We start from the raw sequence: 57,671 nt of genomic DNA on the forward strand, positions 1-57,671 counted from the left end.
TCTTATTGAGATGTAACGAAGCCAGCTGAATAAGCTGGCTTTTTTGCGTCTGCAATTTGTAAAACTCAGCCTGTTCTTCATTTCATTAGTAAGTTTTGCTCCCGTTATTCTCTCCACAACACCAAATGTGCTGATTTAGTCCCCATAGCTATCAATGACCAGATACAAAAAAGCAGCCATAAGGCTGCTTTCTTCAATTGATTCACAGCTATCGCGAGGTCTAAGCTTCTTTAAGCCACTGGGCGGCACGTTTAGCGAAGTAAGTTAAGATGCCGTCTGCGCCTGCGCGTTTAAAGCAAAGTAGAGATTCCATGACGATGGCTTTTTCGGCTAACCAACCATTTTGGATGGCGGCCATGTGCATGGCGTATTCACCACTGACTTGATAGGCGAATGTTGGCACTGCAAGTTCAGTTTTAACGCGATGCACTATATCTAAATACGGCATGCCTGGCTTAACCATGACCATGTCAGCACCTTCTTGAATATCAAGTGCGACTTCATGCAGAGCTTCGTCACTGTTTGCAGGATCCATCTGGTAGCTGTGTTTATTGCCGCCTTTGAGATTGCCTGCTGAGCCTACTGCGTCACGAAACGGGCCGTAGTAGCTTGAAGAGTATTTTGCTGAGTAAGCCATGATTTGGGTGTTTACGTGGCCTGCAGCTTCTAAGGCTTGGCGAATAGCGCCTATGCGGCCATCCATCATGTCTGACGGTGCAACTATGTCTGCACCGGCTTCAGCGTGTGACAATGCTTGCTTCACTAAAATCTCGGTAGTGATGTCGTTTAGGATGTACCCAGTCTCATCTATGATGCCGTCTTGACCATGAGTGGTGAAGGGGTCCAATGCTACGTCTGTCATGATGCCAAGCTGTGGAAAGGCTTTTTTTAGCTCACGTACAGCGCGTTGCACTAAGGCATCGGCGTTATAAGCTTCTTCTGCCATTAAGGTCTTTTTCTCTGCAGGCGTCACAGGGAAGAGCGCAATTAATGGGATGCCTAACTCAACCAGTTCTTCGGCTTCTTTTAGTAGTAAATCGATTGAGTAACGTTCAATACCTGGCATAGAGGCGATCTTTTCACTGCGATTGGTGCCCTCTAGAACAAACATGGGATAAATCAAGTCATTGACCGTTAGTTGATTTTCGGCCATGAGACGACGGCTAAAATCATGTTTACGCATGCGGCGCATTCTACGCTGAGGGAAGGCACTGGTAATGATATTCACATTTGACTCCTAATTAGGTACTGGTCCTGCTTGAACTGATGAAAATAAGCTGACTTGATTACGTCCACCATTTTTCGCTTGGTAGAGGGCTTTATCCGCTTGTTCTAATAATTTGGTGCTGTGCTGATCGTTAGTGACGATATCGGCACTGACTCCGATACTGATAGTCAAAGGTATCGCTACACCTTCCCATTCGAAATTGATTGAGGCAACTGCGTCTCTTATCGTTTCAGCGACTTGGAGTGCACCATCTTCTGCTGTATTAGGCAGGATGATAGCAAACTCCTCGCCTCCATAACGTGATACGAGATCTGTTGGCCGCTTTAAATGTTGCTGTAATGTTTGGGCTATGGTTCGTAAGGCTTCATCGCCTGCAAGATGGCCGAATCTATCGTTGATCAGCTTGAAGCGATCGATATCGAGCATCAACAGGGCTATGGGTGTTTCTTGCCTGCGGCTGATCCGGCTTTCAGCGATCAAACGTTTATCGAAAGCACTGCGGTTTTTAACACCAGTTAAACTGTCGATAGTGCTTTGTTCGGTGAGCTTTTGGTTTACCTCATGTAATTCTCTGAGGGTGATTTCAAGTTCTAAGGTGCGCTCTTGCACCATTTGCTCGAGTTTCTCATTGCTCTCGGCTTCCGCTTTTAGGGCTTCTTCCCGCGCGCTGCGAATTTTCTGTGCTTGCTTCAAGGCCTCTTGCTGAATACGTAGCTTAGCTTTGCGTTCATCGTTATAGCGGATGGCTAGCACCAAAGACATAAAGATGATTTCAAATGTCAGGCCGAGCATGACAGGCGTTTGCGGTTTTAAATTGAGGTCAATCACGCTGAGATACAACAAGCTACTGATGCAAGCTCCTGTCAGCATACTCACCCAGCCAATAGTGTACATACGTGCCAGTTTATGGCCATTGATGGCCTGAGTAATAGCAAAGACCATCAGTACCAGGCTGAGCACTGCAACGGAAATGATCTCGATATAGAGCGCCGTTCCATATTGGATAAAAGGCGTGGCGAGTCCAATACATAGGATATACACAGCGCTATAGCGACAAGTCAGCAGCATGCGGCGGTTTAAATATTTGAGCTGTAATATTTTTTCAGTAAACATCAGCGCAAACGCCATAACGATTGGCAGTAAAAATGGCACCATAACTTGCTGTAATATTGGCCAATTTGGCCAGAGGAATCGAAAGGCAAAACCGTTGATGGTAGCGACGAGCAAGGTCATGCTCAGCACATAGCCGGAATAATAGCTGTAACTGAATGAGCCCGATGCAATGGCAATAAAGAGGCTAAAGATACCAATCGCGGCCAGTACGCCGAGTTGGAAACCATGTTCGACGGCGGTTGATTCAGCAATCTGGGCTAAGTCGTTAGATGACCAGAGATTCAACGATACCGCAGCGCTGCCTTCGGTCTGAATATGCAAATAAAAAGTATGGGTATCATCCATGTTGAGCTTAAAAGGATACAGGAAGATATTGCTCAAAAATGGCCGTTCGTTATAGGGAAAGGTGTCGCCCATAAGCACAGTATTAGCGAGCTTATTATTGACTAAATGGTAGATAGTCACTTTGTCTAACAAGGGGTTATCTAACGCTAAAATGCGTGAAAGTGTTTCGTCTGGGCTAGTTAAGCTGAAACTCAGCCAAAAATCATGGCCGCTGAGTTTTTGAATGTCTTTATTGGTGAAGTTATGCCAATCCGTTTTTGGCAAGGCTTGGATATCGGTAAATTCCTTCGCCGAAGTGGGGTGGCTCACCATCAACCAAGGCGTAAGGTTTAACGGTGTCGCCGTTGATTCATCAATGCTTAATAGGGTTGCGAATGAAGGTGTTGAACACATCCATAGCCACAGCAAGAGTATGAGTGACGAGTTTCGTTTAAGCATGGACTTGGTCCAAATTAAAAAAAGCTACGCTATTCTGGTAGCAACGCACTGCAAACTCATCAGCATTTTCACCGCGCAAGTTTGCAATATAACTCGCGATATAGGGGAGATATTCGGGCTTGTTCTTACTCGATTTAGGCTTAGGCCGCATGCTGCGAGGTAATAAGTACGGGCTATCGGTTTCGATTAAAATGCGGTTCTGTGGAATAAATGGTACGAGTTGCGCTAACTCTTGGCCACGTCTTTCATCGCAAACCCAGCCTGTAATGCCTAAATGCAAATCGAGGTCGATATAGGCTTCCATCTGGGCGTGAGTGCCAGTGAAACAATGCAAAAGCGCGCCACTAAGCTGTGGGCGATATTCCCGCAGGATAGCAATAAAGTCTTCGTGGGCATCGCGTTCGTGCATCAGCACGGGCATTTGCAGTTCAACGGCTAAGGAGAGTTGGGCAATAAATGCTTGGCGCTGGATGGGACGAGGAGAGAAATCACGATTGTAGTCTAAGCCACATTCGCCAACGGCAACCACTTGCGGTGCTTGGCAGAGTTCAGCTTGTTGCTTGCTTGAGTCAGATTGCCAGCCACTGGCATGGTGAGGATGTACGCCAGCAGTGCAATAAAGTTGATTGGGATATTGTTGGCAAATCGCGATGGCAGCTGCACTTTCAGTTAAATCGCTGCCAATAACAATTAACGGCGAAACCCCTTGGTCCGCCGCCGCTTGTATTATCGATGCTGTGTCTGGCTCGAGTGCGCTGCCAAGTAAATTGACAGCGATATCTATGTATGAGGGCATTAGTTTAGGCGTTTTACCCGTGCCTTGGCATTGCGCTCATCAGTGCCCATTAAGAAAGAGCCTAGGGCTGCTTTTTCAATGTAGACTTTTTCGCCTTGCTTTAAGTTGAACTTACGGCCGTCGGTTTGTTTCCATACCTGACCATTAGTGAATGTTACTTTGATAGCACCGTAGGGATCTTCAGTAATAGACTCTACTTCAAGATAAATCTTATCGACCGTATTTTCTTGAATGCGCTTAGCTTCCATCCCAAAGTCATCGACAATATTAGCGGCTGGTGCTTGGGGCGCGGTGGCCGCTGCAGCTACTGCAGTCGGGGCTGCAACGGTTGCTACAGTCGCAGGCGCGGCTTGAGTGCTCGCTAAAGCAGGCGTTACGCTTTTGACGTTTTCTGCTAGCTTGTCATAGCAAATCAAGCGGTCGAGTTTATCGGCTGTTGCTGCACATTGGGTTAACTGTTGTTCAATGCTGGCATTTGCTTGGACTGATACCAGCATCATTGCTGCTGCCATAAGAGTTAAGCGCATGAGAATGTTCCTTATTATATTATTCCCCTAACGCCATCGAGGACGTTAGTCGTTTGTTTGTTCGCTATCTTCGTCTGACTCGTCGTCACCTTGCTTACTGTAGAAACGAGCCGCTAATAAACCGCCTTCGAACAATAACAGCATTGGTACGGCAAGCATAGTCTGGGAAATCACATCGGGTGGGGTTAACAGCATGCCCACAACGAAGGCGCCTACAACGATATAAGGACGTTTTTGCTTAAGTTCTTCAGGTGTTGTCACGCCCGCCCAGCATAGTAAAACAACGGCGATAGGGATTTCAAAGGATAGACCAAAGGCAAAGAACAGCTTCAGAATGAAGTTAAGGTAACTGGTAATGTCGGTCGCAACTTGAACGCCCTCTGGGGCATTGTTAGCAAAGAAGCCAAAAACGACGGGGAAAACGATGTAATAAGCGAAGGCGATACCGAGATAAAACAATAAGGTACTGCTAAATAGCAGTGGCATAACTAAACGTTTTTCATGTTTGTATAAACCCGGTGCGACAAAGGACCAGATCTGGAACAACACATAGGGCACAGCCACAAAAAACGATAATACTAGGGTCAATTTAAAAGGAGCGAAGAAAGGGGCAGCGACATCGGTCGCAATCATGCTGCCACCAAGAGGTAAAGACTGCATTAAAGGTATTGCCATATAATGGTAGATATCATTTGCCCAGTACACGCTGCAAATGAACACTAATAACACGCTGGCAATGGATTTTAGCAGCTTGGACCTAAGTTCAAGCAAATGGCTGATAAGTGGCTGCTGTTGCGACATGAATTATCCGTTGGCTTTCGGGTTAGAACGGGTATCCGCGCCCTGAGATGGCTCACTTGGAGTAGCGGGAGATGCCGACATTGGACTCGCCTCTACAGTGGCAGTCGGATTAGCTTGGCTCGCTTGAGCTGGACTAGTTTGAACTGTGCTCGCAACTGGAGAATGTATTTGATTCTCTGACGCAGGTGTGTCTTTTACCGGATCCTGAACTTGATAAGGACGGTTTACCGACTGTGCCGCTTGCTTCAGTTGTTCAATAGACTCTTTGAGTTCAGGTGAGAGGTTAGATAAACCTTTGCTCTCGGCTTTTTTAAGATCCGCATGTAACTGCTCGATCTTCAGCTCCTGCTCAAGTTCTTCTTTTACCGAGTTAGCCATGCGTTTCATCGCACGGATCCAACTCGTTATCGAACGCACCGCAACCGGTAGACGTTCGGGGCCAAGAACCACTAGCCCCAAAACACCGATCAGCAGCAGCTCCATAAAGCCGATACCGTCAAACATAAAGAGTTACGCCTGTTCTTTGTTAGACTCAGGTTTCTTTTCAGTCGCCTGTTGAGTCGTTTGTGCTGTTTTAGCCGCTTCGGTGTCTTCTAATGCCTTTTTATCTTCTTCTGAAGACATGGCGTTTTTGAAGCCTTTCACCGCACCACCTAAATCACCGCCCAAAGAGCGTAATTTTTTAGTTCCAAATAACAAGACAACGATTAATGCAACGATAAGAAGTTGCCAAATACTAATACCACCCATGAAGGTATCCTCTTAATTGATATCGGTTCTATTATGAACCTATGATTAATTAGTGCTAGCTAAAATTTGCGATTCTTTGGCCTAGATCGCCATCCGACAAACCACAATATAATGCCTGAAATTAGACAAACATAAGGGGTCCATAGTGTAGCGTCTCTATTGATCAATAACGTGCCACAGATCAATAAAACTGCAGAAGTGATAAGCAAGTAGTTACTCTTGTGTGCCTGCTGCTGGTATTTCAAATACTTATCTAGCATTTGTTGCTGAGAACTCAGCAATTTCCTGCCTAATTTAAGGTTATCGTAAATCAGTTCAGGGAATTCTGGTAGTTTATCAGCCCAATATGGCAGTTTTGTGGATACCTTTTTAAACATAGCCTTAGGACCGACTTGGTCGGCCATCCACTGCTCTAAAAACGGTTTAGCTGTTTGCCATAAATCCAACTGCGGATACAGCTGACGACCTAAGCCTTCGATATAAAGTAAGGTCTTTTCCAGCAATACCAACTGCGGTTGTACCACGATATCGAAGTGGCGTGCAGTGCGGAATAATTCCAGTAACACATGACCAAAGGAAATCTCGTCGAGTGGCTTGTTGAACATAGGTTCACACACCACTTTAATCGCCTGTTCAAAGGCTTGTAGATCGGTTTTTTCAGATACCCAACCTGATTCAATATAGAGCTGGGCAATTCGGTGATAATCGCGATTAAAGAAGGCGAGGAAATTCTCGGCGAGATAACGTTTATCGACTTCGCTGAGTGTGCCCATGATGCCGCAATCGAGCCCTATGTAATAAGGGTTCTCTGGGTGATCGCGGGAAATAAATATATTGCCCGGATGCATGTCGGCATGGAAAAAGTTATCGCGGAACACTTGGGTGAAAAACAGCTCTACTCCGCGCTCAGCCAATAACTTAAAGTTGGTGCCTTGCGCTTTAAGGGCGGCAATATCTGAGACCGAAATTCCGTAAATGCGCTCCATCACCATTAGGCGTGGATAGCAAAACTCTTCATACACATAAGGCACATAGAGCGCATCTGAGTTGAGGAAGTTATTGCGTAACTTGACTGCGTTTAAGGCTTCGAGCTTAAGGTTTAACTCGCCTAAAATGGTCACGCGGTAGTCTTCAATCACTTCGGCAGGGCGCAGGCGGTTGCCTTCACCGAGGAGATATTCAATCAACTTGGCGGTTTGCGACATCAACTGCAGATCGGCCTGAATCTTGGTTTCTACATTCGGCCGTAGCACCTTAAGTACGACGTCTTTGCCGTTAGATTTTAAGGTCGCGGTATGCACCTGCGAAATAGAGGCTGAGGCCAGCGGGATTTCATTAAAGTCATCGAATAGGGATTCAATCGGCGCTTTTAGTTCAGCTTCAATCGCTTGGCGGGCGAGCGCACCATCAAAGGGCGGCACCTTGTCCTGTAGCATGGCTAATTCACTGGCCCATTCATCGCTGAGTAAATCGCGGCGGGTCGAGAGCATTTGCCCAAGCTTGATATAAACGGGGCCCAGTTCCTGCATCGCCAATTTTAAGCGTTCGCCACCGGGCTTATTTTTATGCTTATTGCGGATCCAGAACAGACTATTACGGGCGAGTTTAAAGTACCAAGGTGTCATCTTTGGCGGCAAGACGTCATCTAACCCGTACTGAAGCAAGGTCTTGATGACATGGTAACCACGGCGGATACTGGCAAGGGTCATGGCTTAATTTGGTCTCTTAATTGGGCAATCCGTTGTTCAATCGCGCGGGTATCGGCAACTAAATCATCCATTTGATCGCGAAAATGAAGTAATTCAATTGGGTGCGGTGCGAGGCGATACTCTTCAACTGCGAGTTGCCCTAAGTGGGAGCGCGTTTTACGCAACACTTCGAGTGCAAAACCCTTTGTCTGATGGCCTGTGCTGATGAGCTTGTGGGTGGGACCATCGCCTAAATAACGCGAAATTGGCTCGGCAAAGTCAAACTCGATACCGCGTAGATATTGGCTAAAGCTTTGTAATAAATTGAGGTCACCCTCAAGCTTGAGCTTATCTTGCTTGATAAGTTCAGTCAGGTTTGCGCCTTCGGACACGCGATAAAGCGTGGTCGCATCGGCATGCAGACTGACATCGACATCGCCTTCATAGCGGCTCAGTACTTGGATCTCTTTGGCAAACACCAAATAGAGTGGCCAGCTGAGCTGTGATAATTGGATGCGGAACACTTTGCCATGCAACTGGCGCTGGCGCGAATAGTCGTCACCCGCTTGAGCCTGAAGTTTTTTCAGGCCCGTTTCAATTGCGGCGCAGACCAGCAGCACAACTTCTTGCGGCATCATTAGAATTTATAACCACGGTGCAATGCGACAATGCCGTCGGTCATGTTGGTGTAGTCGACTTGCTCGAAGCCGGCATCTACCATCATTTGCTTTAATGTATCTTGATCTGGATGCATACGAATCGATTCGGCCAGATACTCGTAGCTGTCGGCATCTTTAGTGATGAGTTCGCCCATCTTAGGTAAGACTTTGAAGCTATATAAATCATACACTTTGCGCATGATTTCATGCTGAGGCTTAGAGAACTCAAGCACTAATAACTTGCCACCTGGCTTAAGCACGCGGTTCATCGAACGCAGCGCCGCATCTTTATCGGTCACGTTACGCAGACCAAAGGCGATGGTAATGATGTCGAAGTGGTTATCGGGAAACGGCAGTGCTTCGGCGTTGGCTTGCACATAACTGACATTGCTGACTATGCCCTTGTCGCGTAGTTTAGTGCGCCCGACTTTTAACATGGAATCGTTAATGTCAGCTAAAACCACTTCACCTTTATCGCCCACTAAGTGAGAGAATTTTGCGGTTAAGTCACCTGTGCCGCCAGCCAAATCGAGCACTTTCATGCCAGGGCGGGCGCCAGAGACTTCAATGGTGTAACGCTTCCAAAAACGGTGAATGCCGAAGGACATCACATCGTTCATTATGTCGTACTTAGCGGCAACAGAATGAAACACGCCGGCAACGAGTTCGGCCTTTTTATCGGCCTCTACGGTTTTGTAACCAAAGTGGGTACTTTTAGATTCGCCCTCAGACATCAATGTGTTCCTATTGTTTTGCAATGTATTAGTTGCGAGTGTAAGCCATCGCCTGCATTTGCTGAATCTTTGATCTATCACTCTGTGATCGAGCTAGTAAACTAACTGCAATGCCTTAGCTTGAGGCACTCCCTAGCAGTCGTAGGATTCAGTGCTTGTCGACCACGTAAAATGGACTGGCATTAGACCACAATATCAGGATTTGGTGAATAGCTTAGCGCCCAGTTGGCGGTAACTGGTGGCGCTCATTGCGCCAAAAACTGCATCCGAGCCTGCACATAAGCGTAGATAAGCTCGCTGAGGCTTTGGCCAACATCCCTAAATCCGGCTTCAATCCCTGCTTCGTGGCAACTTGGCGCAGCCTCGGCTAAATGCAAATAAGCACAAGGGCAGTGGCGGGCGACATAACTGACATAATGCGCCGCATCGAGCAGCGGCACACCCGCTGCCGTTGAGGCGCTACTCGGCATTTTAGCGATAGCGTCGACGTCGAGCTCCAGCCCTACGGGCAAACCTGTGTCATTCAGTTTGGCGGCGATCTCAAGCAAGGCTTGGCTGAGGCTGATTTCGCGGCGTACCCAAATTTGTTGCAAGCTATGCCAAGTGCCACCAAATTCGCTGAGTTGACTTAGATTAGCTTCGCTGTTTTTTAACTCGTGTAAACCCAGTACATGGTAGCAACCTAAGGCGCCGCGATCGGCCGCGTAACTAAAACCATTGCCGCTGTGACGACCTTCAAGCAGACGAAAATCCGAATGAGGATCGAGATTCACCGCCGCCACTTGGCGTTGGTAATGGCCGTAGGTCGCCATCAATAAACCATAGGCATTGTTGTGACCGCCGCCGATGAGTATGGGTTCTAAACCCGCTTTCAAAATCGCACTAACGATACGGATAACACGCTCATCGAGTTGCTCCACCGCATCGCGTAATTCATCTAAGGTGACGTTAGTGTTAGCTGTTGTATTACCCGCAGTTTGTTGCTGCAGATCGGCGGTGTTCACTTGGCCTAATACTAGGCATTCGGCACCGGAAAGAAAGCGATTAGATTGCAGATTGAGCCATTGGCGCATGCTGGTAGTGAACGCATCGGTCGCGCCGCCGCGGCCTAAGTTGGCGCGTGGGCCGATATCTTCACCGACGCCGAAAATGGCGAAGCTTGCCCCGTGGGCTTTGGCAGTGGCGAGTATGGTCTCTAACGTATGTTCGTGATTAGCCAGATGGACGCATTGGCCTAATTTAGTTTCGCCGATTCTTGGGCTGACTAATGAGGCAATATCTGTCTGGGTAAAGGGAATAAATTCAGGCATAGATTGATATTCTTATTCGGCCGGAGTCGAGCTATTGTGGCCAGTGTGGCGCGAGGATTCAATGGGGAAACGTTGAAAATAGTGAATAAAAAAGCCAGCTTAGCTGGCTTTCTTGGCTGAACAGTGAGATTACTCAATGTCGAGTGGTTCAGGTGATAAAATCACACCCGTGTTATCAGCATAAATGTGATCGCCGGGTAAGAAAGTCACACCGCCAAAATTGACCGGAATTTCCACTTCGCCCACTGAATTGCCATCAGCACCCACTGGAATAGAGGCAAGGGCTTGAATACCAATGTCCAACTCTTCCAATGCATCCACATCGCGTACAGAACCGTAAACGATAATGCCTTCCCAGTTGTTGCTAACCGCAAGTTCAGCGATAGCACCATCGATCAGCGCACGGCGTAATGAGCCACCGCCATCAACGAGTAAGACTTTACCTTGACCATCCTCTTGTAGGACTTCGGTGATTAGGCCGTTGTCTTCAAAGCACTTGATGGTGCTAATAGAACCGCCAAAAGAGCTACAACCACCGTAGTTACTGAACATGGGCTCGACTACATCTACGACATCTAAGTACATGTCACATAATTCTGAGGTGTTGTATTCCATATTTACACTCCTATTGATCCGCGTTGCGTACAGTTTAGCGAGTTTACGCCAGTATAAAAGGGATTCTTGAAAAGAAAAGTGTTATCAATCACGGTATTGTTGCCATTGGGCTGTTAACACATCTGTAGTAAATTTTCGTCGCACTTTAGAAGTTATGCGGTAAAACTTGATATTAGTCATTAAATAACGGTTTTTTATTACAACTCTGTTGCGTGCTTTGGTATTATATCCCAAGTTTAAATTAACTTACTTAACTTAATTTGCTTTAGGGGCATGGACCCCCCGTTACGCTTATGGACGGTAGAGGGCCTTCGAGAGGTGCCTATGGAAGCTGTAAATACGATTGAAATTATTGGTTATTTTGCCTCTATAATGGTGGCGATCTCTCTAATGATGAAGAATATCATTTGGTTGCGATGGTTGAATTTTGTGGGATGTACCCTGTTTGTTGTTTATGGGGTGTTTATTTCTGCTTGGCCAGTGGCTGGCATGAATGCGTTTGTTGCTTGTATTAATATTTACCATTTGACGAAAATTTACCGCGCTAAGGCGAATACTCCCGCCGCAGCCTAAGTTTATTTGATTGTGTTGCTCTTGGAATTCACGTTTAGAGCAACACAATATCCTGTCTCAGTCCTATCGCTATTCCTAAATAAATCCCTTAGCTCCAGCATAACGTCCCTAGAATCCTTCTAGATCAAAGCCCAAGCCATGCTTCTTGTCATAAAACCTTCGAGCAGATGTCACTTAGCCGTCACAGGTCTTTCTTAGTCTCAAGTTATCTAATAGTGCTTTAGCTAATTCGATTCGGATTTGACCATTAGTAAACCGTAAATTAGCCAGCAAACGGTAAATAACGAATTCAATCGTGAGTAGGGCCTTGGTGAGTCGGTTGCGTGATACCAAGCACTCTAAGCGTCGTCGAGAGAATGCACAGATTAACATCACAGTAAAACTCGCTGGCATGCCAGCAAGGAGCCTGTTTTATGTTGAGTTACGTTGCAGACTTAGATAAGCGAATGTTTTGCCATATCGTGAGTTTCACCCAACGCCATGGTTTATATGCCCATGCAAAGCGGGTATCGGCGAGTGGTGATGGGCATGTGTATTTATATTTGTCAGTGGGCTTGATGCTGACTCACGCTCAAGGGCAGGCCTTGTTCAACTTGATGTTAGCGAGTTTTTTGGTGGAGTTGCCGCTGTATTTACTGCTGAAAAATAGCATTCGCCGTACACGACCCTGCCATGCGCTTGTGGGATTTGAGAGTGGTTTTGAGCCATCTGATCGCTTCAGTTTACCGTCGGGTCATACGGCCGCAGCCTTTGTGATGGCAACGAGTGTGGCGCAAGTTTATCCCGCAGCTGCTCCTATCGCGTTTTTATGGGCTTTTAGCATAGGGGGCTCACGTATCGCACTCGGCGTGCATTATCCCTTAGATATTTTGGCGGGAGCCTCATTGGGGAGCGGAGCGGTATTACTGGTTCATCCGGTGATTTAATTCAAGCAAGCGCACGTTAATCATTTCATCTCATTAGTTGGAATTCTCCTTCACTCATCAGTTTAAGGATACGTAATGCGAATACTCTACGGAGTTCAAGGCACAGGGAATGGCCACTTAAGTCGTGCACGCGTCATGGCTAAAGCACTGATGAAACAAGATATTGAAGTGGACTTTTTATTTTCGGGGCGTAAGCCTGATCAGTTTTTCGATATGGAATGTTTTGGCGATTATCGCGTACAAGCGGGCATGACGTTTGCTACTCACTCCGGGCGCGTGAATGTGCCGCAAACAGTTCGGCAGAATTTGTCACTATCGTTATTTAAAGATATTAAAGCCTTAGATCTCAGTTGTTACGATCTCGTGCTCAACGACTTTGAACCAGTATCGGCTTGGGCGGCGCGGCGCCAAGGCGTGCCATCCATTGGTATTAGTCATCAGGCGGCGTTGACTCATCCTGTGCCAAAACTCGGTAGCACTTGGTTTAATGAAATGCTGCTCAATAACTTTGCCCCTGTGGATGTGGCGCTGGGTTGTCATTGGCACCACTTTGGTTTTCCTATCTTGCCGCCTTTTGTCGAAGTGGATGCCAGCCCATTCGAACACACGCATCAAATCTTAGTGTATTTGCCATTTGAGGATGCGGATGTGATTGCTCGTTTCCTGTCGCATTTCAGTGACTATCAGTTTTTGGTGTACCACAGCCAACAGCCTAAGGGACAAGTTGCCGAACACATTAAGTGGCACAGCTTTAATCGTGAGGGCTTTAAGCAACATCTTGCCAGCTGCGGCGGTGTGATAGGCAATGCGGGCTTTGAGCTTGCCAGCGAAGCATTAACCTTAGGTAAAAAGTTGTTAGTGAAACCACTGATTGGCCAGTTTGAGCAATTATCGAATGTGGCGGCGCTGCAACTCTTGGCGGCCGCAGACAGCATGATGAGTCTCGATGTGAATGTGGTTAAGCGCTGGCTGAAAACCGCATCACCTAATCCGATTGCCTATCCTCAGGTTGGGGATGCGCTGGTTAAATGGATTGATGGCGGCGATTGGCACGATAGTCAGCCGCTATGTAAAGAGCTGTGGAGCCAAGTTACGCTGCCTGATACCTGGCGTTAAATTAGCTCATAAGCTGTGGTGAAAAGCGATTTAGGCACTAGCTGGGTCAATGGGGTTAGCGTATAATTTCGGCACTTTTGCTGTTAGCCCCTTTCAGCACGTCTATTTTGGCCTAGCTTGGCCGTTAATTATGTTGTTATAAATGAGCCTGAAAAAGTTTACCCAGTACAAGTTACTGTTTTTAATGTTGTTGTCGCTTTGTGTCTTACTCCCTTTTATTCCAGATCAGGCTTACCACATTCCCGGCCCAGATATCGCGAAGCAAAACTTCCATGTGATTGAGTTTAACGATCAAGGCCAGCCCCATGACGAAAGGCAATGGCAAGGTCTAGAGGCGCGCATATCCCAGCCAGATTCTGCTCAAATCCCTGAACTATTGATTTTTGTCCACGGCTGGCACCACAGTGCAGAGCCTAAAGATGAAAACTTTATCGCCTTCGAGCAGTTTTATCAGCAGATGGCGGCGTCCGATACGCAGCGCAACTTATTGGGTTTGTATATTGGCTGGCGCGGCGATAAATACGATCCCTTTTGGCTCGATGGCTCAGATGATGCGAAAAGCTGGATTGAACCTTTAGATTTTCCTACCATTTTACAGCGTAAACGGGTTGCTAAACGCATAGGTCAATTAGGTTTATCCCAACTGCTTGATAAGCTCGATGGCTTAGTGACAGAGCATAAACTACTGCGTTATACCGTAATTGGTCATAGCCTTGGCGGGGCTGTTGTTTTACATGCCAGCAAAGACCGCATCAAGGCTGCTATCGATCATCAGCAGGATAATCCCAATTTATTCTTACTGTTAAACCCTGCCGTGCCCGCGAAGGAGTACCAGCCACTCGATACCTTGGTGAGCTTAGATAGGCAAAAACCAAGTATGGTGGTATTGCAGTCGAAGGGCGATTTTGCGGTGAAAGAAGCCTTCAATTACATCAAGGATGGCGAGCGCGCCGTTGGTAATTCTTGGGCGATTACCCACGATATCGACAAATGCTCAGGTGGTAATTGCACTACGCCAATGAAGATGCCGTCGGCTTTGATGGCGCACGATCAAATCCCTGGCTGTATGATGACCTTGCCCCATTCTGGTTGGAAAATTCGTGCTCGTCTACAGGCCCGTCGCAGTGTGCAAACCTGTCCCGATGCCAATATGCAGGCAGTGTGGGTGCTGGCGGTGTCAGATGAAATCGTCTCAGGACACAATGGTATTCTCACACCGGATCATGCCAAAGCCTTGTCTGAAGTGATGAGTATGATTGATTTGTATCGAAATCAATTACCTAAACATGCGGTGGAAAGTCCCGCCAACCAAGATCTCGGCACCTTAGCGCCAGAGTCAGAAGCTGCAACATCCACACAAGGTGAATCGCCAGTGCCAGAAGAGCCAGTGATAATTGTCGAGCCTTTACCTGAAGAGCAAGACTCACCGACGCCTGAAGTCAATGCACCATTGCAGGAGCCAAACGTATCACAGGAACAAGCTAAGCCCGCCGTTACTGAGGCCGCCCGAGCCAATTAAAGCGCCAGAACTAGAATCAAAACTAGAGGCCAATCCAAATGACGGCGCAGAGCCTCAACCTAAGGTTGAGACTGAAGGTATAAAGTGATCGGTAGCGCTGAGAAGCATGTCGAATTCAGCTAGTGATGTTATTTACTATTCAGAGCCCACAGGACACTTTCTTGAAACCAAAATTGGCTGAGTTTAGGAAGCAATAGGCATATACATCTAGTGTTATATGTCATTGGAAATAAATAATAAGCTGGTCAATAAACTTTATGAGTCAATATGAGAGCTGAGTTAAGAGCAAAAATCATCACGGTTTGTCATAAAAAAATTGAGACTAAAGGCGATAATGTCGGTGTCTCATTTTACGCCTTCTTTGCGAACAAGAATGATAATCCAGAGTTGCTTATGGAAGCGGCGACTTGGTGGATTCAAACTCATCGCTTAGATCATTTTGTTAAGGCTCATAAGGTGATAGAAATAATCCAAAAGGAATCGGAAGAATAGATCCTAAATCGCTTACTGCGGATTTTTGGTTTGCCACTTGCGCCAAGTAAAAGTGATTAGCGCGGCGAGTATTAGGCTGACAATGGCCCATGTGGGGTATTTGTGCTGGTGGTAAAATGCCAGCATAGGAGCAATTTCATCGCGGATTAACACTGGGCCTAACCCAAAAAGTGCCACCCAAATGCTGGTGGCTAGGGCATTACCTATTACAAATTGCTTTAGCGGCATTTTAGCCAAGCCACAGCCGATAAACATAAATTGTTTTAATCCCTCAACAAAACGACTCAGCACTAAAGCGGCAATGCCATATTGGCCAATAACGCCATGGATTTTGTCTTCCAATTGCGGTTTTATCCAGCCCTTCTTAAGCAACACATCACCAAAGCGCCAACCGATAAAATATCCCAAGCTGTTACCGCAGAGTGCAGCGCAAGCTGCGACGATCAACACCAATGGCAGTGACATTTGCCCTGTAGCAGCTAATAAACTGGCGACAATCAATAAGGATTGCCCCGGCGCTGGAATGCCAAAACCCTCGACAGCAATCGCGATAAATAGCAGCACATAGCCGTATTGCTGCAGCCAAGGGGTGAGTTCGGTGATGATATGTTGTAGCGCTTCTGGCATGGATGAAAGTGATCAAATCAGTGGGGCGATTGGCCCATCATACTCGCCAACTTCTCTGGCTGGATAGATTTATGAGCAAAGTTTCATGCCGGTTTTAGTTAGCGGCGGTGAATAAGTGTAACGCAGGGGTTATTAGCTTTTACCTGAAATATAAAAAAGGCCGAACTCAGTTCGGCCTTAATGTCAGTACTGTCGCGACGATAAAACGACTATGCGAATGCCGCTTGTAGCTGTGGAACGACTTGTTTTTTACGGCTTAATACGCCGTCTAACCAGACTTTGCCATCGACGGTATCTTTACCGTAGGCGCGTTGGGTCAGGTCGCTATCATCAGACACGATTAACAGCTCTGAGCCTTCTTTCATGATGTCAGTCAGCAGTAACAATACGCTGTGGCGATTGCCTTCCACTTTCAGTGCTTTGATATCGGCTTCTAACTCGGCCTTGATATCGTCAAATACTGACAGGTCGATGACTTCTAACTGGCCGATACCGACTAAGTTACCGTTCATGTTGAAGTCTTTAAAGTCACGCATAACGAGGTCGCGTGCTGGCGTGCCTTGTACGGCTGATTTCACTTTGAACATTTCCATGCCCAGTTCTTTGAAATCTTCAACACCGGCGATTTCAGCTAAGGCTTCAACGCAACGAATGTCGGCAGTGGTGCAAGTCGGTGATTTGAAAATCACGGTATCACTCAGAATGGCGCACATCATGATGCCAGCGATATTTTTAGGGATAGCGACTTGGTAAAAGTCGAACATCATCTTGATCACTGTGTTGCTGCAACCTACTGGGCGGATCCAGCATTCTAACGGGGTATCTGTGGTCAGATCGCCAAGCTTGTGGTGATCGACAATCCCGACGATCGTCGCTTGGGCGATATCATCCGGTGCTTGAGTCAGTTCTGAATGGTCAACGATATACACTTGCTCGCCAGCGTAGCTGGTTTTGTATTCCGGTGCTTCGAAGCCGAAACGTTCCAGAATAAAAGCGGTTTCGGGTGACAATTCACCTAAACGTGCGGCAATGGCTTCTTCACCGATTTGGTTTTTTAAATAGGCTAACGCGATAGCACCGCAGATTGAATCAGAATCGGGGATCTTGTGACCGACAACGTAAATAGGCATTTCAGGGACTCTCCTTTAAATTTGTGACAATTTTAGCAATATTTGGCTCGGATCGGAAATAGCCAAAGCGCATATCACTGCACGCTTAAGACGCTATAACGCTAAAAATCCTGAGCTGAGGTTCGGCAAAGATTGCTTAAGGGTTAGATCTTTACTTTTATCACGACTTTACGCACTGCTGTGGCGATATTGCCAGTGCCTGGCATATGCATGTCACCGGGGAAAAATAGCGCAAACATACCCGCTTTGAGTTGCACATAAGAGGCATTGGCTTTGTTTGTCTCGTAATCAAACTCGGCGTAATCGTGTTTGTCAAAATAGGGTTTTGAGGGTGTTTGGCCCGCTAAAGGCAAATAACCAAACTCTTCTTCACCACTGAAAACATATTGCACATCGATATATTTTTTATGCACTTCAAAGGGTTCAGTCGATTTATGCTTAGTGTGGTAGTCGTTGACTATCACAAAAATGTTGTCGCCATCGAGGGGATAATTGCCCACGGGCAGCTGACTAAAGTCTGTGGTGGCAAGATGTTCTAATGCTGTGGCAAGCCGAGGGCTTAGGGATTGATAAATATGGCGGTTTGCTAAGGTATCGACGATCATCGGTTACTCGACATGGCGGATGTGAATGAGTGAATTGTAAAGATTATAATCAGATAGTCGCCGTTAGGACATAAGCTTTAGACATAAAAAAACAGGCCATTGCATGGCCTGTTTTTATATCAAGTGTCACTTTGTTCGCTAAGACTCGCTTAGTAAGTGTATTTAGCTTCTAAGAAATAGTAGCCACCATTAAAACCAAACGGGGTGTTGGTTAATGGATAGACGAAAATGCCGTTGTTGCTGTTAATCGCGGGTGTTTTTTCGGGATACACATCAAACAGGTTTTGTACTCCAGCGGTGAAACTTAGCGCATCGGTTGCTGCGTATCTCACCGACAGATCCATCACCCATTGATCGCTGTAATTCACATCACCCGTGGCATAGCCAACAGTGTAATCACCAAAGTAGCTGAGGCGAATATTGGTCTTAAAGTCGCCTAGCTCATGGGTCAAGCCCAAGTTACCTGTGTTATGCGGCGTCGCCGAGGTCATGCGAGTTTGTTCTATGCTATCGAATAGCTTTTTGCCTAACCCATCTAAAATTTGTGGGAAATGAATATCTTGGATTTCAGTCTTATTGTAGGCATAGGCTAAGTTCGCCCGTAAATTACCCCATGAGCCGATATCAAAATCTTGGCTCACCACAAGGTCTACGCCACGGGTACGGGTATCGACGGCGTTGATAAAGAAGCGCGCCGATTCCGCATTGGTGCCTGCTAACGCTGCCGCTACGGCGGGCGAATCATTAGGCGTCACTGAGCTCGACAGAATAATGCGATCATCGATGGAGATTTGATATGTATCTAATGTCAGTGCTAAGCCTGTGTCATTGGTGTACACCAAGCCTAAACTGAATGACTGGGATAGTTCGGGATCTAACTCATTAATACCCAGTGCTTTGGTCACTGGCGATAGGGTGTTAAAAGTGCCTGACTCAATAGGCACCAGCTGACCAGTTACAGGATCGGGATTAAACAGCGTCGAGATATTGCTGAAGTACAGTTGTTGTACGCTCGGCGCTCTAAAGCCTGTGTTGATCGTACCGCGCAGGGCTAAGTTTTCGGTGAAGTCGTAACGGCCCGCTAACTTCCAACTGGTGTTACCACCAAAGTCAGAATAGTTTTCATAACGCAGCGCCGCCGCCCAGTAAAACTCATTGGTTAACTGGTTTTCAAGCTCGACATAAACGCCAGTATTGTCACGGGTTTCATCCACTTGCGACTCAGGGGTAAAACCAGTGAAACCTTGGCTGCCTGCAGCGCGGTTGTCGTAACCGCCATTGATGTATGAACCCGTTTCGCCGGCTTCAATTTGATAGCCGTTTTGGCGCCACGACACACCCGTCGCAAACAGGATTTCAGAGTCATTGGCAAAGGCAAAGTAGCGCGAAGCATCAATATTAAGATTGGTTTCACGGGTCGTGAGTGTGCCCGCGTCAAACTCGTTTGGGCTATCTGGGCCTAAAGAGGCGTTTAAGGTATTAACAATATTGTAGTTAAATGAGTTTTCACCATGGCCTGCCGAAGTATCAATATTCCACTCGCCTAGGCTGAATTCATACCCCAGCACTAAGGAAGCATCGATAATTTTAGGATTGATTTGCGGCAAGAAACCATCTGGATAGATTTCAGTTAAGTTACGGGCGTCGAGTGCGCGGCGGTAAAAGGCGCCTGACTTAGTCTCACGTTGGCTGATGCCACCAAACGCATAGAGTTTGCCATCTTTTGTGATGGGCTGGGCAGCGTTGATAAATAGACCTAAGTTGTCATATTCGGCATCGCCGACCTGGTGGCTCTTACGGTTAAATGTGGCTTCGCGGGGATCGGCTGAGCCATCGGGTAATTTTTCATACTGTTGACGAGGGTCCAATCCAGCGCGGTTAGTGCTGTCTTTATGGTGGGCTTCTAGGGAGACATTCACAAAGCCATCGTCACTTAAACTGATGCCGTGGTTTATACCCACACGCCATTGCTCGCCATCACCTATGTAGGTTTGTCCTGCTTGAGCCGAGACGCTACCGCCTTGATCGCTGTCCTTTAGCACCACGTTGATGACGCCAGCAATTGCATCCGATCCGTATTGTGCCGAGGCACCATCACGCAAAATTTCGATGCGCTTAATCGCCGTCATAGGGATAGCGTTTAAGTCTACGTTAGATGAACCTTTACCCACAGTACCACTTAAATGCACTAGCGCTGAGCCGTGACGACGTTTGCCGTTCACTAGCACTAAGGTGTGGTCGGGCGACAGGCCGCGTAAGCTGGCGGGGCGCACCGCATCTGAACCGTCAGTCACTGAGGAAAATGGGAAGCTGTAGCTTGGGGCGGCAAATTGCAGTGCTTTAGCGGTTTCAGTCATACCGGTCGATTCGAGCTGCTCGGCAGTGATAATGTCTACAGGGGCAACACTGTCAGTTGCCGTGCGCAGTGCTATGCGTGAACCTATGATTTCGATTTTCTCGAAGCCAGGCTGTTGCTCTTCGGCTTGAACAGCTGGAATGGCGAGTATAGATGATACTGCCAATGCGATAATCCCTAGGCGCATAAAAACCTCTCAATGATGTTTGTAACCCGATACTCGAACTTAGGAGTGCAGATTAAAGGTAACGTAACAATTCAATGTGGAGAAGGTTATCACTGTAACAATTGTTACATCTAGACATAAATGTGCTAACTCAGAGCCGAGTGTTCTAGTTAATGTTTAAAATGCAGTTGAATATATGGATTAAACCTTGTTATCGGCAGATGTGCTTTGGGTGTTTTGGCGAGTTAAGTCGATGATATGAATTGTTTATTGACGTGCGCCATCGTGGTTTAATGCGTTATTTCATTTTAATGGCACTGGCTTGAAGGAACACAGATTTGTCAGCGTTACGATTTCTCGCGGGAGCAACAGCATTTAATACCTTGGCAGAACAAGGCCTTAAATCTGAACATTTTACCCAGCTACTTGCCGCCTCCGGTGGACCTAAATGGCTTGGTATCGCAGGGCTAGATAAGTATCTGTTTTCTGAGTTTTTCAAAAACAGACAAACACCGCTTTATACGCTTGGCGCGTCTTCAGGGGCGTGGCGTTTAGCCTGCTTGGCGCAGCAAGATCCTCTCGCAGCCTATGGTCGCTTAGAGGATTTTTATATTGGTCAGCGTTACGACAGTATGCCAACTCCGCAGGAAGTCAGTGCACAAGTTAAAGGCGTAGTGCAGGGGATTTTAGGCGCCAGTGGTGGTAGTGAGATCGTCAATAACGCTCATATCCACAGTCATTTAGTAGTGTGCCGCGGCAAACATTTAAATCGTTTAACGGCAAAGCTGCCACTCGCGGCGGGGCTGGCGATGACGGCGGCGACCAACTTATTGAGCCGCCGAAGTTTAGGCTGGCATTTTGAACGTGTGGTTTTTAGTCAACAAGCTGTAGCATCCCCCTTTTTGCAACTCAATGATTTACCCAGTCAGCAGGCTGAATTAACCGAGGCCAATGTCGATGCTGTGATGTTAGCAACGGGGTCTATTCCGTTGTTGCTAGCCCCAGTGCCGCAAATTGAGGGCGTTGCCGATGGGCAATATTACGATGGCGGCATTACCGACTATCACTTCGACTTGCCTTTATCCCACGCAACTGGCTTGACGCTGTATCCGCATTTCTATCCGACGATCAGCCCAGGATGGTTCGATAAATCCTTGAAGTGGCGCCAAGGTCGAGCCAATTATCACAATGCACTCGTGTTGGCGCCAACGGCCGAATTTGTGGCTTCATTACCCTTTGGCAAAATCCCCGACCGCGAAGATTTTAAACAACTGGATACGGCGCAGCGGATGCAATACTGGCGAACATCGGTGGCCTTGAGTGAACGTCTGGCGGAGGAGTTTGCCGAGGTTGTTGCTAAGGGAAATGTGCTGGAGCGACTAGAGCGCTTTTAGTTTTAAGTGAGGTGGCCCAGAAAACGGGGGTTAAAATGGCTGGTTTGAAATGCTCTGATTTAGCATAGTTGGGTCGCCAATTTATTTTGCACTCAACGGCTTCAGGAAGGAAATTACTCCACCTGCTACACTCTAAGGTAATAAGGAATACGAATGCATTGATGTTCGTTTCCTTCTATTTGAGGGGCAGGAGGTTGCTATGCAAACACGAGAAATGGCGTTACTCATGCGCGATGCCTTGTTACTGCCACAGGGACGGGTAGAAGTTCGTGTGGTCGACCCCGGTCATCTGCGCATGGTGGCCGATGTATTCAAGGGAAAGTATGCGCTCGCCTTTGCCACCATTCGACCCCGCGGCAGTCCGCCCTGTTATCCCACCGCTACCCAGTGCGACATTATCGATTTTAATCAGCTAGAAGACGATTCACTCAGCATAGTGCTCGAAGGGCGCCAGCGCGTCAGTATCCTCTCGGCGGCGCAGGCCAAAGATAAGTTATGGATGGCGCGCACTTTACCCTGCCGTAACTGGCAAGAAGAGCCGATTAAAGGTGAATTTGAGCTAATAAGCGCTGCATTAGAGCAGTTTTATGAGGTGAATCCCGATCTGTTTGAGCTCTATTCTCAAGTGCATTTAGAAGATGCTGCATGGGTAAGCCAGCGCTGGCTCGAGGTTTTGCCCATGTATAATAAAGACAAATTAGTGTTAGTTAATCAGCCCGATTGCCACAAAACCTTGGACTTCGTGCTGCAACTTATCAAGTCCCATGTGGACTGAAAAACCACAAAAAGGCTAGAATAGCGGCTTTCTATAGCCGCTTTTTTTGTGATATGACAGCATCTGCCCGCGCCGCCCAACCTTCTTACATAGTGCTTCCTGTGAATATCACAGATAAACCCACAGTGTTTGCCTTTCTCGCACAACATTTTGCCCGCATAGGTGAAGATGTATGGCGTCAGCGGATCCTCGACGGAAAAGTGCATTGGCGCGACGGCAGTTTGATAGCCTTGGACACCGAGTATCGCCCTGCAGCGCGGGTGTATTACTACCGTGAAGTGCCAGTCGAAGCGAAAATTCCCTTCGAAGAACAGATCCTATTCCAAGATGACAACGTTATTTTGGCCTATAAACCACACTTTTTACCTGTGACCCCAAGCGGCAATTATGTGAACGAATGTCTGGTACATAGACTGAGATTACGCACCGGCATAGACACTATCGCGCCTGCTCATAGGCTTGACCGTGAAACCGCAGGGGTGATCTTGATGACAGTCGCGCCCGAAACCCGCGCCCTTTATCATCAATTATTTATCGACGATGCTATTCGTAAAGACTATCAAGCGATTGCCAAGCTGAAACCTGATATTATTGAACAATATCAACAGGGAAACTTAACTTTGCCCCTGCATTGGACGGTGAAAAACCGCATGCAGCCGAGCGACCCGAGTTTTACCATGAAAATCGTTGAAGGCGAGGCGAATACCCATTCCGAAATCAGCCTAGTGGCCATAAAAGGCGATCTTGGTTTGTTCCACCTGAGCCCAATTACCGGCAAAACTCACCAGTTACGGGTGCATATGCAAAGCTTAGGTATGCCATTGTTAAACGACAGATTTTATCCAAGCTTATTACCCAAAGGGCCGGATAAGTTTGCGACGCCTCTTAAGTTGATGGCTCAGCGTTTACGTTTCATTGACCCTGTGAGCGGGATCCATCACGACGTGCAATGTGAGGGTTTTTAATTAAAGCTCAATATCATTTCTTTTTTGATATTAATGTTTATCTTTTTATTAACAAAATTGCGAATGATACATGTATAACTAACAAGTGTGTAAATATGTTAAACCCGTCGTTGATAACTAACTATCTGTAAAGTATTGGTTTATAAATTATCATTTATAATGCATTAGATTTAACCACAATAAGATTTAACTTCTGTTTATAATACTTAACTGATTATTAATTTAGCCCTAAATTAGCTGTTATTTATAATTTTTGGTCTAGAGTATTAGTTTATTACATGGATGTTGTTCTTGAACTGTCTTTTAACTCTCTTAGACAAGATCGCAATCTATGTAGGATATTGATATGAAAGAAGTCATTCTTAGTAATTTGAGTGTCGATTTACCCCATGATTATTTTGTCTGGATTGGTCGCTATCAAAATGCTGATTGGCACCCTTGGTTTGAGCAATTTAACTCAGTAGAAGCTTTGATTGGTAATGGGCGAATCCCAGAGATAATTGTCTTATCAGTACAATCAGAAGAGCAAGACAAGTGGCTTATGATGCTGAGGCAACATGAACTTACTGCATTGAGCTTAATATTGGTCTCCCGCGAAAGTCCATTGTCATCTTTTCTCGGAAATGGAATCTGGCGAGAAGATTATAAAGAGCAATATCAGTCGTATAAGCTAAAAAAACAGCAAATAAAACTCAATTTTCAAGATGATATTGTACATAAATTATTATGTTATTTGTGGTGTCATCATGACGCGATTCTTGAACCTCATTCTGTGCCAGCACGACGCTATTTATATGATTATCCTTTATTAAACGCTTGGGGTGTGAGTCCTGAGGAGAGTTTCGCTTGGTTGAGTGATTTACAAAAAAATAATTGGATTGAGAAATCTACACTATCAAATCGTTTACGATTTTGCCCGAGTTGCCATTCGGGGCATTTAAATTACATTGATGTTTGCCCGCAATGCCACAGTATTGATACTGAGCAGCAAAGTTGCTTGCATTGTTTTAATTGCGGACATGTAGGTGATCAAGCATTGTTCCGAAAACTCAATACCCTGAGTTGCCCGAATTGTTTGCAGAACCTACGACACATAGGTGTTGATTACGATAGACCAATAGAAAATCATCACTGTAATTCATGCCACACTTTATTTGTCGATGCTGTGGTTGAGGCCGAGTGTTTGCATTGTAAGGTAAGTAGTAAGCTCGATTCTTTACATGTACGTAATGTGTATAGTTTTCAATTGACGGCGCATGGACGTAGTTTGGTTCGCCAAGGAAGATCGCAATCGCTTTTCAGTTTAGCTCCGGGTGAACAGATGGTCAGTGAGCAGTTCTATTGGTTACTTGATTGGCAGAACAAACTGGCAAAACGTCATCATCAGACACATTCCATTTTGTCGGTGCAAATGCTTAATGTGGCTGAGTTTTTAAGTGCAGAGGGTGAGGCTAAAGGTTTTGCTCAACTGGACGCATTGCAAGAGCGTTTACGCAGTGTGATCCGGGTGACTGATGCTTGCAGTAATTACACTCAAGATGGGCTGTTAATGCTGTTGCCTATGACAGAAATCAAGCAGTTAAAGAGTATTTATAACAAGCTTTTTGATTTGAAAGAGCTGCAATCATCCTCGAAAATCGAGTTAAGCGTTAAGGCCATTAGCCTACCAGCCAATATTGGTGAAAATGTCGGTGAGTGGCTTACAGATCAACTCCTACAAGCTAAGCCAATGTGATGAGTGAATTCAATACCATCACTTATATGTTGCTGGATATCTGGCATCAACTTGCACAGCACTTAACGTTCTTTGTGTGGTTGGTGCCGTTGATATTGTTATATGAAGTCCCCTTAATGCTACTCGTAGTGACAGGCATTTTACGTTTCTTTTATACCAGCTTTATGCAGGTGCCTAAGCAGTCGCTGTTTAGACCTAAAGTGTCCTGTGTGATTACCTGTTATGCCGAAGGTGAGGCGGTGAAGTCAACGATTGATTCTTTTATCGAGCAAGTTTATGACGGTGAGATAGAGATCATTGCTGTGGTTGATGGGGCTGTCCAAAATGGATTGACTTACCGTGTTGCAATGGCCGCGGCTAAGGCGTGCCAAACTCATAATCGCACTGTAATTGTGCTGCCTAAGTGGCAGCGGGGTGGACGAGTCTCGACATTAAATGCGGGATTGGCGACAGCGACGGGTGAGATAGTGATCAATGCCGATGCTGATACTTCCTTTGATAACGATATGGTGTCGCAGATAGTGCCACATTTTGAAGACCCGAATGTGCCTGCTGTGGGTGGAGCATTGCGAGTGCGGAATGTGAGTGAATCCATATTTACTCGGATGCAAGCTATTGAATACTTGATCTCAATGCAAGGTGGTAAAACAGGGTTAGGGCAGTGGAATTTGCTGAACAATATTTCTGGTGCTTTTGGCGCTTTCAGACGAACCTTTTTAATCCAAATTGGTGGCTGGGACACTCACACTGCAGAAGATCTTGATTTAACCATAAGAATAAAACAGTACTTTAAACGACATCCTGATTGGCGGATCCCTTTTGCGACACTGGCTATTGGCCATACGGATGCCCCTGCGGATCTAAAAACCTTAGTCTGGCAAAGGCTACGTTGGGATGGCGATTTATTGTTTTTATATTTTCGTAAACACTGGCCAGCATTTACACCCAAACTATTGGGTAGCGGTACTTTTGTATTTACCTTGCTCTACGGTTTTTTACAGAACGTATTAATGCCCTTTGTGATCGTTTTCTATGGGATTGGTATTGTTGTTAGTTTTCCATGGCAGTTTATTTTGTCTATTGCATTAACGATTTACGGCTTCTATTTAGTCATTTTAGCTTTCTTTTATTCAATGGTTCTATTGGCGATATCTGAGCGAATTCCTCAAGATTTACGCTTAGCTGTTTGGCTACCGTTATATCCTTTTTATGCACTGTTTATGCGAATGGTGTGTCTGTTTGCCTTGTTAAACGAAATGGTTCGACGTTCACATGAAGAAAGTTCAATGGCGCCTTGGTGGGTGTTAAAACGCGGGAGAAAGTTTTAATGAAAGTGAGTTATCAAGCCAGTGACAAGGCGCAAAATCCGACTGAAGATAAGGGTATTGGAGTGCGCTATGCTGCCGCTAAGCGTAGTGGATTCAAAGGGCGTTGGTATTTATTGTTATTGTTAGTTATTGCGCCAGTTGCCATTGTCGGTTGGATTTTGTTGCGACCACATTTATTTGTGTTGGCGAGTGGCATAGTAACGACTGAGCCATTAGAAGTGCGAGCTCCGAGTACTGGCGATGTCAGTGCTATTGAGGTAAAGCCTGGTGATACGCTGAATGTCGGAACGCCAATCCTCTCAATCACAGATCCGCAACTGAATGCCCAAATAGGTGAGTTAGAAAGGCAGTTAGCCCAACTTAATATTGAGGACCTAAGCTTAAATTCAGTGATTTTGGCGCAATTACAAATTCGTATTGACGTCGCCAGCGAGGGCGTTACTCGGCAGGACATTTTGTTGAAAAGTTATGAGAATTTTCAGAAAAAGGGAGTTGTACCAACCTCTGATATGGCGACAGTACTACAAGCTCATACCGCCTCCAAAATGGCATTGGAGCAAGCTAAGGTTGATTTAATGCAGGCCAAGCAAAAGCAGCTCGTGGAGTTGAGTGCTGGTGTGGTCACCCAGTCCCGTCGCAATATTGAGTTACAACTAGCTCGGCTTAAGGCGCAGCAATCACAATTACAAATCAGGGCGTTAACGGCAACTCGAGTCGTGGATATTCTGGTGCAATCTGGAGAGCATATTGTTGAGGACCGTCCATTAGCTTTACTTGCAGGTCGAGAGAGTCCAGTTGTTTTAGCATTTCTCGAACCTAAATATTTGGATTACACAAGGATAGGCCAGCAAGCGACAATTACTTTAGCAAATGGTGACCGTTTTAGAGCGAGCATTTCCGAACCAACTGAGTTAGTTGGGCGTTTACCTAAGCAGCTTTCTGGTCCCTTTGATGGAGAAAAGCCTGTGCTGCAGATTACTTTAAAACCTGAAATGGTTTTACCTGTTTCTATTGAAGGGGTACCTGTTGAAGTCAGTTTCGATTATGTTTGGTAGCGTGAGCTTAATGCGCCAAATGCCTGCTGTGTACAGGTTTTGATACTCATTGCTAGCAGGGTATAAAGTCCAGCACTGGTCTAATTGGTTTTTGTGTGGTTATGATAAGTGCAATCTAATTTATCATGACTGCGTTTTATCAGCCTATTAGGATTGTAAAATGACTAAATCTGCGATGATCTCTATCTTACTTTGCGCTGCGGTATTAGTGGCAGCCATGTTTGTTGGCGACTGGACGAAACAACCTTATTTGAAGGATATTGCCGCTGAGATCCGTAAGGGGGCTGCGGTGATTGAACCGAAGAAACCGAGTTCGTCTGCTGCATCGGTCGTTGAGGCTGATGATGTGGACCAAGACTCGAAGGTGATTTGGGATCAAATGGTACATGAGAAACCAGCAGGTAAGCCGCAGCCAGAGGCGTTGATTTTCAATCAAGTACAGCCGAAGAAAGTCGAAACCGATGAGGTATTATCTAAAAATATTCCACCGCTGGATTCGGGTTCGGGCGCCACTCAGCCTGAGACGGTTAAACATAATAAACCCGTTTAATTTGTTATTCCTGTTTGGGAGGTTCGAACAAGGTTTCGCTCATATCACCATGTAAAACTGCAATTTTTGTTGGCGCACCATCATCCGCAAGTTCCAAAATCCCAATACCGCTTTTATTCACTAAACGTTTGCTCGGCGCACCATTCGGTCTTCTGCCGCGCAGCGACATACGTTTTCGTTTTGTCAGTAAATTCAGTGGCGAAAAGTGGCCGTAAAACCAGCCATTGAGTTTATCGAAAATCGGTAAAAACTTCTCGGGGAAGTGATTTTTAATGCCGCTGCAGGTGATTTGGTAGATGTTAGGACTACTGCGTCTAAAACGAATACTAATGTCGTAACTAAAGGAGTAATGCACATCGCCGGAGAGGATCACAAATTCCTCTGGGGTTTTACGGTGCATAAAAATACTCAGTAGCGCGTTGGCGGCACCGGGGTGGGCCATCCAGTTTTCGGCGTCCACCAACAAAGAAGCGCCCATCAGCGTGGCTGTACGCTGCACAGCCTCAATCAGTTTGACCCCAAACATAGGGGCAGGAGAGACAATAATGACCTTCGACTGGCCGAGCAATTCTTGCTGCAAATCCATTAACGCCTCCCAATCCATTAAGCCGGAAGGTTTTGCGAGATTGGATTCACTGCGCCAGCGGCGAGTGCGGGTATCGAGCACCACAAGTTTGGGCGAGGTCGCTAAGGTGTAATGCCATTGCTCAAATTTAAGTAATTCGTCGATGAGTAGATCCTGACTTTCACTCTATGGCTGTACAAAAAAAGCATCGAGCAGCGGGCGGATTTCATCAGCAAATTTATCGGGCGCATTGCCAAGCCCTTGGAATAAGGTATAGCCAATCAGGGCATTACCTATAATGCGTTTTGAAAATGCATGCTCGTAGGCAGCGAGTTCCCATTTGGCGGTGAGGTTCCAGTCGTCGGTGACGTCGTGGTCGTCAAACATCATGTAAACGGGAATGTGCGCCATAAAGCGCCTCACCTGCGTCAGCCCAGCTTTAAAGCCGAGCAAATGTTGCCATTCATTCTGCCAGCGGGCGTTATTGGCGGGTATTAAGCCATCAACATCCTTGGGGATATTGACTAATTCCCACAGCTCTGGCGACCAAGTAAGTAAATACAAGGCGATGATTTCATTCAGGCTGACAAGATGATTCTCAGCGATGGAGGAAGTGAAAATCGGGTGATTGCGATACCAACGCCATAGTGCGGTTTTGGCGGGATATTGAGTGTGCGGCAGCAGGTTTTTATGGCGCTGATACAAATCGGCCGGTTGATAATGCAGTGTTTCACTACTGGCTATGTTCGCCCCTTCAAATTGCTCATGCTGAAGGCCAAGCAAGTCGATGACTTGTCCTATGGCGTTTAACATGGGGCCTGCCACATCATCGATATAAACTTGATCGCCACTCATCACGATAAGAGCGGGGCGATCGTCCGCTACACCCGTGTCGATTCTCTTGGCTAAATAGGTATCTGCGGCGACGAGCGCATCGTCACTGTGGTGATGCGGATTGCGGCAAGAGCCATGGAATACTTGGGTTAATTCTGGGATAAAACGCACACTTGGCGATGAGGCATCGCCATAGTTCAGCTGACTGATGTTGGCAAAAATATCCCCATGTTGGGCGGCGGATACTTGGTAATTTGTGACTCGATTCGGCGTGAGTAACTCTGGTCGCGACAGCATGATCAGATATTGATGGGCGTGCTGCCCGAGTGGCACATAGTGCACATCGGCATCCTGCAACGGAACCTCATGTTCACCTAGGCGCAACGTAAGATCAGTTAATGGCTCACGACTCACAAACCACAAGGTAAAATGTGTGGCATCGCAGTGGCGCAGCATAGGGCCTGCCAATATCAGAGGAAGTGTCGGACTCAAATTCAGCCTATTGGTGCTCAGGTTAATCTCAAGTGAGTTAACCCTAAGTAAGTTTGGTTTAAAAGAGTAAACAAGTGCGTTGAATATGAAAAGCTTTTAGAATTGTCAGTCATACACATGAGTTGAAACTGAATGGGGCAATATGGCTAAGATCATGGTAACTGGCGCGACTGGGCTACTCGGCCGAGCTGTTGTAAAACAGCTTGAATTAACGGGACATGAGGTTGTGGCCACAGGTTTTAGCCGCGCAAGTGAGCGAGTGCATAAACTCGATCTGACAGCCCCTTTGGCTGTCGAGGCATTTATCGCCCGCGAGCAACCGCAAGTCATAGTGCACTGCGCCGCCGAGCGTCGCCCCGATGTGTCGGAGCAAAATCCGCAGGCGGCATTGGCACTTAACTTAACCGCCAGCCAAGCCCTCGCTATGGCAGCTAAGGCCAATAATGCTTGGCTTATCTATATCTCCACCGACTATGTGTTCGATGGCACTCAGCCTAAGTACGCCGAAGATGCTGCCACTCATCCTGTTAATTTTTATGGTGAATCTAAGCTAAAGGGCGAAGAAATAGTGCTTAACACGAGTGCTGATTTTGCCGTGCTACGCTTGCCAATCCTTTACGGCCAAGTCGAGAAGCTGAGTGAATCTGCTGTGCTAGTGCTGGTTAACCAATTGATTGATCGTCGGGCTCAGGGTGTCGATCATTGGGCCGTGCGAAGTCCAACCTCGACCGCCGATATTGCCCAAGCCATAGACAAGATGATTGCACAGCATATTGAAGCGCCTATCGTGCAGGGGATTTATCACTTTAGCGCCGCAGAGACTATGACTAAGTATCAGATGCTGTTGACCTTAGGGGAGATTTTACAACTCAGCACGGCACACTTAACGCCTGAGTCGACACCGACGGATAATGCCAAACGGCCAAGGGACTGTAGCTTGAGTTGTGCACGTTTAGCGGCGCTCGGTATTCGCTCCGACATTGATTTCGCCACGGGTGCACGCCAAGCATTAACGCAATCGAGTGGCGCACTGGCCGCACTCGGACTCACACTGTAGGAATGGCTATGGCTAAGATCTTAGGGACCAGTCTACAGGCCGCCGACCAAGTCGCATTACTGCGAACCTTAGGATTGCTGCTGCAAATTGGCTTAACCATGTTTGCCGCCGACACCTTTGGTCTTAGCCTGCAAATGGAGCCGTTAGTGCATGTGTTAGTGCTGGAGGTGTTATACCTGTCACTCACATTAGCCTTACGTAAACCTTTGTTTGCCAAGGAGCGTGGCCTCTTTATCGCGCTCAGTTTAGACACACTATTTTGGATCTCTTGGCTGCACTTTTCCGGCGGCGCGACTAATGCGTTTATCTCGTTATTACTGCTGCCGATTGCACTTGCGGCTGTGACTTTGCCAATCTGGGCACCTTGGGCGTTGACGGCTATTTCAACCTTAGCCTACAGCTTGATGATTTTTACTGTGCCCGAATCCCCCATGCAGCACCATGGTATGGACATGAGCTCCCACTATTTAGGCATGTGGTTTAACTTTGTGATTTCAGCTTTGGTGATGACAACCAGCGTGGCGCTGATTACTAAACGTATGCGCCGCCAAGATGCGCAGTTAGCTTATATGCGTGAAGGGCAATTGCGTCAGGAACAACTCTTGGCACTAGGCACTGCATCGGCGCAGATGGCGCATCAATTGGCCACACCGCTCTCAAGCCTGAGGTTGTTACTCGATGAAGTAAAAGAAGATATGAGCGGCACTTCGATAACGGTTGTGGAGATGGAGACTGCGTTAGGCCGCTGTGAACATACGCTCGCCGAGCTGCGATTAGCGACAGAGTCGATCCGCGATCGCCGCCAGCGGCCACAAAAGATCGCTGAGCTGGTGGACAGTTTAAAGCAGAAAACCTTACTGCTCATGCCGCAGACCGAACTGAACTGGCTGTTTACCTGTGCGCCTGAGCAACTGGCAGAGCAAAGCATTCTGACTGATATGAGTCTAACACCTGCCATCATGGCTTTGATTGAAAATGCTGCCCGCGCCAGTGTCGAAACCCTAGGTGCGCCGCAGGTGGATATCAGCTTAGATATCGTGCCAAGTGAAGATCAGATCTATTTGCAGATCCGTGATTATGGCGCAGGCATAGCGCCCTCTTTATTGCCGCAATTGGGCACCTTATTAATTGAGAGTCCCAAGGGCTTAGGTGTTGCGCTGCTACTCAGTCACGCCAGTCTAGAGCGTTTGGGCGCAGAATTGATTCTGGCCAATCATCCCCAAGGCGGAACTGTGGCACAAATTCGCTTTACGATTCTAAAGGACAAAGCGGCATCTTTATCGCCCAACATTCAGGCCGCTGGCGGAGTCAGATCATGAAACGTTTGTTAATCGTCGAGGATGACCTTTCTCTGGCGAGTATTTTAGGCCGACGGCTTACGCGTCACGGTTTTGAGTGCCGCCTAACCCATGATGCCAGCGATGCTCTGCTGGTGGCGCGGGAGTTTCGCCCTAGCCATATCCTGTTAGACATGAAGCTGGCCGAAGCCAATGGCTTAGGGTTAATTGTGCCGCTACGTAACCTGCTGCCTAAGGTGACCATGGTGTTGCTCACCGGCTACGCCAGTATTGCCACTGCGGTGGAAGCGATTCGCCTCGGCGCCGATAATTATTTAGCTAAACCTGTTGATACTCAAACCTTACTCGCCGCGCTGGAAATGCAAGGGCATTCCCATACCCTTCAAGAAGATGAAGTCGATGACTCGCCCCTCAATCCTAAGCGTTTGGAGTGGGAGCATATTCAGCAAGTGCTTAATGCTAACCAAGGCAATGTGTCCGCTACCGCCCGACAATTGGGAATGCATCGCCGCACCTTACAACGTAAGTTACTCAAAAAACCTGTGGGTGAAAGTGGCCATTTGAAGTAACCAAGGCAATGTGTCCGCCACCGCCCGACAATTGGGGATGCATCGCCGCACCTTACAACGTAAGTTACTCAAAAAACCTGTGGGTGAAAGTGGACATTTGAAGTAACCAAGGCAATGTGTCCGCCACCGCCCGACAACTCGGGATGCATCGCCGCACCTTACAACGTAAGTTACTCAAAAAACCTGTGGGTGAAAGTGGGCATTTGAAGTAACGCTTTATTCTCGCATGCTGGCCAGTGAAGCTGACTCAAGCACATGAAATAAGGATACTAACGGGATTGAGGCCGGCTTAGTGCGCCGCATTTGAGCATAAAAAATGCCACTCAAAAAAGGCTGAGTGGCATTAACAAGAAACGAGAAGTTTATCGATGAGTCGGCGCTAGGATTTTACGCTAGCGCCACGATACGATTTCTTATGCGATTAAAAGTTAACGGTTTCTTCGTTTGAGCAAGGGCCGTTAGTTTCACACACTTTATAGCTGAAGCTAGTGCCAGCTAGGTCGGTGAAACGGTCAATAAACGATGAATTGCTTGAAGTACCTACCGCAACGCCGTTACGGAAGATAGTGTACTCATCAGCGTTATGACCTTCCCATGCGAGTGCAACACGAATGCTGCCGCGACGAGATTTGTTAGCGTTTTTCACTGTCATTTCTAACGCCACTTCTGGTACTTCAACTGCAAATTCTTCAGAAGTGCTTGCTGTTGCGCCATCGTTGTCAGTCACTGTCAGTGTCACTGTGTAGTTGCCTGACTGAGCATACTGATGATTTACACTTGCGCCTGAAGCAGTTGTGCCATCACCGAAACTCCAGCTCCATGCAACGACATCACCATCGCTGTCAGTACTGGTGCTAGTGAAGCTACCGTTACCGTTGGCAAAGCTTGCCGTAAAGCCCGCTGTTGGATCTTGGTTTGGTATCTCATCGCCACCGTCATAAGCACCCACTAGGCTCACACCTGTGTAGCTGCTATAGCCACTGACCATGACCCAATAAGTCCCCGTTTGGGCTGGTTCGATAGGGCAGCTTTCGGCATTACCGGCTTTGTATGGACGGCAATCATAGCTACTAGAGGTAGGAGCTTGGCCGAATTTAACATACATGTCCGCATCACCCGTGCCGCCTGACATATTAAAGCTCAGGTTGGTTGCACCGCTTGCTACGTCGAGTTTGTAGTACTGTTTGCTACCTGACGCACCCGCTAAACCTGTCACAGCGACACCGTTCGCGAGCTCAGTGGCTTCTGGTGGTGGCGGTGGTGGTGGCGTTTCACAAGGTGTGATACCTACTGCAGCAAAGGCAGTAACCACATCGTCAGCACTTAAGCCTAAGTCAGTCGCCGCAGATTTAACGCCACATGCGCCTTGCCAGAACAAGCTGTCAGCCGTCCAATATAATTGGTTAGCAACCACAAATGTTTGGAATGCTTTGCGTGTATCCCAACCCGGTAAGTTTGCGAGTGTGTAGAAGGCTTTATTGAAGACACCTGAACTGTGGTGTACGTCGATGCCATCATAGTAATCGTCAATATGGCCGATTGAGATACCGTCTAAGGTTGGATCTGCCATGTAACGCAGTGCGCCATTGCCTTTAAAGATATCTGCACCGACTAACCAGTCGTTCGTGCCGTGCATGTAAAATTCAGCAGCTTCACCCGCCATATCAGAGAAGGCTTCGTTCATACCACCAGATTGAGCATCGTAAATCAGGCCTGAGTTTTGCTCAGTGAAACCATGGCTCACTTCGTGTGCCGAGACATCTAAGCTCACTAATGGGTAGAAGGTCGTTGCGCCATCACCGAAGGTCATAGCACTGCCGTCCCAGAAGGCGTTTTCGTAGTTGCTGCTGTAGTGAACCCGCATGGTTAACTGGAACGTTAACGGCGCAGTGTTGTACCACTCGCTATACATGTTGTAGATCACGTTACCGAAGTAGTGCGCATCGTTCAATGGCGAGTAAGCACCGTTGATCTCTTTAACTGTATTGCGTGGGCAAGTATAAGAGAAGGCTGTTGCGCCTGATGTGGCACCGTTTAAGTTAACGGTTTTCACGTTAGGTGAGTTCATGGTGCAGGTGTCACCGCTCACTTCAACGTCTAAGTAAGAGAAATCTGTACCGTATTCGTATTGACCAGTCTTGATGTTGCCGCCAGGACCTGTACCGCTCGCGGCGTGGTTAATCCCTTCCCAACGCTTGAGTACTTCACCTGAGTGCGCGTCAATCATAGTGAATGGACGGCTTGGCTCATCGCCATATACCACAAAAGACGTCACATAAACGAGGCGAGTTTTAGCCGCATCATCAAGGTAAAGCCATAATTTAGCTTGTTTGTTTTCAGCTTTTAGGCCGGCAACCGCTTTCTCAGACTTGCCACGAATGGCAATATCTAACGCTTTGTTAGCCGTTAAAGTGGGTTTGACAAAATCAGCCGACTTTTCAATATTTTTTAATACGCGGCCAGACATGTCGCTGTAGAAGCCCATGCTTGATTGTGACGTTGCAACAGAGAAACCATAAACAGGCACGTCATGGAAATATTGTTGTAAACGTTGCTTCTGCTTGCCTTGACCTAGGTCGAGTTTTTTCTCGACTTTGAGTTGGCTACCTGCGTCTAAGTTGAACTGAGACACTAGATTATTGCTTGAAGACGCACTTCTGAGTGTACCGACATCGACAATATCAGCAGCAAATGCTGATGTGCCTAACGTAGCCGACACTGCAATGAAGAGTAGCGACAGTTTTTTGTTTAGCATCATGCTTAAAATCCTTTTTCCGTTTGTCATTAACGTTGGAATGCCATACTGCTTAACTGGCTCGGGCGAGCGTTTTTTATTGTGATTTCTACAGGGTCGTCGGCATACCTCTGCCATGGCCGAATAGAATGAGCTGTTGCTCAGGCGGAGATTCTCAGATTTTTATTCTGTGTAAAGCGTGAATGACCGCATGACCTTAGATGTTATTTAAATGTAAAAGTGTTAACAATCGTACAAAGGAACTATCTTCAGCGTTCATTTAGGTGCTTTTAAATTCGAATTAGGACTTTTGGGTAATAGCGATTTAGCCTAGTCAAATGCCGGGTTTTGTGAGTCGTAAAAAGTGCTTTATTGATGGATTTTCATTGGGTTAGGTTGGGTTTTATGGCGAGGTTAAGCGGGTAATTTTTAGGTAGGTGATTTTTAAGCGGGTGGCTTTAAGGATTAGCGGTGCTTTTGGGCATAACCCTTTTTTAAGGGCAAAGATCCATCGCTTTGCCGGATTCATTTTGAAAAATGCACTTTGCAAGGGCCATTTGAAAGATGGCCTTTGAAATATGTACGTTGCAAGAGCCCGTATGCGTCGCAATGGCTTGACTCACTGTTCAGCTTATTTCACCAAGGTAACTCTGTGCCATCGTAGGCGAAAAAGCACCCTGTTTGTGCCGGAGTGGCATTGGCAATGATCGGTAGCAAACAGTTGGCGACATACTCAGGTGTAAACAGTTTGCCTTGAGGCACACTCTGTTGAAAGGGTTGAGATAATGGCGTGTCAGTGGTGCCCGGATGCAGGGATAACACCACGCAGTGTTTCATGTTCCGCTGCCACTCAATCGACAGTGTTTTGAGAAACATATTCAGCGCAGCTTTTGAGGCGCGATAGCTGTACCAGCCACCTAATCTGTTATCGGTAATACTGCCGACTTTTGCCGATATCACGGCAAATCTTGCCGAGTCACTTTGTTTTAAGGCATGGCAGAAGTGCTTAGCCAGCATGACGCTGGGTAGGGTATTGAGCGTTAAATTGTGCTGGAAAAAGTCGATATCCAGTGATTGTAAGCTTTTTTCTGGCCCTTTATCTTGGGTGTGTAAAATCCCGACACAGTTAATCAGCCAATCTAATTCAGTAAGTTGTTCACTCAGTTGTTTAATCTCGGCCTCATTGGTCACATCTAGCGCATGCCATTGGATAGTATTCTGCCTGTCTTGGGGAAGATGATGCCTATAGGTGGCGTGCACTGTGGCGTCGGGATATGTCTCTTGAATTTGCTTAACCATAGCTTGGCCAATCCCCCCACTCCCGCCGACGATAAGTACTTTCATGGCAAACTCTCCACTATAAACGGTTTAGATGAGCAAGATTGTGTTCGGCCGTGGCTAATATGGCGTGCCTTACGGACTCGTCCATTTTGTCCCAAGTTTGGTATAGCATACCGATCCTTGGGTTCTGCGACAATCGCGCGCGGTGTTTGTCCATAAAGCGCCAATAAAAGCTATTGAACGGGCAGGCGAGTGCGCCGCTGCGCTCTTTTATCTTGTAATGACAGCCGCTGCAATAATCACTCATTTTATTGATGTAAGAGCCGCTGGCGGCGTAGGGTTTAGTACCGACAATACCGCCGTCGGCAAACAAGGCCATGCCGCGAGTGTTGGGCATTTCAACCCATTCTATGGCGTCAACATACACACCTAGATACCACTCATCGACTTGATTTGGCTCGATTTCGGTTAATAAACAGAAATTGCCAATCACCATTAAACGCTGAATATGATGGGCGTAGGCAAAATCTAATGATTGGGATAACGCTTGTCGCATGCAGTTCATCTTAGTGTCGCCATGCCAAAAATAATCGGGTAGCGTCCCATGGGCATCGAGCGCGTTGGTGCTGGCGTACTGCGGCATATTGGCCCAGTAAATGCCGCGAACGTATTCTCGCCAACCTAATATCTGCCGCACAAATCCTTCGACTTGGGCGATATCAATTTCAGCATTCGTTTGATAGCTGTCGATGGCCGCATTGATGACTTCTAACGGGCTGATTAATTTACTGTTAAGGCTGAATGATAGCCGACTATGGCACAAGCTCCACTTAGCAGGATGTTGCGCTGTCATGGCATCTTGAAAGCGGCCAAAGGAAGGCAAGCAAACCTGACAAAAATAGGTTAATAGCTCGAGGCTTTGTGCACGGTTTATAGGCCACAGCAATGGCCCATCAATGCGACCCATGGTCGGGATTTGGTGACGCTCAAGCCTAGCGAGAATTTCAGTTACATCGAGGCTAAACATTAATGGCTCAGGCAAGACTTTTATATCCTGAGGTTTAAGCTTCTGACGGTTGCTGGCATCAAAGTTCCATTGCCCACCGAGTGGCTTTCCATCTTGCATCAAGATGTTGAAGCGTTTACGCATACGGCGATAAAAGTGCTCCATCATAATGTGTTTGCCGACGGGGAACTGCGTATCGATTTCGTCAAACGGCAAGATAAAGTGCTCTGTATCAACACTGTTCACCACGGTGGTGTTGAGCTTAAGCTGGCTCAATTGCTTGAGTAAGCGGTATTCATCAGGCCTTTGGTATTCAAACTTTATTGCGCCAACCAGCGTCACTTGATGTTGAATGAGCCCCAATAGATCGCTATAGCCCTGAGTGTTATTGAAGGTGTCATCAAGGGTTAAATAGAGCACTTGATGCCCTTGCGCCCGCAGCTCTTTGGCAAATTGCGCCATTGCCGCAAAGAAGGCACATATCTTTTGCACATGATGCGTCACATAAGTGTTTTCTTGGTGCAATTCTGCAATCACATACAGCACTTGATCATCAACGCGGTTAAACCAAGAATGCTGGGCATTGAGTTGATCGCCTAAAATTAACCTGACGGTATGGAATTGCTGTAATTGCTGTAATTGCTGCTGTGGTTGCATTAACTGGGCTCTGGTGAATGACTTTCGCGGTTAAACATTTCGCGATGGTATATTGCAGGACATTACGAATTGGGTTGCAGTGAGGATCACAAGGCTGGGTATTTGTCGTGATTTCGACAAGGAGGTTTATCTAAACTTGGTTTTATGGCTTTTAAAGCAAAGTCAAAGTCGTGGGGCTTCACCCCCTGATTTTTTAATAAAGAGTCGACCAAGGAGGACTGCTCGTTCTATCCTTCTTGCCTATTGTTTTCACATCAGCCAAGACGCCTCTAGCGAAGTTACATGCATTAGTTACTGGTCTCATACTCCAATAAAAATTGCCTAACGGCTCAGATGGGACATCCCTGTCCCCCCGAGCCTGCGCCATCATCCATGATGTCGCCACGGCATTTTTATCTGCGTATTTCGACAACTTCGCAGGGGAAGATGAACTCCTGAAGTTTCGGTGTTAGCTTCTAATCTAAAAAGAATTTTGCCTGTCCTATCTTTTTCATTATTTTATAGTATGTTACTCAATTTTAATGCGTCACTTAACGCAGCAGGAGTTTAGTTCGTATGCGGGAATATGATGGGATTGAAAAGCGTTACCAAAGGCCAGATGCCGATTTAGCTAAAAGTTTAATGATTATCGAAAATTTATTGGGTTTTACGCCGCTAGAGGATAGGTTGGAATTTGATTTGTCTTTTTGGGCTGGCGGTTCAGGTGTATTCGATAAGTTGGCGGTTTCATGTTCTGTGACTCCCGAGCAAATGAAACTCGCTCAAGATAAGTTGAGACTCTATTCCCCAGAGGCAGCGATAGCATTGGATGAATGGCGTGATGATTTTATTTGGTTAGTGGAGGATGAAGACGTTTGTACTGATGTGTTGGTTAGGTCGGCGCATTTTATTAATCAGAATAAAGCGCCATTTCAAGATGTTTGTCTTAAAACGCAATCCATTTATTTCGCTTACATGAGTGATGTGAATGGCTGGGCTGCGGTATGGGGTCAGCAAGATAGGCTCAATTATGCTTATTTCTGCCAAGGATAGCCTTTACCTTTAAGTGATTACCGACAATCGCCAGTTAAGTCTTATTTACCAGTCCGTAATCAAGGGCGTAGCTTTTAAGCTTGGCATCGAGATCATCTAGATCTTTATAAAACTCGTCATCGAGCTTATCGAGTACGCTGTACAGGTCTTGGTTATCGGTTGCGGCTAAACGACGATCTCTGTCTATTGGTACTGGCTTTTCGCCAAACACGGCCTGTTTTGCTTGGTGCAATAAGTTTAATGAGTGGCTTGCTCCCATTTGGATAAGTCCACGCTCAGCGAAGGCGTAATGCTCACCTGAAGAGTTGTCGAAATACTGAATAAATCCACCATTATAGATCTCGCAAGATAAGCAGTTCACCGCATAGTAATTTTGTTCCTCTGTTCTAAGCGTATAAAAACCTTGATCTTTGTTATGTACCCTTAAAACAAGATCTCGCCAAAAGGCTCGAAAGGGACAGGTTTTATCGAGTTCACGCTCTTGTTGGTAGTATTCCTTCGCACGCTCGAGGTTTGCACGTATGCCATTTTTGCAGGGCATGCATAAACCCTCATTTTTCTCGGCGGTACTCGGAAGGATTAAGGTGTTACATTCTTGGCAGGGGATTTTTTCCGACATGGTCTTTCCTTTGATACTCAAGTCAGTAAGAGAACTCACAGCTTCACAAACTGCCCATTGTTAAATTCTCTGTTTCTAGAGTTTACATCCCACAATTAAGCGTCTATTTACCTAACGTACTAGTTGTACTTTATATTCATCGCGATCAGCGGTTCGCGGGAGGCTTTTTCGGCGCGTAGGCGGGCGAGGTATTTTTCCCATAGATCCACTTGGTGGGTGGCGAGATCGTAGAGTACTTTCCACGAGAATAGGCCAGTGTCGTGGCCGTCATCGAAGACGATTTTTACGGCGTAATTACCGACAGGTTCTATGGCGCTGATGTTGACGTTTTTCTTGTGGGTGACCAGCTTGGGATTGCCGTGACCATGCACTTCTGCCGAGGGCGAGTAGACTCTGAGCATCTCGCAGCTGAGCTGATATTGCTCACCATTGTCGAAACTGACTTCTAGAATGCGTGATTTACGTTTCAGTTTAAGATCGGTGACATTGGGCGTTGCTGTGGTCATAGGTTGGCTACCAAGAAAATGCTAAGGATAGGATAACGACTCATTAAAATAACACCTGACTAATGTAACCACTCGCGGCCAAGGATACAAAGGGTAAGCGAGAGCCTTGGTCAGGCTTTTTCGTTTAAGTCACACTTTTGCATTTGAGTCGTTTACCGCCAAGTCGTTTGGGCTTGGCGGTGAACGGGTTTTGCACTAGAGGATAAAGCGGCTGAGATCTTCGTCTTGGACTAAGTTGTCTAAGTGGGCGCTGACATAGTCGGCGTCGATAACAAAGGCGGAGCCCGATTTTTCCGATGCCTCGTAGGAGATATCTTCCATCAGTTTTTCCATCACAGTGTGTAAACGACGGGCGCCGATGTTTTCGGTGCGCTCGTTCACTTGCCATGCGGCTTTAGCGATGCTGTCGATACCCGATTCGCTGAATTCAACTTTCACGCCTTCTGTGTTCATCAGCGCGATATATTGCTCGGTGAGCGAGGCGTGTGGCTCAGTCAAAATGCGTTTAAAATCATTGGCTGACAGCGCATCTAACTCGACACGGATCGGTAAACGACCCTGTAATTCAGGGATTAAATCCGACGGTTTAGACATCTGGAATGCGCCAGAGGCGATAAACAGTATGTGGTCGGTTTTTACCATGCCGTGTTTTGTGGTGACTGTGCAGCCTTCGATCAGGGGCAGTAAGTCACGTTGCACGCCTTCACGGGAAACGTCTGGGCCTGAGGTTTCGCCGCGCTTACAGATTTTGTCGATTTCGTCGAGGAACACTATGCCGTGTTGCTCAACCATTTCAATGGCTTGTTCTTTTAAATCTTCCTGATTGACCAGTTTTGCCGCTTCTTCTTCGATCAATAGCTTAAAGGCTTCTTTGATCTTCATCTTGCGACGTTTTGCTGGTGCTTGGCCCATGTTTTTAAACAGACTTTGCAGCTGGTTGGTCATTTCTTCCATGCCTGGAGGCGACATGATTTCAACACCAATTTGCGGTTGGGCCACATCGATATCGATTTCTTTATCGTCTAATTGGCCTTCGCGTAGTTTTTTGCGGAAGACTTGACGGGTATTTGAGTTGGAATCGGTTTCAGTGCTTTCCCAGTCGTTTTTCGGCTTAGGCAACAGGGCATCGAGAATACGCTCTTCGGCATTTTCTTCGGCGCGTTGGCGACACTTACCCATTTGCTGTTCACGGGTCAGCTTGATGGCGATATCGGTCAAGTCGCGGATGATTTGCTCGACTTCTTTACCGACATAACCCACTTCTGTGTATTTAGTCGCTTCAACCTTGATAAAAGGCGCGTTCGCCAGCTTGGCTAAACGGCGGGCAATTTCAGTTTTACCAACGCCTGTTGGGCCAATCATCAGAATATTTTTTGGGGTGACTTCTTGACGGAAATCCGCGTCAAGTTGCATCCGGCGCCAGCGATTGCGCAGGGCGACAGCAACAGAACGTTTGGCCTTTTGTTGGCCAATAATGTGTGCATCCAGCTCGTGGACAATCTCACGGGGGGTCATTTCAGACATAATATTCCTCACGGGCTGTTTAGTAATTGAGTTCTTCAATCGTTTTGAATTGATTGGTAAATACGCAAATGTCGCCCGCAATTGTTAAGGACTTTTCAGCAATTTCTAGCGCAGACAATTCGGTATTTTGCAGTAGGGCGAGCGCCGCAGCTTGGGCATAATTACCGCCTGAACCTATGGCAACTAAGTCATATTCTGGCTGTACGACATCACCGTTACCTGTGATGATCAGCGAGGCTTCGGCATCCGCAACAACGAGCATGGCTTCGAGTTTTCGTAGCATACGATCGGTACGCCAATCTTTGGCGAGCTCAACGGCTGAGCGCAATAAATGGCCTTGGTGCATTTCGAGTTTGGCCTCAAAACGCTCGAATAGGGTGAAAGCATCGGCGGTGCCGCCTGCAAAACCTGCCAGTACCTTGTTGTGATATAAGCGACGCACTTTTTTGGCGTTACCTTTCATGACGGTATTGCCTAGGGAGACTTGGCCATCACCGGCGATGACAACTTGATTATTACGGCGTACTGATACGATAGTGGTCACAATGAATCCTCTTCTGGCCCGCAGCAAAAGTTGCGGTGGATGATGGGATATATATGGGGATGGATGACAATAATTCAAGTAATCGCGGCAAATGCCAAAGGAGTTTGCGATCTTTCGCGCTCCTTTAGCAATAAAAATAAGCGCTTACTGGGAAAGGGTGGATCGACCTACAATAGTGCGGCCATCGAAGGGATAGTATTTAAGATCCCAGTTTTCACTGCCGAAGCTGCGATCGTCAGAGACATAGTTGAAAATGCAGTAAGCATTGGGATCGGTAATGTCGACGGCACCATACCAGTAAACAATGTCGACATTGGGAACTGTGCGCCAAGAGTATTGATCGGCAATGACAAATTCATTATTAGCCAAAAGACCTTGCCATAACTGACCACAATAATCGCCCTGCAATTTAGCACCGGCATCAGCGGTTGCAGTCTCTATTCCCAGTGGAAATCCTGTGGTGGTCGAGTCGAGTTTTCCGTCACCATAACAGGCGAGATCTTGGGTATAACCAGAGTGACCGCCCGCAAGCCAGCAACTGTGATAAAGCTTAACACCAGAGGTAAAGGCCGCAAATGCGGTTTTGGCTCTGGCATCGTGGGCATCTTGGCCTAGGTTTAAAAACCGTGGTGCTGCGACGACGGCCAAGATCCCAAGGATGATAATGACCACAACCAGCTCAATTAATGTAAAGCCCTTCGATGACTGCAAACGACTCATATTGCTCACCTATCTGTTAGAGGACAATATTCTAACGGAACTTTGATTTGCAATCAGTAAGTCATTGATAATATTTAGTTGTTTAACATTGTTGTTACATGGCTTTACAGTAAGATGGCAAGCCGCAAAATGGCAAGCCATCACTTCATCTTTCAATGCCATCTGCCGAATGTAAACGGCTTATAAAGCCGTTTTGTCTATAACACGATAGAGGGTTTGTACGTAGCCATTGTCGTACTGCTGCGTGTGAATTGGCATTAATTGAATCGCTTGAGCTAAGTCGCCAAAGAGTGGAATACCTTTACCCAGTAAAGTGGGGATGCGAGTGAGCGTGAGTTCCTGAATTAGCCCTGCCGCTAAAAAGCCTTGGATTGTTTGGCCGCCATCGATATAGAGATGCTTAAAGCCACGGGTTTTGAGTTGCTCGCTAATGCTTGCTGCATCGCCATTTAGCACTTGTACGTGCTCACTTAACGCCGATGGCACAGTTACACCGCTGCGGCTTAATACAAATACTGGGATATTCACATAGGGCCAATCACAATCGAAGGAGAGGACTTTTTCAAAGCTTTTACGTCCCATCACTATCGCATCGACAGTGTCGATAAAAGCATGGTAACCAAAATCTTCATCGGGATTAGTACTAGGATGCTGGTTTAAAAAGTCGATATCCCCATCGGGAGTGGCAATATAGCCGTCGAGGGTCGCGGCAATAAAAACGGAGGCTTTCATTCATCTTCCTTAATGCTATTTTCGAGCGTGTTTCTCTAATGATTCTTTTAGTGCCTGTTGCTGAGCGAAGCAGTCTTGTTTTGCTTTGCCCGACATATCGTTACACGTTTGACCTTTATCTGGGCCTTCTAATATGGCGGCTGCAACATAAACAGCGGCATCGGCTGCATTGCATTCTTGTTTGCTGTAGGGGGAATTTGTATCACATTTTGAATTAAGCGGCCCAACGCAGCCACTCATGCATGTCAAGGCTAAGGCGCTAAAACTGAGTAATATTAAAGGTTTGAACATTCGCTCTTCCATGATTCTTGTTATTTAAGACGGTTGGAAAGTATATAACTGCTTTGCAGGCTGAGCGAGAACTGGATCGTTCAATTTCCACTTTGGTTGTTATCTCGGAGTAAGGCATTCGCGGGTGGGAGAAAAAAATCCCCGAGGGCATAGTTACCCTCGGGTGGAGGTTCAAAAAGCAGTGGATTTCTTGAGCGCCTGCGGGGCACAAAGGAAGGAACCTATGGCGTGATTGTGCGGGCTGATACGATATTTAACAAAGCCAAATGCACAAACTGCGACAGCTTGTCGCAGGTAGGATGAAAACTGTGTAGTTACGGTATCTTGAATGGTCTGGGTAAAAAGGGTTTAACGGTTAAATCCTTATGCGTGGCGAGAAGGCGTCGCGATTGTTTAGCGACTATGGGTCATTGGCTTATAAAACAGAATGTAGATTGCCTAAGTGTTGCACTAGCTCTGCCATATTGTTCACTTCGAGTTTTTTCATGATTTTGGCGCGGTGTACTTCAATCGTGCGTAGGGATAAAAACATCGCCTCCGAGATTTGCTTATTGGTCATGCCTTGGATCACATGGGCTAACACTTGCTGTTCGCGCTCGGTAAGTTGGTCAAACTTATGTTGCAGACTTTGCTGTTCGAAGGCCGCTTGACTTTCACGCTGTGCTTTTTCAATCGCTTGTACTAATGCCTTACCCGATACGGGTTTTTGAAAAAAATCGCAGGCCCCCTTTCGAAAGGCGCTTAACGCCATAGGTAAATCGCCGTGGCCAGTGAGAAATATCACGCCTAGCGGGCTGTGGGTTTCGATCAGTTTTTGCTGCACTTCTTGGCCGGTGATTTCTGGCATTCGACTATCTAAAATCACGCAGCCCGCCTGTGATAATGCACAGTGCGCAAGGAAGTCGCGGCCGCTGTTGAAGGTTTGCACTTGGTAGCCAAATTGCCCAAGCATAAAACCCAGCGAATCCAGAATCGCTTCATCGTCATCAACTAAATACAGTGGCAATTTTGTAGACATGGATTTCCTTATGGAGGCGGGAGAGCTATATCAGCTTAAGCCGAGTCGGTGCTTGGCTCAATTTTAAGCCTAGGTCTTGGGAGGTGCATCACTAAATTAGCCGATTATCTTAGGGCAGAAACCAGAGTTTGGCGGCATTTCACAGCTTGATTTTTATCTGCGAGTTAAAGTCGTTTAATAGCATATAAGGCAAGGTAATAGCGGCGATGGCGACGGGCTCTTGGTGTAAAGCGGTAGTGATGGGATTATGCCTAAGTGTCATTGGGCTCAATCAGTCCTATGCCGATGACGTGCCACAGGTGAACCACTTTAAAGTCGGAGTGTTGGCCAACCACGGCGTGTTACAGGCCAAGCAGCGTTGGCAACCTATGATGGATTACCTCAGTGAGCAAGTGCCTAATAGTCATTTTGAAGTCGTGCCTGTGGATTTTAATGGCATGCGTAGTCAGTTACTTGAGCATGATTTGCAGTTTATCGTCACTAACCCTGGGCAATATCTGCATCTAAGTAACAATTTCCCGTTGTCTTGGCTTGCGACAATGAAGAGTCGTAAGCATCAAGGCAGTACTTTTACCATAGGTGCGACCATTATTGTCCGCGCCGACAGCCCTATCCGTACCTTGCAGGATTTGCGCGGGCGCAATGTGGTCGCCAGTGATCCGCAGGCCTTGGGGGGGTATCAAGCGGCAATGGGGTTACTGCATAAAATGGGGTTTTTACCCGAACAATTTTTTGGGCAATTGCGCTTCCTCGGGTTCCCGTTAGAACCGCTTATCTATCAAGTCAGAGATGGCAGTGCCGACGCCGCAATAGCGCCTTTTTGTACCTTAGAGGAAATGATCGCAACGGGTCTTGTTAATCAGGGCGATTATCGGGTTATCCATCCTGCTACGCCTGCAGGATATGATTGCGAGGTGAGCACTCAGTTATACCCAAACTGGTCATTCGCTGCGGCGGATACGGTTTCTCCTAAGCTGACGATGGCGATTACCCGCGCCTTATTCGATTTACCCGCCGATCATATTGCAGCAATTACCGCCGATACTTTGGGCTGGACTGCGCCCGTAAGCCAGTTAAAAGTGATTGAGTTATTTAAAGAATTACAACTACAGGGAGCATCACCACCACTTTATCAAACCGTATACAAATGGATGGCAAAAAATAAAGAATGGGGTGGCGCACTGTTGTTAATTTTCATTATTTCCACCATTTATCACCTGTGGCTTGAATATAAGTTTCGCCAGAAAAGTGAGTTTTTAGTCAGCACTGAGCGCCAATTAAAGGACAAGGCATTGCAGCTTGAGCGGCTGCAAAGTGCGGCAATTCTGGGGGAAATTGGCGCAGGTCTTGCGCACGAACTCAATCAACCCATAGCGGCGATTACCCAATACAGCGAAGGCGCCATGCTGCAACTGGAAAGGCTTGGGCAAGATAATCCCGAACTCTATGATGTACTGGGTAAAATTAATGCGCAGTCGATTCGCGCGGGTGCGGTTGTGCACCGTATTCGCGGTTTACTCAAACGGCGTCAGGCCAAGACAGAGCCGTTAGATATCGTACTGGTGGTGAAGGAGGCGCTAGCTTTACTGCGGCGTGAGTTAGACCGGGCCAATGTGCAAGTGAATGTGCGAGTGCAGGGTGAGCCTTTTGAACTGGTGGGCGATAGCGTTGGCTTAAGTCAAATGTGGGTCAATCTCGTGAAAAATAGCTTAGATGCGTTAGAAACCTGCGGCGATAACCGCGCGCGACAATTATGGATCGATATCTATTTTCAACCGCATGAAATCAAAGTATTAGTGATTGATAATGGTGAAGGGTTACAGGGGCAGGCTAGTGAGTTAATGGCATCATTCGCCTCAACCAAAGATGCGGGATTAGGCCTAGGTTTAGCCATCTGTAAGGATGTGGTCAGTCGCCACCATGGCAGCATTCAAATCGAAAACTGTCAGCAATCCACGCAAGCCTTATTGCCGTGGCAACAGGGCTGTGTGGTGACAGTCGTTCTTCCCAAGGAATAAATTACCATTAGGGCAGTGGATAGTTTTGGGAGAACTGGCTGAGCTTTTCTACTAAAAACTCTATGGTGCGACGGATCTTATGGCTGGGATAATCGGTTTGTAGGTATACCAATTGCAGTGGGATCGGCGGGGCTATTTTATCGGCTAGCACTAAGTGGAGTCTGCCTTCGGTCACATCTTGCGCCACATCGAGCCAACTCTTATAGGCAATCCCACGACCTGAGAGTGCCCAGTCGCGGATCACTGCACCATCGTTACAGAAACGTTTACCCCTGACTTCGATTTCAACGGGTGCGCCGTTATGGCTGAATTTCCATTTCTGCCACGGCTCACCGCCGCGATTTAAAATCAGCACAGCATGTTGGCTGAGTTCATTTAGTGTGCTTGGTGTGCCGTGTTGTGCCAAATAAGCGGGTGAGGCGACCAGTACTCTTGGGGTCATGGCGAGCTGACGCCTTTTCAGATTTGAGTCGTCAAGCTGGCCATAGCGCAAAGCCAAATGGATATTTTGGTCTATTAAGTCTGTCATATGATCGCCAAAATACAGCTGCACTGTCAGTTCTGGGGCGCTGTCCATCAATTCATCGAGCCAAGCACGGATCTGGCTGCGACCAATATCCGAAGGCAAGGCGAGGCGTACTTCGCCCTTAAGCTCACCCCTGTGTTCGGCTAAATTGGCGCTGGCGGTTTCGAGAATCGCCAGTGCGGGTTTCGCAGAATCGAGAAAAATCCGCCCTTCTTCTGTGAGCTGTAAGCGCCGCGTCGAGCGAGCAAATAGCTGACATCCTAGCTTTTTCTCTAATCTTTGCAGCGCGGCACTTGCCGCTGCCGGCGTCATGCCTATTTCTTTACTGGCTGCCGAGAGACTCTCTAAGGCTGCGATACGCAGCGCTAATTGCAGATCGTTTAAATGATACATATCAAATTATTTTTGAAAATGATTTTAATAATAGCCTGATTATCAATATAGATTAACTAATGCACAATTGCACCACTGATGTTTCATCTTAATTTCTGGTTCGGAGTGTGTATGAGTTTATTCATGTCTTACAAATTAGCGTCACTGGCGCTAAACAATCGCATTGTGATGGCCCCTATGACTCGGGCGCGTACCATGCAGCCAGGCAATATTCCTAATGACCTGATGGCGCAATATTATGCCCAGCGTGCCTCGGCGGGGTTAATCATCACAGAAGCGACACAAATCTCCGATGACAGCCAAGGCTATTCATTTACGCCGGGCGTGTATACCGCGGAGCAAATTGAGGGTTGGAAAAAAGTCACAGCGGCAGTGCATCAGGCTGGTGGTAAAATCTTTAATCAAATTTGGCATGTTGGCCGTGTATCACACCCGATTTTTCAGCAGGGTAATGCCCCTATTGCGCCATCGGCCATTGCGCCCGTTGGCACTAAAGTATGGATTGTGGATGAAGCGCATCCTGAAGGGCAAATGGTGGATTGCCCAGAACCTAGGGCTATGGTGCAGGCGGATATCGACCGTGTGGTAGCCGATTTTGCACAGGCGGGTGTGAATGCGGTTGCGGCGGGTTTTGATGGCATCGAAATTCACGGCGGCAATGGTTATCTGATTGACCAGTTTTTACGCACCAATTCAAACCACAGAACTGATGCCTACGGCGGTTCTCAGGAAAATCGCATTCGTTTTTTACTCGAAATTGTCCAAGCCGTGAGTGCTAAAATTGGTGCCAATAAAGTCGGGGTTCGCCTCGCCCCTTACGTGACGTTTAAAGATATGGCGTGTCCTGAAATTGTAGACACTATTCTGTTAGCGGCTAAGCATTTATCGGCGTTGGGCGTGGCATATTTACATCTTTCAGAGGCGGATTGGGATGATGCGCCCAAGGTGCCAGAATCCTTTAGAGTCGAGCTGCGTAAAGTCTTTAAGGGCAGCATTATTGTTGCGGGTCGCTATGATGTGGCGCGTGCCAATGAAGTGATTGATAACGGTTATGCGGACTTAGTTGCCTTCGGTCGACCTTTTATTGCGAATCCTGATTTGCCTTACCGTTTAATGCATCAATTGCCTTTATCTGCATTCGACAAAGGACCCTTGTTTGGCGGTAGTGCGGCGGGTTATACCGATTATCCTACACACAACGAAGCATTGAGAGCCGTCATCCGAACCGCTGACGATGAGGTGGCATAATGGATCGGGTTAACACTTTGTATGTTCAACGCTTACCCGCTTGGCTCAGCTTAAGTCTATGGTTTTCAGGCTTTATAGGTATCGCTATTGTGGGTTTTAGCTTAGCAAGTCTGAGCTTAGATGCTATGGCCGACCAAGTCGGCGCGACCCCAGAAATCACTAAAGTACGAGCGGCGTTAGTGCCTAAAGTGACGCCAATGGAAACGATTTCTGATGAATCACCGCAGGCGCAAGCTATCGCCCGCGCGGCCTTGTTGTATGCCAGTTTTTGGCACACGGGCGATGCACGTTTTGCCCATAGTGCGTTAGCGACAGGGTTTCTCGACCGTACTCTGCCCGCTGGCCGCGCGCAGGGGATCACGGGGCCACTCGAAGCCTCAAAGGCATTTAGGGCAGCGGTCCCCGACCTCTCTGTTTCGGTTGAGCATTTGCTAATCGTTGGCGATCGCGCTGTGGTGCGGCTGCGTTTTAATGGCCGCTTTACGGGTGTCTTTGGTGAGCAACAAGGCCAAGGGCAGAAAATCGATTTTCGTGCCGTTGACATGTATCGAGTACGGGATGGTTTCATCACAGATAACTGGCACCTCGAAGATTATCAAACGCTATTTTCTCAATTAGCTACAGGGACTCAATCATGAATCAACGTCGACGATTTTTAATGGCTGGTGGCGCCATCGCTGCGGGGTTCGGCCTAAGCCAAACGGCGCTGGCTATTGGTTTACCCTCATTAGATACCTTAGAAAATGACTCCAAAAGTTCAGGCGGCAGTGGTATGAACAAAATATTTTGGCCAAGTGGTGAGCAGCTAGTGATTTCAATCTCAATGCAGTTTGAAGCAGGTGCTCAAGATAAAAATGCCGAAGGGCCGTTTCCGCCGATGGAAAAGGGCTATCCAGATACCATCACCCCGACTTGGTACGATTACGGTATGAACGAAGGCATTCCAAGGCTGCTGCGTTTGTGGCGTAAGCACAATATCAAGGTGACGTCTCACATGGTTGGGCGCGCCGCTGAGCTACATCCTCAACTTGCCAAACAAGTTGCAGATGAGGGGCATGAGATTTCTGGCCATGGACAAACGTGGACGCCACAATACAGCATGTCGCCAGCAGAGGAGCGCGCCTCCTATGTGGCGAGTATTGAGACGCTGCAAAGGATCACAGGTCAGCGCCCCTTAGGTTTTAATGCCTTTTGGATGCGCCACAGCACTCAAACCCTCAATATTTTGCAGGACTTAGGTTTTATTTATCACATCGATGACCTATCGCGGGACGAGCCTTCAATTATCCCAGTAGGAAATAAGCCGTTTGCGGTTGTGCCTTACACTTTACGTAACAATGATATCGGCCGTTTTGGTGGCAATACTGCTATGACTGCCGCCGCCTTTTTGCAGGAACTAAAGGATGAGTTCGATATGCTCTATCAAGAAGGTTCGACGCAGCGACGGATGATGTCGATCAGTGTGCATGACCGTATTGGTGGCGCTCCTGGATTGGTGACCGCTTTAGATAAGTTTATTCAGTACGCTAAAGGTCACACTAACGTAGGCTTTATGCGTAAAGATGCCATTGCTAAATGGGCGCTGGCGCAAAAGGACACACCGACCAATCCTGCAAGAACCTTTTAGCCTGCTATAACTCTTGCTCTCGTTGATGGCAGTTGGAAGAGGTTTGAATGGTTAACAAAAAGCGCGTTGTTTAACGCGCTGTTTGATTTTGGGAACCTTATTACTGCGGGTCGGAAGCGATTAACGCGTGGCGAACATGGCCCAAGTGCGGCGACCTTGCTCCAGAATGATCCCCACGGCAAGTCCCGCAGCGGCGTTGATAGCGAGGCAAGTCACAGCGGTTGATAAAATCACAAAGATACAGAAGGGCTTACCATCGATTAAGCGTTTCGACCATGCTAATTGTAGCCCCGCAGTGGTCAGTAAACTGCCGAGGATTGCCATAGGAATAAGGCTTAATAGCCAAGCGATATTAGTACCCCAGCACAGGGCTATCATTAAGCACGTACTGCCAAAAATTAACGGCGCCAGATAAGTGCGAGCGCCAAAATGGTATTGCACCGCAAGTCCGCCCGCACCGTGGCACATGGCCGAGGCACCAAAGGGCGCGAGCAGCAAGTTGGCAAGCCCTGAGCTTTTGGCGAAGTTTTTGGGCGTGAGTTTGGCGGCATCTTCGGGGAACTTCTCCTGTGCCATTACAGAGGTGGCAATCACCGCATTGGTTAAGGTTAATGCCAGTTGTGGTAGCACTAATAAAATGGCGGCGGAAGTCCACTCAATAGAGGTCGGCCAAGCTAACTGAAATGGCGCTGTCATGGCTTGGATATCAAAGTTAGTGGCTAGATTAGTTTGTGTATTGGCCTGCCAAATCATCCCTGCCGCTATGACTAAGGGCATGGCAAGATAACGCAGCGGTAAAAACTTACTGATAAATAACAGGATAAAAGCGCCCACCCCAAGCAGCCAAAACTCACTCATCATCTTAGCGCCCATCCACATGAGTTGCAGACCAATCGCTAATTGAATGCCGACACTCACAGCTTGGGATAACTGTTTGGCTAACCAAGTAATGGCGCCGCTAAAGGCCAATATTAGCAGGATTACGCCCATCAACATGGCACTGGCTTGGAGCATTCCTGGCGTTAAGCCTTGGGCAATGACGAGGGCCGCAATGACTTTCATCGGTTGTATGGGAATGGGGCGGCGATAAAACAGCGCGCTTAGAATGGCGAATAGACCAAACCCCAAAAATATCCCTTGGGGCGAAAATTGATTGAGGGCAATCAGCCCTAATACTAAAGGCAAAAAAGTACCTAAGTCGGCGAAGGCGCCACTGGTTTCACCGAGTAAACGATTGATAGGTTGAGTGATGAGATTTGTTGGGGTTTTGCCCGGGATCATAAAGGTTGCCGCAATTGAACATATACTCACTAGGCAAAATAAATGCCAGATTTTTAAGGGTTTAAGGGGGCTGTAGGGAGCAATTTTCTGTATTATTTTTAAGCGGGTAGACATTTTGGCTACCCACCGCATGTTGCCTTGGCCTAAATGTCAGTTATAGGCTTTTAGCCCAATAGACCATAGGTAACTCCCTATGGTCTATTGCGGATAAGTTATGGTCAGCTAAAGGATTGAGTGAAACGTAGTCACTTCCTCCTGATTACATTTGGTTGTGCATGTCGTTGAGTGCTGAATGTAATAGGTCATCGTCATTCGGATTCGTGTGAAGTTCTGTTACATCAAATAGGTCGAAATGACGATCTTTATGTTGCTCCTTTTCATTATCTAATAATGGGTTTTCAAAATGGTTCACCTCAGGGATAGCGTGCATCGGTGCATCAATATCATTGAAGTGATTGCTTGAGGATAGCGTAGGCAATAATTCCACTGGCACAGAAGGAGATAGGCTCACTGTCGTTGGGCTAAGTCCTAACATTTGCAGGTAGTGATCAACCGGTGAAGCTTGGGCTGCAAAGTGTGCATCCGTTGTCGTGAGAGGAGTGCCATGACTAGAAGATAACGACAGCTCGCTGAGGTTCCCTATATCTCCCTTGGCGGTATTCGAAGGGAGAGGCTGGTCGTTATTACCTGTTATGGCATCCGTCACGGTAAGCTCGCCTTTAGCCACGATCGCGCCAGCTGCTATAACGTGATTGTCCTCGACCACACTGCCACTGTCGGCTCCTGCGATCACTGCACCATCATTCTGGTCGTGGATAGTAATTGACACCTCATGCGCCTTGCCGTCTTCGCTATGCACGGTGATGGTGTCGACCAGGGTCTGGCCATCGGCCAGCTGCTGCACTTCGGCGCGGCTGTTGTCGATCTGGTAGACCCAGTCGCCATTGGCGTCGATGCTGAAGCGGCCGTAGTGGGTGGCGGTGTCTGTTTGAGGCTTCATCGCCGACTGGCCAGCGTCCGCATCTTTGACCTCGATGAAACCGGAGATCAGCTGGCCGTTGTCCTCCAGCACATGGGCGCTGTCGAACTCAAGCGGCGCAATGGCCGGCGGCATGAACCCAGAGCCCTGCACGGCAGCGCCGCCGCTGGCCGCGGCCACGTCATGCATGACCGGGGTCAGCTGAGCCGCGTTTTGTTCCGGGTGAAGCACAAAATCCGTGTAGGGATGGCGGCCCGAGAGCATGCCGGGGTTGCCATTGTTATAGGCGTAGACACCCACTTCGCTGGCTTTTGCGTCGGTGAACACCACCTGATACCCGGCGCCCTTGGCGTGCCAGGCGATCATTTCACTGATCGGGACTTCCGTCAGGGTGCCGCCATGGGGACCAAAGGCCTTCGCGACGCTGCCATCGGGCGAAATGAAGGAAATGCCCGCGTTCTTGATGATGACCAGGGCCCGCTCGAACGGGTACGTGTCGGCACCTTGGAGCATCATGCTGGCGAGGTACTTGAAATTCGGATGGCTCATCCATTCAAACGCATGGCCGATCTGGGCGTAGGCATCGTCCGATTGCGTGGGGCCGGCATGGGGCACAAAAGCCGGGGCATCGTCCTGGCCCTGGATGGTCACGGTGATGGTCTGCGCCGTGCCATCGGCGCTGTGCACGGTGAAGGTGTCGGTCAGGTGCTCGCCGGTCTTGAGCTGCTGGATCGCCGCTAGCTTGTTGTCGGCTTCGTACAGCCAGTAGCCCGTCTGATCAATGGTGTAGTGGCCGTATGTGGCGCCCACCGCGTTTTGCGGAACAAACTGGGCCTCACCCGCATCGGGGTCGTTGATGGTGAGCTGGCCAAAGTGCTCCAGATTGCCCTGCGAATTGACCTGCTGATCCTCCGTCACCGTGACGGCGGTATCGCCGCCGATCACCGCCACATGGCTGACGGGCAGCCCGCTGAGATGCAGGGTGAGGTCCGCCGCGCTGGCGGTCTGGTGATTGCTGCCCTCTTCGGCACGGGCGCTCACCTGGATGCTGGTATCACCCCGGAAGCCATGCGGTGCCTGCAGGGCCAGCGCATCCTGGTTCCAGCCTGTGGTCTCGATCACCTGCCCGGCTGTAGCGACCGTGGCGCTGTGCGTGCCATCGGTCAGCGTGAAGCCGACCGGCAGGCCATGGATCGCGTAGCTCAGCGTCTCGCTGCCATCGGTGTCCGCCAGCTGGTAGCCGAGGTAGGGCTTGAGCAGGATGTCGTGATCACCCAGCGTCAGGTGGTCGGAAGTGCCGATCTGGATGTTGTCGAACAGCGCGCGCGCCTCGCCCTGCCCCGTGGTGCGGAACTCCAGGCGCGAGCTGCCGCCGGTGGCCACCAGGTCGTAGGCATGGTGCTGCATGGCGAAGGTGCCGGCGGTCGGGCTGATGGTGTCGATCACCTTGCCTTCCCACAAGACCTCGACGGGCGTCATCGCAAAACCCGGGCGGGCCGAGAGATCAAAGCCGACATGCACTGTTTGACCGGCATTGGTGGCCAGGTCGCGGAAGATGTTGCTGCTCCAGCTCGCGGTCAGGCTGAGGATCTGGTTGTTGCCACTGCCGCCGTAGAGCCGCTCCTGGCCGATTTCCACACCGCTGGCTTCAGAGCTCTGCCAGCCCAGCGGGGTCGGGTCGGACAGCTTCCAGCCGCCCGCCCCCACATCGACACTGTTGAAATCGGTGGTGATCGAGAGCCCGCCCCGGACCGGCGCATCCGCTACCGGCGTGATGTCCAGCGTGGCAAAGGCATCGCGGCTCACCGTCCCGTCGCTGACGCTGAACTTCAGGTCCACATCCTGGCCGCTGAAGTTGGCGGCCGGGGTAAAGGTGTAACCGTGCGTGGCATCGCCGGTGAAGCTACCGTGCGTGCTGGTCAGCGAGCCGGCCACGATGTGCAGGCTGCTGCCGTCGTCCGCATCGCTGGCGCCCACCGCCTGCAGCAGCTCGGCTTCGGTGAACACGCGCGGTGCGTCTTCATTGATGGCGCCCAGATCGGCAGCCGTAGCCGCCGTGCCGTCGGTCACCAGCGGGCCGTCATTGCTGCCCTTGACGGTAATCGTCAGGTTCTGCGTGCTGGTGGCACCCGCGCTGTCGGTCACGGTGACAGGAATGACCACATCCAGCGTCTGGCCCGCAGCCAGATGCTGGTAGCTGGCATGGCCGGGGTCGAAGCTGTAGCTGCCATCGGCATTTAATGTGAAGCCATCGACCGCGTTAGCCAGGCTGAAAGTTTGCGTGTCGCCAGCATCGGGGTCGGTGGCGACCATGTGGCCGGTGAGTCGGGTGCCGTCTTCGGTCACGGCCTGCGTCTGTGCAGCCAGCACCGGCGCGTCATTGACCGGCGTGATGCTGAGCGGCAGCGTGCTGCTGATCGGCTGGCTGCCGCCGGTGACCGTCAGCGTGAGCGCCACCTGGTCGGCGGAGACATTGGCGGCGGGCGTGAAGGTCCAGCTGCCGTCGGCGTTGTGGCTGAACTGGCCGAACGCCGGGTCCACCTGCACGTCGCTGAGGCTCAGGTGCTCGCCCGCTGCCGGGACTACACCGGCCAGCGCGAGCAACTTGCTCTCGCTGAGAGTCAGCGGCGTGTCTTCTGCCGTGGACAGGCGCTCGAAGCTCAGCGGCAGCGGCAGTTCGGCCGAGGTGACGGTCTGGTGCGTGGCGCTTTCTTCGGTGCGTGCGCTGATTTTCAGGTCGAGCTGGCCTTCGAAATCCTTGGGCGCCTCTACGGTCACGGCATCCATCTGCCAGCCTGCCGTGTCGATCACCTGCCCGGCCGTCGTGACGGTGACACTGTGGCTGCCATCGCTGAGCGTGAAGCCCACCGGCAGACCATTGATCAGGTAACTGATGGTTTCGCTGCCGTCGGTGTCGGCCAGGTGGAAGGCCTGAGCCACATCCAGATGCAGCGCATGGTTCACAAGCCCCACCTGGGGCGGCGGACTGATCTGTAGGTTGTCGAACAGGGCTCGCGCATCGCCCTGGCCGCTGGGCCGCAGCTCCAGGCGCGAGTCGGGTCCCGTTGCCGTCAGCACATACTCATGCCGCTGCATGTCGTAGGCCTGGTTGCCCGGCGTCAGGGTGTCGATCACCTTGCCCTCGAACAAGACCTCGATGGTCGCCGCAGGCCGTCCCGGGCGCCCGGTCAGGTCAAAGCTGAAGACCAGGGTCTGCCCGGCCTGGGTGTTCAGGGTGCGGTAGAAATTCATGGGCGACGAGGCCAGGCCCGACAGCTCCAGCAGACTGTGGCTGTCGGCGCCGCCGTAACGGGTGGCCGTGCCGATGTACACCCCCTCATGGTGATCGGTATGCCAACCCACCTTGGTTGGATCGAGGTAAGCCCAGCCGGCGCTGCCGGGAATCTGGCTACTGATGTCGGGATGGATGGACAGCATGCCCGCGACCGGCGCGTCGGTCACGGCAGTGATCTGCAGCGGCAAGGCGACCTGCTGCTGCTGCGCGCCGCCAGCCACGGTGAGGTTCAGCGCCACCTGGTCCGCCGAGACATTGGCGACGGGCGTGAAGGTCCAACTGCCATCGGCGTTGTGCGTGACCTGACCGAAGGCCGGGTCCACGTGCACATCGCTGAGGCTTAGGTGCTGACCCTGGGCCGGTACCGCGCCGGCCAACTGCAGCAGCTCGCGTTCGCTAAAGCTGCGCGGCGTGTCTTCCGCCGTGGACAAGTGCTCGAAGCTCAGCGGCAGCAAGAGCTCGGCCGAGGTGGCGATTTGGTGGGTGGCGCCTTCTTCGGCGCTGGCGCT

Annotated in this window: 49 protein-coding genes and 4 pseudogenes (1 of these 53 running past the window's edge); 22 read left to right on the top strand and 31 right to left on the bottom strand. The window is 48.4% G+C overall.

Translation table 11 applies throughout. The features are described 5' to 3' along the window. Nucleotides 1–220: 220 nt before the first annotated feature. The 12 genes from hemB to rraA all read right to left on the bottom strand — a co-directional run bounded on the left by hemB (nt 221) and on the right by rraA (nt 11,004). Nucleotides 221–1,228 carry a porphobilinogen synthase gene (hemB, locus tag Q4Q50_RS18255; protein WP_006087116.1) on the bottom strand — a complete coding sequence of 336 codons (1,008 nt, stop codon included), beginning with the start codon at nt 1,226–1,228 and terminating at the stop codon, nt 221–223. A gap of 9 nt (nt 1,229–1,237) precedes the next feature. Next, nucleotides 1,238–3,124: a sensor domain-containing diguanylate cyclase gene (locus Q4Q50_RS18260; protein WP_311900533.1), complete on the bottom strand. Its 1,887-nt coding sequence runs from the start codon at nt 3,122–3,124 to the stop codon at nt 1,238–1,240. After that, nucleotides 3,117–3,920: a TatD family hydrolase gene (locus Q4Q50_RS18265; protein WP_311900534.1), complete on the bottom strand. Its 804-nt coding sequence runs from the start codon at nt 3,918–3,920 to the stop codon at nt 3,117–3,119. The genes Q4Q50_RS18260 and Q4Q50_RS18265 overlap by 8 nt, the downstream gene beginning before the upstream one ends. Then, a complete protein-coding gene (locus tag Q4Q50_RS18270; protein WP_311900535.1) occupies nt 3,920–4,447 on the bottom strand; it encodes a hypothetical protein in 528 nt (175 codons plus the stop codon). The genes Q4Q50_RS18265 and Q4Q50_RS18270 overlap by 1 nt, the downstream gene beginning before the upstream one ends. Before the next feature lie 45 nt (nt 4,448–4,492). Beyond that, nucleotides 4,493–5,248: a twin-arginine translocase subunit TatC gene (gene tatC / locus Q4Q50_RS18275; protein WP_006083331.1), complete on the bottom strand. Its 756-nt coding sequence runs from the start codon at nt 5,246–5,248 to the stop codon at nt 4,493–4,495. A gap of 3 nt (nt 5,249–5,251) precedes the next feature. Beyond that, nucleotides 5,252–5,752 (bottom strand): Sec-independent protein translocase protein TatB, encoded by a 501-nt coding sequence (gene tatB, locus Q4Q50_RS18280; protein WP_261273759.1) that lies wholly within the window; start codon nt 5,750–5,752, stop codon nt 5,252–5,254. 6 nt (nt 5,753–5,758) lie between these two features. Next, nucleotides 5,759–5,998 (bottom strand): Sec-independent protein translocase subunit TatA, encoded by a 240-nt coding sequence (tatA, locus tag Q4Q50_RS18285; RefSeq protein ID WP_006083329.1) that lies wholly within the window; start codon nt 5,996–5,998, stop codon nt 5,759–5,761. 59 nt (nt 5,999–6,057) lie between these two features. Continuing rightward, nucleotides 6,058–7,707 (bottom strand): ubiquinone biosynthesis regulatory protein kinase UbiB, encoded by a 1,650-nt coding sequence (gene ubiB / locus Q4Q50_RS18290; protein ID WP_261273760.1) that lies wholly within the window; start codon nt 7,705–7,707, stop codon nt 6,058–6,060. Next, complete coding sequence (locus Q4Q50_RS18295) at nt 7,704–8,324, bottom strand: ubiquinone biosynthesis accessory factor UbiJ (RefSeq protein ID WP_311900536.1); 621 nt, start codon at nt 8,322–8,324, stop codon at nt 7,704–7,706. Before Q4Q50_RS18295 ends, ubiB begins: the two co-directional genes overlap by 4 nt. Further along, nucleotides 8,324–9,079, bottom strand: a complete 756-nt coding sequence (gene ubiE / locus Q4Q50_RS18300; RefSeq protein WP_063884288.1) for a bifunctional demethylmenaquinone methyltransferase/2-methoxy-6-polyprenyl-1,4-benzoquinol methylase UbiE — start codon at nt 9,077–9,079, stop codon at nt 8,324–8,326. Before ubiE ends, Q4Q50_RS18295 begins: the two co-directional genes overlap by 1 nt. A gap of 245 nt (nt 9,080–9,324) precedes the next feature. After that, nucleotides 9,325–10,389, bottom strand: a complete 1,065-nt coding sequence (locus Q4Q50_RS18305; protein ID WP_063884287.1) for a formimidoylglutamase — start codon at nt 10,387–10,389, stop codon at nt 9,325–9,327. Between the two features lie 129 nt (nt 10,390–10,518). After that, a complete protein-coding gene (rraA, locus tag Q4Q50_RS18310; RefSeq protein WP_006083324.1) occupies nt 10,519–11,004 on the bottom strand; it encodes a ribonuclease E activity regulator RraA in 486 nt (161 codons plus the stop codon). A gap of 324 nt (nt 11,005–11,328) precedes the next feature. On the opposite strand from rraA, the gene Q4Q50_RS18315 reads away from it, so the two are divergent. The 5 genes and pseudogenes from Q4Q50_RS18315 (at nt 11,329) to Q4Q50_RS18335 (ending at nt 15,630) form a co-directional block, all read left to right on the top strand. After that, entirely contained in the window at nt 11,329–11,577 is a 249-nt protein-coding gene (locus Q4Q50_RS18315) for a YgjV family protein (protein WP_113940145.1), read from the top strand. 413 nt (nt 11,578–11,990) lie between these two features. Next, the gene (locus Q4Q50_RS18320; RefSeq protein WP_006087108.1) at nt 11,991–12,503 is read left to right on the top strand and encodes a phosphatase PAP2 family protein; all 513 of its coding nucleotides are present in this window, start codon (nt 11,991–11,993) and stop codon (nt 12,501–12,503) included. 75 nt (nt 12,504–12,578) lie between these two features. Beyond that, nucleotides 12,579–13,619, top strand: coding sequence for an MJ1255/VC2487 family glycosyltransferase (locus tag Q4Q50_RS18325; protein WP_311900538.1), 1,041 nt, complete (start codon nt 12,579–12,581; stop codon nt 13,617–13,619). Between the two features lie 142 nt (nt 13,620–13,761). Then, a pseudogene (locus Q4Q50_RS18330) lies at nt 13,762–15,226 on the top strand (thioesterase). 179 nt (nt 15,227–15,405) lie between these two features. Then, a complete protein-coding gene (locus Q4Q50_RS18335; RefSeq protein ID WP_006087105.1) occupies nt 15,406–15,630 on the top strand; it encodes a DUF6500 family protein in 225 nt (74 codons plus the stop codon). Nucleotides 15,631–15,642: 12 nt separating this feature from the next. Here the strand turns inward: Q4Q50_RS18335 and Q4Q50_RS18340 are convergent, their stop codons facing one another. From Q4Q50_RS18340 to Q4Q50_RS18355, 4 genes are all read right to left on the bottom strand, one after another. Then, nucleotides 15,643–16,257 (bottom strand): DedA family protein, encoded by a 615-nt coding sequence (locus Q4Q50_RS18340; protein WP_311900539.1) that lies wholly within the window; start codon nt 16,255–16,257, stop codon nt 15,643–15,645. Between the two features lie 209 nt (nt 16,258–16,466). After that, nucleotides 16,467–17,387, bottom strand: a complete 921-nt coding sequence (locus Q4Q50_RS18345; RefSeq protein WP_006083317.1) for a manganese-dependent inorganic pyrophosphatase — start codon at nt 17,385–17,387, stop codon at nt 16,467–16,469. A gap of 143 nt (nt 17,388–17,530) precedes the next feature. Then, a complete protein-coding gene (locus tag Q4Q50_RS18350; protein ID WP_311900540.1) occupies nt 17,531–17,992 on the bottom strand; it encodes a NanQ anomerase/TabA/YiaL family protein in 462 nt (153 codons plus the stop codon). Nucleotides 17,993–18,141: 149 nt separating this feature from the next. Continuing rightward, nucleotides 18,142–20,535, bottom strand: coding sequence for a TonB-dependent receptor plug domain-containing protein (locus Q4Q50_RS18355; protein ID WP_311900541.1), 2,394 nt, complete (start codon nt 20,533–20,535; stop codon nt 18,142–18,144). Nucleotides 20,536–20,852: 317 nt separating this feature from the next. Here Q4Q50_RS18355 and Q4Q50_RS18360 point away from each other — a divergent pair, with 317 nt between their 5' ends. From Q4Q50_RS18360 to Q4Q50_RS18390, 7 genes are all read left to right on the top strand, one after another. Further along, nucleotides 20,853–21,908, top strand: coding sequence for an alpha/beta hydrolase (locus Q4Q50_RS18360; RefSeq protein WP_311900542.1), 1,056 nt, complete (start codon nt 20,853–20,855; stop codon nt 21,906–21,908). Nucleotides 21,909–22,107: 199 nt separating this feature from the next. Next, on the top strand, nt 22,108–22,683 hold the full coding sequence (locus Q4Q50_RS18365; RefSeq protein WP_006083313.1) for an LON peptidase substrate-binding domain-containing protein: 576 nt from the start codon (nt 22,108–22,110) through the stop codon (nt 22,681–22,683). Between the two features lie 53 nt (nt 22,684–22,736). Next, entirely contained in the window at nt 22,737–23,648 is a 912-nt protein-coding gene (locus tag Q4Q50_RS18370) for a pseudouridine synthase (protein WP_311900543.1), read from the top strand. Between the two features lie 346 nt (nt 23,649–23,994). Next, nucleotides 23,995–25,383: a TackOD1 domain-containing metal-binding protein gene (locus tag Q4Q50_RS18375; RefSeq protein WP_012196585.1), complete on the top strand. Its 1,389-nt coding sequence runs from the start codon at nt 23,995–23,997 to the stop codon at nt 25,381–25,383. Then, entirely contained in the window at nt 25,383–26,711 is a 1,329-nt protein-coding gene (locus tag Q4Q50_RS18380; RefSeq protein ID WP_220592996.1) for a glycosyltransferase family 2 protein, read from the top strand. Before Q4Q50_RS18375 ends, Q4Q50_RS18380 begins: the two co-directional genes overlap by 1 nt. Continuing rightward, nucleotides 26,711–27,766, top strand: coding sequence for an HlyD family secretion protein (locus tag Q4Q50_RS18385; protein ID WP_311891341.1), 1,056 nt, complete (start codon nt 26,711–26,713; stop codon nt 27,764–27,766). Before Q4Q50_RS18380 ends, Q4Q50_RS18385 begins: the two co-directional genes overlap by 1 nt. A 160-nt stretch (nt 27,767–27,926) precedes the next feature. Continuing rightward, nucleotides 27,927–28,316: a hypothetical protein gene (locus Q4Q50_RS18390; RefSeq protein WP_311891342.1), complete on the top strand. Its 390-nt coding sequence runs from the start codon at nt 27,927–27,929 to the stop codon at nt 28,314–28,316. A 4-nt stretch (nt 28,317–28,320) separates the two neighbouring features. Here Q4Q50_RS18390 and Q4Q50_RS18395 read toward each other — a convergent pair. After that, nucleotides 28,321–30,171: pseudogene (locus Q4Q50_RS18395) on the bottom strand (alkaline phosphatase D family protein). A 178-nt stretch (nt 30,172–30,349) separates the two neighbouring features. Here Q4Q50_RS18395 and Q4Q50_RS18400 point away from each other — a divergent pair. From Q4Q50_RS18400 to Q4Q50_RS18420, 5 genes and pseudogenes are all read left to right on the top strand, one after another. Next, entirely contained in the window at nt 30,350–31,264 is a 915-nt protein-coding gene (locus Q4Q50_RS18400) for a dTDP-4-dehydrorhamnose reductase family protein (protein ID WP_259567003.1), read from the top strand. An 8-nt stretch (nt 31,265–31,272) separates the two neighbouring features. Next, nucleotides 31,273–32,583, top strand: a complete 1,311-nt coding sequence (locus tag Q4Q50_RS18405) for a sensor histidine kinase (protein ID WP_311900544.1) — start codon at nt 31,273–31,275, stop codon at nt 32,581–32,583. After that, nucleotides 32,580–33,131: a response regulator transcription factor gene (locus Q4Q50_RS18410; protein WP_220591845.1), complete on the top strand. Its 552-nt coding sequence runs from the start codon at nt 32,580–32,582 to the stop codon at nt 33,129–33,131. Before Q4Q50_RS18405 ends, Q4Q50_RS18410 begins: the two co-directional genes overlap by 4 nt. Before the next feature lie 7 nt (nt 33,132–33,138). Further along, nucleotides 33,139–33,237, top strand: a pseudogene (locus Q4Q50_RS22400) (helix-turn-helix domain-containing protein); the annotation flags it as partial. Next, a pseudogene (locus Q4Q50_RS18420) lies at nt 33,233–33,343 on the top strand (helix-turn-helix domain-containing protein); the annotation flags it as partial. The pseudogenes Q4Q50_RS22400 and Q4Q50_RS18420, both read left to right, overlap by 5 nt. Nucleotides 33,344–33,552: 209 nt before the next feature. Here Q4Q50_RS18420 and Q4Q50_RS18425 read toward each other — a convergent pair. The 3 genes from Q4Q50_RS18425 to Q4Q50_RS18435 all read right to left on the bottom strand — a co-directional run bounded on the left by Q4Q50_RS18425 (nt 33,553) and on the right by Q4Q50_RS18435 (nt 38,809). Continuing rightward, a complete protein-coding gene (locus tag Q4Q50_RS18425) occupies nt 33,553–35,889 on the bottom strand; it encodes a M4 family metallopeptidase (protein ID WP_311900545.1) in 2,337 nt (778 codons plus the stop codon). Between the two features lie 612 nt (nt 35,890–36,501). Then, nucleotides 36,502–37,209: an SDR family oxidoreductase gene (locus tag Q4Q50_RS18430; protein WP_311900547.1), complete on the bottom strand. Its 708-nt coding sequence runs from the start codon at nt 37,207–37,209 to the stop codon at nt 36,502–36,504. Between the two features lie 13 nt (nt 37,210–37,222). Continuing rightward, nucleotides 37,223–38,809, bottom strand: a complete 1,587-nt coding sequence (locus Q4Q50_RS18435) for a cryptochrome/photolyase family protein (RefSeq protein ID WP_311900548.1) — start codon at nt 38,807–38,809, stop codon at nt 37,223–37,225. 555 nt (nt 38,810–39,364) lie between these two features. On the opposite strand from Q4Q50_RS18435, the gene Q4Q50_RS18440 reads away from it, so the two are divergent. Beyond that, entirely contained in the window at nt 39,365–39,841 is a 477-nt protein-coding gene (locus Q4Q50_RS18440) for a hypothetical protein (RefSeq protein WP_311900549.1), read from the top strand. A gap of 34 nt (nt 39,842–39,875) precedes the next feature. Here the strand turns inward: Q4Q50_RS18440 and Q4Q50_RS18445 are convergent, their stop codons facing one another. The 8 genes from Q4Q50_RS18445 to Q4Q50_RS18480 all read right to left on the bottom strand — a co-directional run bounded on the left by Q4Q50_RS18445 (nt 39,876) and on the right by Q4Q50_RS18480 (nt 45,795). Next, a complete protein-coding gene (locus Q4Q50_RS18445; protein WP_311900550.1) occupies nt 39,876–40,460 on the bottom strand; it encodes a DMP19 family protein in 585 nt (194 codons plus the stop codon). Between the two features lie 119 nt (nt 40,461–40,579). Next, on the bottom strand, nt 40,580–40,966 hold the full coding sequence (locus Q4Q50_RS18450) for a gamma-butyrobetaine hydroxylase family protein (RefSeq protein ID WP_006083302.1): 387 nt from the start codon (nt 40,964–40,966) through the stop codon (nt 40,580–40,582). Between the two features lie 195 nt (nt 40,967–41,161). Then, entirely contained in the window at nt 41,162–42,490 is a 1,329-nt protein-coding gene (hslU, locus tag Q4Q50_RS18455; RefSeq protein ID WP_311900551.1) for an ATP-dependent protease ATPase subunit HslU, read from the bottom strand. Nucleotides 42,491–42,509: 19 nt separating this feature from the next. Next, on the bottom strand, nt 42,510–43,034 hold the full coding sequence (gene hslV, locus Q4Q50_RS18460) for an ATP-dependent protease subunit HslV (RefSeq protein ID WP_011918556.1): 525 nt from the start codon (nt 43,032–43,034) through the stop codon (nt 42,510–42,512). Between the two features lie 144 nt (nt 43,035–43,178). Further along, the gene (locus Q4Q50_RS18465) at nt 43,179–43,754 is read right to left on the bottom strand and encodes a type II secretion system protein (protein ID WP_263256006.1); all 576 of its coding nucleotides are present in this window, start codon (nt 43,752–43,754) and stop codon (nt 43,179–43,181) included. 180 nt (nt 43,755–43,934) lie between these two features. Next, nucleotides 43,935–44,486, bottom strand: coding sequence for a dihydrofolate reductase family protein (locus Q4Q50_RS18470; RefSeq protein WP_311891348.1), 552 nt, complete (start codon nt 44,484–44,486; stop codon nt 43,935–43,937). A gap of 15 nt (nt 44,487–44,501) precedes the next feature. After that, nucleotides 44,502–44,777 (bottom strand): hypothetical protein, encoded by a 276-nt coding sequence (locus tag Q4Q50_RS18475; RefSeq protein WP_259541889.1) that lies wholly within the window; start codon nt 44,775–44,777, stop codon nt 44,502–44,504. Between the two features lie 415 nt (nt 44,778–45,192). Next, nucleotides 45,193–45,795: a response regulator transcription factor gene (locus Q4Q50_RS18480; protein ID WP_261273998.1), complete on the bottom strand. Its 603-nt coding sequence runs from the start codon at nt 45,793–45,795 to the stop codon at nt 45,193–45,195. A gap of 206 nt (nt 45,796–46,001) precedes the next feature. Here Q4Q50_RS18480 and Q4Q50_RS18485 point away from each other — a divergent pair, with 206 nt between their 5' ends. Continuing rightward, nucleotides 46,002–47,813: a sensor histidine kinase gene (locus Q4Q50_RS18485; protein WP_311900552.1), complete on the top strand. Its 1,812-nt coding sequence runs from the start codon at nt 46,002–46,004 to the stop codon at nt 47,811–47,813. Between the two features lie 7 nt (nt 47,814–47,820). On the opposite strand, the gene Q4Q50_RS18490 is transcribed toward Q4Q50_RS18485, so the two are convergent. Further along, entirely contained in the window at nt 47,821–48,732 is a 912-nt protein-coding gene (locus Q4Q50_RS18490; RefSeq protein ID WP_311900553.1) for a LysR family transcriptional regulator, read from the bottom strand. Between the two features lie 111 nt (nt 48,733–48,843). On the opposite strand from Q4Q50_RS18490, the gene Q4Q50_RS18495 reads away from it, so the two are divergent. The 3 genes from Q4Q50_RS18495 to Q4Q50_RS18505 are packed head-to-tail and all read left to right on the top strand — an operon-like array spanning nt 48,844 to nt 51,607. Further along, a complete protein-coding gene (locus Q4Q50_RS18495; protein WP_311900554.1) occupies nt 48,844–49,980 on the top strand; it encodes an alkene reductase in 1,137 nt (378 codons plus the stop codon). After that, nucleotides 49,980–50,618, top strand: a complete 639-nt coding sequence (locus Q4Q50_RS18500) for an ester cyclase (RefSeq protein ID WP_311900555.1) — start codon at nt 49,980–49,982, stop codon at nt 50,616–50,618. Before Q4Q50_RS18495 ends, Q4Q50_RS18500 begins: the two co-directional genes overlap by 1 nt. Next, entirely contained in the window at nt 50,615–51,607 is a 993-nt protein-coding gene (locus Q4Q50_RS18505; RefSeq protein WP_006087074.1) for a polysaccharide deacetylase family protein, read from the top strand. Before Q4Q50_RS18500 ends, Q4Q50_RS18505 begins: the two co-directional genes overlap by 4 nt. A gap of 120 nt (nt 51,608–51,727) precedes the next feature. Here Q4Q50_RS18505 and Q4Q50_RS18510 read toward each other — a convergent pair whose 3' ends face one another. Both Q4Q50_RS18510 and Q4Q50_RS18515 read right to left on the bottom strand, forming a co-directional pair. Further along, nucleotides 51,728–52,888, bottom strand: coding sequence for a putative sulfate/molybdate transporter (locus Q4Q50_RS18510; RefSeq protein WP_311900556.1), 1,161 nt, complete (start codon nt 52,886–52,888; stop codon nt 51,728–51,730). A gap of 259 nt (nt 52,889–53,147) precedes the next feature. Next, on the bottom strand, nt 53,148–57,671 hold part of the coding region annotated (locus Q4Q50_RS18515; RefSeq protein ID WP_311900557.1) for a VCBS domain-containing protein (this coding region is incomplete at its 5' end). The annotated region continues 11,459 nt past the right edge of the window; 4,524 of 15,983 annotated nt are visible.

It is taken from the genome of Shewanella scandinavica (assembly GCF_031932065.1).
Taxonomy (GTDB): Bacteria; Pseudomonadota; Gammaproteobacteria; order Enterobacterales; family Shewanellaceae; genus Shewanella; species Shewanella baltica.

Coding starts and splice junctions, on each gene's coding strand:
- Q4Q50_RS18260 (WP_311900533.1), bottom strand. CDS start 3,124: ATGCTTAAACGAAACTCGTCACTCATACTCTTGCTGTGGCTATGGATG.
- Q4Q50_RS18265 (WP_311900534.1), bottom strand. CDS start 3,920: ATGCCCTCATACATAGATATCGCTGTCAATTTACTTGGCAGCGCACTC.
- Q4Q50_RS18270 (WP_311900535.1), bottom strand. CDS start 4,447: ATGCGCTTAACTCTTATGGCAGCAGCAATGATGCTGGTATCAGTCCAA.
- tatC (WP_006083331.1), bottom strand. CDS start 5,248: ATGTCGCAACAGCAGCCACTTATCAGCCATTTGCTTGAACTTAGGTCC.
- tatB (WP_261273759.1), bottom strand. CDS start 5,752: ATGTTTGACGGTATCGGCTTTATGGAGCTGCTGCTGATCGGTGTTTTG.
- tatA (WP_006083329.1), bottom strand. CDS start 5,998: ATGGGTGGTATTAGTATTTGGCAACTTCTTATCGTTGCATTAATCGTT.
- ubiB (WP_261273760.1), bottom strand. CDS start 7,707: ATGACCCTTGCCAGTATCCGCCGTGGTTACCATGTCATCAAGACCTTG.
- Q4Q50_RS18295 (WP_311900536.1), bottom strand. CDS start 8,324: ATGATGCCGCAAGAAGTTGTGCTGCTGGTCTGCGCCGCAATTGAAACG.
- ubiE (WP_063884288.1), bottom strand. CDS start 9,079: ATGTCTGAGGGCGAATCTAAAAGTACCCACTTTGGTTACAAAACCGTA.
- Q4Q50_RS18305 (WP_063884287.1), bottom strand. CDS start 10,389: ATGCCTGAATTTATTCCCTTTACCCAGACAGATATTGCCTCATTAGTC.
- rraA (WP_006083324.1), bottom strand. CDS start 11,004: ATGGAATACAACACCTCAGAATTATGTGACATGTACTTAGATGTCGTA.
- Q4Q50_RS18315 (WP_113940145.1), top strand. CDS start 11,329: ATGGAAGCTGTAAATACGATTGAAATTATTGGTTATTTTGCCTCTATA.
- Q4Q50_RS18320 (WP_006087108.1), top strand. CDS start 11,991: ATGTTGAGTTACGTTGCAGACTTAGATAAGCGAATGTTTTGCCATATC.
- Q4Q50_RS18325 (WP_311900538.1), top strand. CDS start 12,579: ATGCGAATACTCTACGGAGTTCAAGGCACAGGGAATGGCCACTTAAGT.
- Q4Q50_RS18335 (WP_006087105.1), top strand. CDS start 15,406: ATGAGAGCTGAGTTAAGAGCAAAAATCATCACGGTTTGTCATAAAAAA.
- Q4Q50_RS18340 (WP_311900539.1), bottom strand. CDS start 16,257: ATGCCAGAAGCGCTACAACATATCATCACCGAACTCACCCCTTGGCTG.
- Q4Q50_RS18345 (WP_006083317.1), bottom strand. CDS start 17,387: ATGCCTATTTACGTTGTCGGTCACAAGATCCCCGATTCTGATTCAATC.
- Q4Q50_RS18350 (WP_311900540.1), bottom strand. CDS start 17,992: ATGATCGTCGATACCTTAGCAAACCGCCATATTTATCAATCCCTAAGC.
- Q4Q50_RS18355 (WP_311900541.1), bottom strand. CDS start 20,535: ATGCGCCTAGGGATTATCGCATTGGCAGTATCATCTATACTCGCCATT.
- Q4Q50_RS18365 (WP_006083313.1), top strand. CDS start 22,108: ATGCAAACACGAGAAATGGCGTTACTCATGCGCGATGCCTTGTTACTG.
- Q4Q50_RS18370 (WP_311900543.1), top strand. CDS start 22,737: ATGACAGCATCTGCCCGCGCCGCCCAACCTTCTTACATAGTGCTTCCT.
- Q4Q50_RS18375 (WP_012196585.1), top strand. CDS start 23,995: ATGAAAGAAGTCATTCTTAGTAATTTGAGTGTCGATTTACCCCATGAT.
- Q4Q50_RS18380 (WP_220592996.1), top strand. CDS start 25,383: ATGAGTGAATTCAATACCATCACTTATATGTTGCTGGATATCTGGCAT.
- Q4Q50_RS18385 (WP_311891341.1), top strand. CDS start 26,711: ATGAAAGTGAGTTATCAAGCCAGTGACAAGGCGCAAAATCCGACTGAA.
- Q4Q50_RS18390 (WP_311891342.1), top strand. CDS start 27,927: ATGACTAAATCTGCGATGATCTCTATCTTACTTTGCGCTGCGGTATTA.
- Q4Q50_RS18400 (WP_259567003.1), top strand. CDS start 30,350: ATGGCTAAGATCATGGTAACTGGCGCGACTGGGCTACTCGGCCGAGCT.
- Q4Q50_RS18405 (WP_311900544.1), top strand. CDS start 31,273: ATGGCTAAGATCTTAGGGACCAGTCTACAGGCCGCCGACCAAGTCGCA.
- Q4Q50_RS18410 (WP_220591845.1), top strand. CDS start 32,580: ATGAAACGTTTGTTAATCGTCGAGGATGACCTTTCTCTGGCGAGTATT.
- Q4Q50_RS18425 (WP_311900545.1), bottom strand. CDS start 35,889: ATGATGCTAAACAAAAAACTGTCGCTACTCTTCATTGCAGTGTCGGCT.
- Q4Q50_RS18430 (WP_311900547.1), bottom strand. CDS start 37,209: ATGAAAGTACTTATCGTCGGCGGGAGTGGGGGGATTGGCCAAGCTATG.
- Q4Q50_RS18435 (WP_311900548.1), bottom strand. CDS start 38,809: ATGCAACCACAGCAGCAATTACAGCAATTACAGCAATTCCATACCGTC.
- Q4Q50_RS18440 (WP_311900549.1), top strand. CDS start 39,365: ATGCGGGAATATGATGGGATTGAAAAGCGTTACCAAAGGCCAGATGCC.
- Q4Q50_RS18445 (WP_311900550.1), bottom strand. CDS start 40,460: ATGTCGGAAAAAATCCCCTGCCAAGAATGTAACACCTTAATCCTTCCG.
- Q4Q50_RS18450 (WP_006083302.1), bottom strand. CDS start 40,966: ATGACCACAGCAACGCCCAATGTCACCGATCTTAAACTGAAACGTAAA.
- hslU (WP_311900551.1), bottom strand. CDS start 42,490: ATGTCTGAAATGACCCCCCGTGAGATTGTCCACGAGCTGGATGCACAC.
- Q4Q50_RS18465 (WP_263256006.1), bottom strand. CDS start 43,754: ATGAGTCGTTTGCAGTCATCGAAGGGCTTTACATTAATTGAGCTGGTT.
- Q4Q50_RS18470 (WP_311891348.1), bottom strand. CDS start 44,486: ATGAAAGCCTCCGTTTTTATTGCCGCGACCCTCGACGGCTATATTGCC.
- Q4Q50_RS18475 (WP_259541889.1), bottom strand. CDS start 44,777: ATGTTCAAACCTTTAATATTACTCAGTTTTAGCGCCTTAGCCTTGACA.
- Q4Q50_RS18480 (WP_261273998.1), bottom strand. CDS start 45,795: ATGTCTACAAAATTGCCACTGTATTTAGTTGATGACGATGAAGCGATT.
- Q4Q50_RS18485 (WP_311900552.1), top strand. CDS start 46,002: ATGGCGACGGGCTCTTGGTGTAAAGCGGTAGTGATGGGATTATGCCTA.
- Q4Q50_RS18490 (WP_311900553.1), bottom strand. CDS start 48,732: ATGTATCATTTAAACGATCTGCAATTAGCGCTGCGTATCGCAGCCTTA.
- Q4Q50_RS18495 (WP_311900554.1), top strand. CDS start 48,844: ATGAGTTTATTCATGTCTTACAAATTAGCGTCACTGGCGCTAAACAAT.
- Q4Q50_RS18500 (WP_311900555.1), top strand. CDS start 49,980: ATGGATCGGGTTAACACTTTGTATGTTCAACGCTTACCCGCTTGGCTC.
- Q4Q50_RS18505 (WP_006087074.1), top strand. CDS start 50,615: ATGAATCAACGTCGACGATTTTTAATGGCTGGTGGCGCCATCGCTGCG.
- Q4Q50_RS18510 (WP_311900556.1), bottom strand. CDS start 52,888: ATGATCCCGGGCAAAACCCCAACAAATCTCATCACTCAACCTATCAAT.